Annotated in this window: 55 protein-coding genes (2 of these 55 only partly in view); 26 read left to right on the forward strand and 29 right to left on the reverse strand. The window is 65.9% G+C overall.

Features of this window, described 5'->3' with window-relative positions:
* Positions 1-22: the 5' end (the start) of a DMT family transporter gene (locus JF515_RS01540; protein ID WP_203100251.1), read on the reverse strand. Its footprint begins 923 nt before the window's first position; 22 of the gene's 945 nt are visible here — the first part of the coding sequence; the start codon lies at positions 20-22; its stop codon lies off the left edge, out of view.
* Positions 19-888: a Dyp-type peroxidase gene (locus JF515_RS01545; RefSeq protein ID WP_203100252.1), complete on the reverse strand. Its 870-nt coding sequence runs from the start codon at positions 886-888 to the stop codon at positions 19-21. Before JF515_RS01545 ends, JF515_RS01540 begins: the two co-directional genes overlap by 4 nt.
* Before the next feature lie 147 nt (positions 889-1,035).
* Between JF515_RS01545 and plsB the strand changes: the two genes are divergently transcribed.
* Positions 1,036-3,582 carry a glycerol-3-phosphate 1-O-acyltransferase PlsB gene (gene plsB, locus JF515_RS01550; protein WP_203100253.1) on the forward strand — a complete coding sequence of 849 codons (2,547 nt, stop codon included), beginning with the start codon at positions 1,036-1,038 and terminating at the stop codon, positions 3,580-3,582.
* Between the two features lie 224 nt (positions 3,583-3,806).
* Here plsB and JF515_RS01555 read toward each other — a convergent pair whose 3' ends face one another.
* The 5 genes from JF515_RS01555 to JF515_RS01575 form a co-directional block, all read right to left on the reverse strand.
* Positions 3,807-4,556 carry a class I SAM-dependent methyltransferase gene (locus tag JF515_RS01555; protein ID WP_203100254.1) on the reverse strand — a complete coding sequence of 250 codons (750 nt, stop codon included), beginning with the start codon at positions 4,554-4,556 and terminating at the stop codon, positions 3,807-3,809.
* Positions 4,553-5,350, reverse strand: a complete 798-nt coding sequence (locus JF515_RS01560; protein WP_203100256.1) for an undecaprenyl-diphosphate phosphatase — start codon at positions 5,348-5,350, stop codon at positions 4,553-4,555. Before JF515_RS01560 ends, JF515_RS01555 begins: the two co-directional genes overlap by 4 nt.
* Before the next feature lie 12 nt (positions 5,351-5,362).
* Positions 5,363-5,797 (reverse strand): acyl-CoA thioesterase, encoded by a 435-nt coding sequence (locus JF515_RS01565; protein ID WP_203100258.1) that lies wholly within the window; start codon positions 5,795-5,797, stop codon positions 5,363-5,365.
* Positions 5,798-5,893: 96 nt separating this feature from the next.
* Complete coding sequence (tsaB, locus tag JF515_RS01570) at positions 5,894-6,574, reverse strand: tRNA (adenosine(37)-N6)-threonylcarbamoyltransferase complex dimerization subunit type 1 TsaB (protein WP_203100266.1); 681 nt, start codon at positions 6,572-6,574, stop codon at positions 5,894-5,896.
* On the reverse strand, positions 6,552-8,564 hold the full coding sequence (locus JF515_RS01575; protein ID WP_203100268.1) for a helicase C-terminal domain-containing protein: 2,013 nt from the start codon (positions 8,562-8,564) through the stop codon (positions 6,552-6,554). The genes tsaB and JF515_RS01575 overlap by 23 nt, the downstream gene beginning before the upstream one ends.
* A gap of 74 nt (positions 8,565-8,638) precedes the next feature.
* Between JF515_RS01575 and mobA the strand changes: the two genes are divergently transcribed.
* On the forward strand, positions 8,639-9,187 hold the full coding sequence (gene mobA / locus JF515_RS01580) for a molybdenum cofactor guanylyltransferase (protein WP_203100270.1): 549 nt from the start codon (positions 8,639-8,641) through the stop codon (positions 9,185-9,187).
* Between the two features lie 136 nt (positions 9,188-9,323).
* On the opposite strand, the gene JF515_RS01585 is transcribed toward mobA, so the two are convergent.
* The 4 genes from JF515_RS01585 to JF515_RS19655 all read right to left on the reverse strand — a co-directional run bounded on the left by JF515_RS01585 (position 9,324) and on the right by JF515_RS19655 (position 13,400).
* The gene (locus JF515_RS01585) at positions 9,324-9,710 is read right to left on the reverse strand and encodes an SCP2 sterol-binding domain-containing protein (RefSeq protein ID WP_203100272.1); all 387 of its coding nucleotides are present in this window, start codon (positions 9,708-9,710) and stop codon (positions 9,324-9,326) included.
* A gap of 145 nt (positions 9,711-9,855) precedes the next feature.
* Positions 9,856-10,680, reverse strand: a complete 825-nt coding sequence (locus JF515_RS01590; RefSeq protein ID WP_203100274.1) for a polyphosphate kinase 2 family protein — start codon at positions 10,678-10,680, stop codon at positions 9,856-9,858.
* Between the two features lie 55 nt (positions 10,681-10,735).
* Positions 10,736-12,031, reverse strand: coding sequence for an ammonium transporter (locus tag JF515_RS01595; protein ID WP_238400767.1), 1,296 nt, complete (start codon positions 12,029-12,031; stop codon positions 10,736-10,738).
* A gap of 499 nt (positions 12,032-12,530) precedes the next feature.
* A complete protein-coding gene (locus JF515_RS19655; RefSeq protein ID WP_203100275.1) occupies positions 12,531-13,400 on the reverse strand; it encodes a tetratricopeptide repeat protein in 870 nt (289 codons plus the stop codon).
* A gap of 207 nt (positions 13,401-13,607) precedes the next feature.
* Here JF515_RS19655 and JF515_RS01605 point away from each other — a divergent pair, with 207 nt between their 5' ends.
* From JF515_RS01605 to yddG, 5 genes are all read left to right on the forward strand, one after another.
* Complete coding sequence (locus tag JF515_RS01605; RefSeq protein ID WP_203100277.1) at positions 13,608-16,064, forward strand: acyl-CoA dehydrogenase; 2,457 nt, start codon at positions 13,608-13,610, stop codon at positions 16,062-16,064.
* A 300-nt stretch (positions 16,065-16,364) separates the two neighbouring features.
* Positions 16,365-17,072, forward strand: coding sequence for a septum site-determining protein MinC (gene minC / locus JF515_RS01610; RefSeq protein ID WP_203100279.1), 708 nt, complete (start codon positions 16,365-16,367; stop codon positions 17,070-17,072).
* 36 nt (positions 17,073-17,108) lie between these two features.
* Positions 17,109-17,921 carry a septum site-determining protein MinD gene (minD, locus tag JF515_RS01615; protein WP_203100281.1) on the forward strand — a complete coding sequence of 271 codons (813 nt, stop codon included), beginning with the start codon at positions 17,109-17,111 and terminating at the stop codon, positions 17,919-17,921.
* 2 nt (positions 17,922-17,923) lie between these two features.
* Positions 17,924-18,178, forward strand: coding sequence for a cell division topological specificity factor MinE (minE, locus tag JF515_RS01620; RefSeq protein ID WP_203100283.1), 255 nt, complete (start codon positions 17,924-17,926; stop codon positions 18,176-18,178).
* Positions 18,179-18,358: 180 nt separating this feature from the next.
* A complete protein-coding gene (yddG, locus tag JF515_RS01625) occupies positions 18,359-19,234 on the forward strand; it encodes an aromatic amino acid DMT transporter YddG (RefSeq protein ID WP_203100292.1) in 876 nt (291 codons plus the stop codon).
* 292 nt (positions 19,235-19,526) lie between these two features.
* Here yddG and JF515_RS01630 read toward each other — a convergent pair whose 3' ends face one another.
* From JF515_RS01630 to JF515_RS01655, 6 genes are all read right to left on the reverse strand, one after another.
* Entirely contained in the window at positions 19,527-20,306 is a 780-nt protein-coding gene (locus JF515_RS01630; RefSeq protein ID WP_203100294.1) for a 3-hydroxybutyrate dehydrogenase, read from the reverse strand.
* Positions 20,296-21,507, reverse strand: a complete 1,212-nt coding sequence (locus tag JF515_RS01635; protein WP_203100296.1) for a branched-chain amino acid ABC transporter permease — start codon at positions 21,505-21,507, stop codon at positions 20,296-20,298. Before JF515_RS01635 ends, JF515_RS01630 begins: the two co-directional genes overlap by 11 nt.
* Positions 21,508-21,517: 10 nt before the next feature.
* Entirely contained in the window at positions 21,518-22,576 is a 1,059-nt protein-coding gene (locus JF515_RS01640) for a branched-chain amino acid ABC transporter permease (protein ID WP_203100298.1), read from the reverse strand.
* Positions 22,577-22,609: 33 nt separating this feature from the next.
* Entirely contained in the window at positions 22,610-23,335 is a 726-nt protein-coding gene (locus JF515_RS01645) for an ABC transporter ATP-binding protein (protein ID WP_203100300.1), read from the reverse strand.
* Between the two features lies 1 nt (position 23,336).
* Positions 23,337-24,125 (reverse strand): ABC transporter ATP-binding protein, encoded by a 789-nt coding sequence (locus JF515_RS01650; RefSeq protein ID WP_203100302.1) that lies wholly within the window; start codon positions 24,123-24,125, stop codon positions 23,337-23,339.
* 127 nt (positions 24,126-24,252) lie between these two features.
* Positions 24,253-25,476, reverse strand: coding sequence for a substrate-binding domain-containing protein (locus tag JF515_RS01655; protein ID WP_203100304.1), 1,224 nt, complete (start codon positions 25,474-25,476; stop codon positions 24,253-24,255).
* A 323-nt stretch (positions 25,477-25,799) separates the two neighbouring features.
* On the opposite strand from JF515_RS01655, the gene JF515_RS01660 reads away from it, so the two are divergent.
* From JF515_RS01660 to JF515_RS01690, 7 genes are read left to right on the forward strand one after another with little or no spacing between them, the layout of a single operon-like run.
* A complete protein-coding gene (locus JF515_RS01660; RefSeq protein WP_203100306.1) occupies positions 25,800-26,453 on the forward strand; it encodes a TetR/AcrR family transcriptional regulator in 654 nt (217 codons plus the stop codon).
* Positions 26,450-27,220, forward strand: a complete 771-nt coding sequence (locus tag JF515_RS01665; RefSeq protein WP_203100308.1) for an enoyl-CoA hydratase/isomerase family protein — start codon at positions 26,450-26,452, stop codon at positions 27,218-27,220. Before JF515_RS01660 ends, JF515_RS01665 begins: the two co-directional genes overlap by 4 nt.
* A gap of 42 nt (positions 27,221-27,262) precedes the next feature.
* Positions 27,263-29,737, forward strand: coding sequence for an NHL repeat-containing protein (locus JF515_RS01670; RefSeq protein WP_203100310.1), 2,475 nt, complete (start codon positions 27,263-27,265; stop codon positions 29,735-29,737).
* Between the two features lie 47 nt (positions 29,738-29,784).
* Complete coding sequence (locus tag JF515_RS01675; RefSeq protein ID WP_203100312.1) at positions 29,785-31,308, forward strand: acyl-CoA synthetase; 1,524 nt, start codon at positions 29,785-29,787, stop codon at positions 31,306-31,308.
* Positions 31,292-31,717 carry a MaoC family dehydratase gene (locus JF515_RS01680; protein ID WP_203100314.1) on the forward strand — a complete coding sequence of 142 codons (426 nt, stop codon included), beginning with the start codon at positions 31,292-31,294 and terminating at the stop codon, positions 31,715-31,717. The genes JF515_RS01675 and JF515_RS01680 overlap by 17 nt, the downstream gene beginning before the upstream one ends.
* Positions 31,714-32,097, forward strand: coding sequence for a hypothetical protein (locus JF515_RS01685; protein ID WP_203100315.1), 384 nt, complete (start codon positions 31,714-31,716; stop codon positions 32,095-32,097). Before JF515_RS01680 ends, JF515_RS01685 begins: the two co-directional genes overlap by 4 nt.
* Entirely contained in the window at positions 32,091-33,050 is a 960-nt protein-coding gene (locus tag JF515_RS01690; RefSeq protein ID WP_203100317.1) for an alpha/beta hydrolase, read from the forward strand. The genes JF515_RS01685 and JF515_RS01690 overlap by 7 nt, the downstream gene beginning before the upstream one ends.
* Positions 33,051-33,364: 314 nt before the next feature.
* Here the strand turns inward: JF515_RS01690 and JF515_RS01695 are convergent, their stop codons facing one another.
* A complete protein-coding gene (locus JF515_RS01695; RefSeq protein WP_203100319.1) occupies positions 33,365-34,162 on the reverse strand; it encodes a hypothetical protein in 798 nt (265 codons plus the stop codon).
* Between the two features lie 31 nt (positions 34,163-34,193).
* Between JF515_RS01695 and JF515_RS19555 the strand changes: the two genes are divergently transcribed.
* Positions 34,194-34,316 carry a hypothetical protein gene (locus JF515_RS19555; RefSeq protein WP_274380618.1) on the forward strand — a complete coding sequence of 41 codons (123 nt, stop codon included), beginning with the start codon at positions 34,194-34,196 and terminating at the stop codon, positions 34,314-34,316.
* 83 nt (positions 34,317-34,399) lie between these two features.
* Here JF515_RS19555 and JF515_RS01700 read toward each other — a convergent pair whose 3' ends face one another.
* From JF515_RS01700 to JF515_RS01730, 7 genes are all read right to left on the reverse strand, one after another.
* Positions 34,400-35,299 carry an IclR family transcriptional regulator gene (locus JF515_RS01700; protein WP_203100321.1) on the reverse strand — a complete coding sequence of 300 codons (900 nt, stop codon included), beginning with the start codon at positions 35,297-35,299 and terminating at the stop codon, positions 34,400-34,402.
* Between the two features lie 30 nt (positions 35,300-35,329).
* A complete protein-coding gene (locus JF515_RS01705) occupies positions 35,330-36,508 on the reverse strand; it encodes an MFS transporter (RefSeq protein WP_203100323.1) in 1,179 nt (392 codons plus the stop codon).
* Positions 36,509-36,557: 49 nt separating this feature from the next.
* Positions 36,558-37,352 carry an ABC transporter ATP-binding protein gene (locus JF515_RS01710; RefSeq protein WP_203100325.1) on the reverse strand — a complete coding sequence of 265 codons (795 nt, stop codon included), beginning with the start codon at positions 37,350-37,352 and terminating at the stop codon, positions 36,558-36,560.
* Complete coding sequence (locus tag JF515_RS01715; protein WP_203100327.1) at positions 37,349-38,131, reverse strand: ABC transporter permease; 783 nt, start codon at positions 38,129-38,131, stop codon at positions 37,349-37,351. The genes JF515_RS01710 and JF515_RS01715 overlap by 4 nt, the downstream gene beginning before the upstream one ends.
* Complete coding sequence (locus JF515_RS01720; protein ID WP_203100329.1) at positions 38,128-38,532, reverse strand: RidA family protein; 405 nt, start codon at positions 38,530-38,532, stop codon at positions 38,128-38,130. The genes JF515_RS01715 and JF515_RS01720 overlap by 4 nt, the downstream gene beginning before the upstream one ends.
* Positions 38,525-39,529 (reverse strand): ABC transporter substrate-binding protein, encoded by a 1,005-nt coding sequence (locus JF515_RS01725; RefSeq protein WP_203100331.1) that lies wholly within the window; start codon positions 39,527-39,529, stop codon positions 38,525-38,527. Before JF515_RS01725 ends, JF515_RS01720 begins: the two co-directional genes overlap by 8 nt.
* 378 nt (positions 39,530-39,907) lie before the next feature.
* Positions 39,908-41,419, reverse strand: a complete 1,512-nt coding sequence (locus JF515_RS01730) for a fumarate hydratase (protein ID WP_203100334.1) — start codon at positions 41,417-41,419, stop codon at positions 39,908-39,910.
* A 274-nt stretch (positions 41,420-41,693) separates the two neighbouring features.
* Between JF515_RS01730 and JF515_RS01735 the strand changes: the two genes are divergently transcribed.
* A complete protein-coding gene (locus tag JF515_RS01735) occupies positions 41,694-42,992 on the forward strand; it encodes an amino acid permease (RefSeq protein ID WP_203100336.1) in 1,299 nt (432 codons plus the stop codon).
* A 120-nt stretch (positions 42,993-43,112) separates the two neighbouring features.
* Here the strand turns inward: JF515_RS01735 and JF515_RS01740 are convergent, their stop codons facing one another.
* From JF515_RS01740 to JF515_RS01750, 3 genes are read right to left on the reverse strand one after another with little or no spacing between them, the layout of a single operon-like run.
* A complete protein-coding gene (locus JF515_RS01740; RefSeq protein ID WP_203100338.1) occupies positions 43,113-43,991 on the reverse strand; it encodes an alpha/beta fold hydrolase in 879 nt (292 codons plus the stop codon).
* Positions 43,992-43,994: 3 nt separating this feature from the next.
* The gene (locus JF515_RS01745; protein ID WP_203100340.1) at positions 43,995-44,279 is read right to left on the reverse strand and encodes an acylphosphatase; all 285 of its coding nucleotides are present in this window, start codon (positions 44,277-44,279) and stop codon (positions 43,995-43,997) included.
* Entirely contained in the window at positions 44,269-45,588 is a 1,320-nt protein-coding gene (locus JF515_RS01750; protein WP_203100344.1) for a YihY family inner membrane protein, read from the reverse strand. Before JF515_RS01750 ends, JF515_RS01745 begins: the two co-directional genes overlap by 11 nt.
* Before the next feature lie 171 nt (positions 45,589-45,759).
* On the opposite strand from JF515_RS01750, the gene arsC reads away from it, so the two are divergent.
* The 10 genes from arsC to betT all read left to right on the forward strand — a co-directional run bounded on the left by arsC (position 45,760) and on the right by betT (position 56,253).
* Positions 45,760-46,161 carry an arsenate reductase (glutaredoxin) gene (gene arsC, locus JF515_RS01755; RefSeq protein WP_338015157.1) on the forward strand — a complete coding sequence of 134 codons (402 nt, stop codon included), beginning with the start codon at positions 45,760-45,762 and terminating at the stop codon, positions 46,159-46,161.
* On the forward strand, positions 46,158-46,775 hold the full coding sequence (gene wrbA / locus JF515_RS01760; protein ID WP_203100346.1) for an NAD(P)H:quinone oxidoreductase: 618 nt from the start codon (positions 46,158-46,160) through the stop codon (positions 46,773-46,775). Before arsC ends, wrbA begins: the two co-directional genes overlap by 4 nt.
* A gap of 85 nt (positions 46,776-46,860) precedes the next feature.
* On the forward strand, positions 46,861-47,202 hold the full coding sequence (locus tag JF515_RS01765; RefSeq protein WP_203100348.1) for a DUF2069 domain-containing protein: 342 nt from the start codon (positions 46,861-46,863) through the stop codon (positions 47,200-47,202).
* Complete coding sequence (locus JF515_RS01770; RefSeq protein WP_203100350.1) at positions 47,192-47,884, forward strand: RDD family protein; 693 nt, start codon at positions 47,192-47,194, stop codon at positions 47,882-47,884. Before JF515_RS01765 ends, JF515_RS01770 begins: the two co-directional genes overlap by 11 nt.
* Complete coding sequence (locus JF515_RS01775) at positions 47,881-48,849, forward strand: stage II sporulation protein M (RefSeq protein WP_203100352.1); 969 nt, start codon at positions 47,881-47,883, stop codon at positions 48,847-48,849. The genes JF515_RS01770 and JF515_RS01775 overlap by 4 nt, the downstream gene beginning before the upstream one ends.
* The gene (locus tag JF515_RS01780) at positions 48,836-50,461 is read left to right on the forward strand and encodes a DUF4129 domain-containing protein (protein ID WP_203100354.1); all 1,626 of its coding nucleotides are present in this window, start codon (positions 48,836-48,838) and stop codon (positions 50,459-50,461) included. The genes JF515_RS01775 and JF515_RS01780 overlap by 14 nt, the downstream gene beginning before the upstream one ends.
* The gene (locus JF515_RS01785) at positions 50,458-51,699 is read left to right on the forward strand and encodes a DUF4350 domain-containing protein (RefSeq protein ID WP_203100356.1); all 1,242 of its coding nucleotides are present in this window, start codon (positions 50,458-50,460) and stop codon (positions 51,697-51,699) included. The genes JF515_RS01780 and JF515_RS01785 overlap by 4 nt, the downstream gene beginning before the upstream one ends.
* A complete protein-coding gene (locus tag JF515_RS01790; protein ID WP_203100358.1) occupies positions 51,696-52,664 on the forward strand; it encodes an AAA family ATPase in 969 nt (322 codons plus the stop codon). Before JF515_RS01785 ends, JF515_RS01790 begins: the two co-directional genes overlap by 4 nt.
* A gap of 37 nt (positions 52,665-52,701) precedes the next feature.
* A complete protein-coding gene (locus tag JF515_RS01795) occupies positions 52,702-54,036 on the forward strand; it encodes a DUF58 domain-containing protein (RefSeq protein ID WP_203100360.1) in 1,335 nt (444 codons plus the stop codon).
* A 183-nt stretch (positions 54,037-54,219) separates the two neighbouring features.
* Positions 54,220-56,253 carry a choline BCCT transporter BetT gene (gene betT, locus JF515_RS01800; RefSeq protein WP_203100362.1) on the forward strand — a complete coding sequence of 678 codons (2,034 nt, stop codon included), beginning with the start codon at positions 54,220-54,222 and terminating at the stop codon, positions 56,251-56,253.
* A gap of 74 nt (positions 56,254-56,327) precedes the next feature.
* Here the strand turns inward: betT and JF515_RS01805 are convergent, their stop codons facing one another.
* Positions 56,328-56,705, reverse strand: the end of a protein-coding gene (locus JF515_RS01805) for a TonB-dependent receptor (protein ID WP_203100364.1). 1,857 nt of this gene lie beyond the right edge of the window; 378 of the gene's 2,235 nt are visible here — the last part of the coding sequence; its start codon lies off the right edge, out of view; it ends in the stop codon at positions 56,328-56,330.

The following is a 56,705-nucleotide window of genomic DNA, read 5'->3' on the forward strand; positions in this document are numbered from 1 at the left end:
GCGCCCGTGGCGGATAACTCAAAGCGCCGCCAGCCACTCCTGGGTGGGGGCGTACCACCAGGAGCTGGTCACCGGGTGGGTGAAGTCCAGCATGCGGTCGCGGACGCCGTCCTCGGTGAGGCCGTACATGCGCCGCAGCAGGTAATCGAAGCGGTCCAGTTCGCAGCTGAAGGCGAGGAAATACAGGCCGTGCTCGGTGGTGGAGCCGTAGGGCACGGAGCGGCGCCAGATTTTCTGCGGCACGCCGTCGCGGTCCACGTCGGTGCGTCCCACGTGGGCGTTGTCCGGCATGCGTTCATCGTCGAATTCCACGGCATCGGCTTTGGTGCGGCCGAACACGTTTTCCTGCTCGGCCACCGGCATTTTGTGGAAGTCCTCCAGACCGCCGTGCACCCATTTCTGGCTGAGCACCCAGCTGCCGCCGGCGGCGGGATGGGGATCAGGGATAATGGCGGCCTGGCGGGCGGCCTCCCCTTCCGGGTTGCCGATGCCGTCGACGAATCCGCTCAGGTCGCGCAGGTCGTGGTAGACGAAGGCGTCCACTTCCAGTTGCAGGGCCAGCTCATCGCGCAGTTGCCGGTGCACCGCCAGGCCGGTGTCGAACAGGTCGCCGCGGTTGTCGGCCTGCACCCAGACGAACAGGTCACCCTGGGTGGCGGGTACCTGGCCTTCCAGGTAGAAAGCGGGAAAATCAAACTTCGAGGACAGACGCGACCACAGCCCGGGGCCGAAGGCCACCAGTACCGGCGTGCGCTCACCGGCCAGGGCCAGGGCCTGGCGCAGGGCCCGGCGGATGCGGTCTTTGTCGTGGCCGCCACCGAGGGCGTATTCGAGAAACAAATGCTGGGTGTAGCTGCGGTCGAAAATCCCCGCCTGATGCTCTGACACCTGGCTTCCCCCTTGTCTTGTATTGAATCATTGAGGTCGGGATTCTACGGCGCCGTGACAGCCGCGCGCCAGTGCGACATACGGTGGTGCGCGAGACCGCTCTCCTTAGGTAGAATCGGCGGTCCATTCGCCACGATTTTGGCCCCTATGACGCCCTGGTTAGGACTGGACCGACTTTTCTTCCTGTTGATCCGCGCGTTCATGCGCCTGTGCACCCGGATCCGGGCACTGCCCGGCGATCCGGAAGAACTGCAGCTGGATCCCAATAAACCCGTGGTGTATGTGCTGCGCGACCGCTCCGTGGCGGACGCCGCGGTGGCGGACCAGGCGGCGCGGCGGCTGGGCCTGAGCGCGCCCAAGGCATCGCTGACCCTGGGCAAGCAGCATCTGTCGCGCAGCTATTTCCATGTCTACAAACGCGAGATGTCGGTGGCGCGACAGCGCCGGGCGATCACCCCCGCGCGGCTGCAGCGGCTGGTGGCGGGGCTCAAACAGAACGCCGAGCTGGACGTGCAGCTGGTGCCGGTATCCGTGTTCTGGGGTCGTCAGCCGGAGAAGGAAAGCTCCCTGTGGCGGATCATCTTCTCCAACAACTGGTCGCCGCCGGGCCTGATCAAGAAATTCCTGATCATCCTGACCCAGGGTCGGGATCTGTACGTGCAGTTCAGCCCGCCGGTGTCCCTGCGCCAGGTGATGGATCAGTGCCGCTCCGACGACCAGGTGGTGCGCAAGACCTCGCGCATTCTGCGCGTGCATTTCCGGCGCCAGCAGGAGGCGGCCATCGGGCCGGACCTGTCCCACCGCCGCACGCTGAGCTACGCCATCATGGAGGCGCCCTCGGTGCGCGAGGCGATCGCCGAGGCCGCCGCCGAGAACAACGAGAGCGAGGATAAGGTGATGGCCCGCGCCCGGGGCTATGCCCTGGAGATCGCGGCGGACTATTCGCACACCGTGATCCGTGCCCTGGAGCTGTTTCTCAACTGGCTGTGGAACCGGCTTTACGACGGCATCCGCCTGTACAATCTTGAGCACCTGACCCAGGTGGCCCGCGACCACGAAGTGATCTACGTGCCCTGCCACCGCAGCCACATCGACTACCTGCTGCTCAGCTTCGTGGTCTACCGCAATGGCCTGGTGCCGCCGCACATCGCCGCCGGCATCAACCTGAACCTGCCGGTGGTGGGCACCATCCTGCGCCGGGGCGGTGCCTTCTTCATGCGCCGCAGCTTCCGCGATAACCCGCTCTACGCGGCGGTGTTCTACGAATACCTGCACAGCATCACCACCCGGGGCTTTTCCATCGAGTATTTCGTGGAGGGTGGCCGCAGCCGCTCCGGGCGCATGCTGCAACCGCGCACCGGCATGCTGGCGATGACGGTGCGCAGCTTCCTGCGCGACGCGCGCAAGCCGATCGCCTTCGTGCCGGTGTACATCGGCTACGAAAAGGTGATTGAAGCCAGCACCTACATGGGCGAGCTGGGCGGCGGCAAGAAGAAGAAGGAATCGATATTCCGCCTGGTGAAATCCCTGAAAGTGCTGCGCAGCCACTTCGGCCAGGTGCACGTGAACTTCGGCGAGCCGATCAAGCTGGTGGACTATCTGGACGATCACCGGGAGGGCTGGCGCAACGAGGAACTGAGCGTCAACGAGACCCCGGACTGGTTCAAGCACACCATCAACGACCTGGGCCGCGACGTGGTCACCGGCATCAATGCCGCCGCCGTGGCCAACCCGGTGAACCTGATCAGCCTGGCGCTGCTGGCCACGCCCAAGCACACCATGGATCTGCAGCAGCTGCGCCAGCAGTTGCAGCTCTACATCAATCTGCTCGGCGAGGCGCCCTACAGCGACACCGCCCGCCTGGCGGAGACCGACGCCGAGACCATCATCGAGTACGGCCTGGAACACGAGTTCCTGATCCGCGTGGCGCACCCACTGGGCGACGTGGTCACCACCGATCCCAAGACCGCCCTGCAGATGGCCTATGTGCGCAACAACAGCCTGCACCTGTTCATCCTGCCCGGGCTGATCTGCTCGCTGTTCCTCAACGCCCGGAGCATCAGTCTGGACGTGCTGCAGAGCATGATCGCCCTGCTCTACCCGTTCTTCCGCAACGAGTATTTCCTGCACTGGCGCGAGGACCAGGACCTGACCTCGGCGGTGGAGCGCATCGCCACGGTGCTGGAGGAACACGGCCTGGTGAACCGCGAAGGCGACTGCCTGCACGGCGTCGCCATCCACACCCACGCCTCGGACATGCTCGCCCACCTGGGTCAGACGGTGATGCCTTCCCTGGAGCGCTACTACCTGACCATCCGCCTGCTGGTGCAGTACGGCGACGGACGGCTCACCGCCGACCAGCTCGGCGACCTGGCCCACCACACCGCCCAGCGGCTGTCGCTGCTGTATGAGTTCAACTCACCGGAATTCTTCGACAAGGTGGTGCTGCGCAACTTCATCCGCCAGTTGCTGGACACCGAGCTGGTGTGGCTGGACGACGACGATCAGTTGCACTTTGGCGACAACCTGCGCGCCCTGGACGACGAGGCCCGGCGCATTCTCAGCCCGGACATCAGCCAGGCGATCCAGCGCGTCACCCGGGTGCCGCAGTTGGAGGAAGCCCTGGCCCGCACCGCCGAAGAGGAACAATCCGCGGACGCCAACCCGGCGAAAGGCACTGAGGCGGGCAAATAGCCCGCCGCGCCTTAGTTAACAGTGAACAGTTAACAGTGAATAGTTAATAGCTAACTTCAAAACACCGTTGCAGAAACGCAGGGCAGGCGCTGCGGGTTCGCAAGGCCTGCGCGCGGTCAGTGCCGCCGGGCTGATCGCGACTGAAGTCTCTCCTACGGACCCTCTCCCTGCGGAGAGACACAAGGAGCGACTGGGCGGCATTCCGCTTCAGTCGCGATCGGCCTCTAAGCCGGCGACAACGGCATATAAACATCGAAGCGTACGGTTTTGCCTTCGTGGCCGTGGTGCGGCGCCACGCCGGCCAGGGGCGGCGCCTTGCGGGGGCGCTTCACCACCACGCGGCGGGCGTTCCGGGCCCGGGCCAGGGCCAGCAGCGCCGCCTCTTCCTCCAGGTCCGGATAAGCGCACAGCGTCTGCAGCCATTGCAGATCCTGCTTCACGGCGGCGCTCTTGGCCCGCGCCGGGAACATGGGGTCCAGATACACCGCGTGCCAGGGCCCGGCGGGCAATGCCACCTCGGTGGCCTCGCCGGCGGGCAGCAGGGTCAGACGCGCCGCCAACTCGGTGTCGGCGGCCCGGGCCAGGCCGTCCGCCAGCAGCGCCTGCAGTGCCGGCTGGCGCTCCACCAGGGTCACCGGAAAACCGGCGGCGGCCATCAGGGCGGCGTCGCGGCCCAGGCCGGCGGTCAGATCCAGCACCCGGTCAATACCGTCCCGGGGCTTGCCCAAGGCCTTGATCAGGCGCTCATGGCGGGCGCGCTCGGCGGCCAGCCGGTAGCCCTGGCGGCCGCCGAGAAAATCCACCTTGAGCGGCGCGGCGCGGGCCGCCGGGTCCCACAAACTGAGGGCGCCATCGTCACCGGCCGGGCCCAGCACCAGGGCGAAACCCCGCTCCCGCGCCTCGGCCACCGTGGCCACCGGCGCGCCGCCGGCCACCGCCGGGGCACCGGGCAGGCAGCCCACCGCCGCGCTCATACGAACCAGATAAAGAGAATGGCGCCCAGCAACAGGCGGTAGACCATGAACGGCAGCATGCCGAGCCGGTCCAGCAGGCGCAGGAAGAAGACGATGGTCAGGTAGGCGGTGATCGCGCTTACCGCCACGCCCAGGGCCATATGGGCCCAATCCACCGCCTGCTGGCTTTCGATCAGGTCCTTGGTCTTGAGCAGGCCGGCGCCCAGAATCACCGGCACCGACATCAGGAACGAAAAGCGCGCCGCGTCCTCGCGGCGGAAGCCCAGCGCCAACGCCGCGGTAATGGTGATGCCGCTGCGCGAGGTGCCGGGAATCAGCGCCACCGCCTGGGCCAGCCCGATCAGCAGGGCACTGCCCACGCCCACCTGATCCACACCCCGGCGCCGGGCACCGAATACGTCCGCCAGCCACAGGGCGACGCCGAACACCACCGTGGTGGTGGCGATCACCGCCGCCGAGCGCAGCTCGTTCTCGATCAGGTCCTTGAGCAGAAAGCCCGCCGCCACCGCCGGAATGGTGGCCAGCACCACCAGCAGGCCCAGGCGCAGGTCAGGGTTCATGCGCCGTTCCACCAGGCCCTGGCCGGCACCCCGGGTCATGCCCCACAGATCCCGGCGGTAGTAAACCACCACCGCCAGCAAGGTGCCCAGATGCACCGCCACGTCGAACGCCAGCCCCTGGTCCGGCCAGCCCAGCACCTGGGAGGGCAGAATCAGATGGGCGGAACTGGAGATCGGCAGGAATTCCGTCAGTCCCTGAATCAGCGCCAGGATCAGCGCCTGGAAATTGTCCATTCAATGATTTCCTTATTCCTCGGCGGTGATCTGGTAGCCGCTGAGGAATTCCGGCGGCATGCGGCGCGGCTTGCCGGAATCCAGGGCCACGCACACCCATTTGGTGCGCCCGCGCAGCAGGGTCAGGCCGTCGCTTTCGCGCACGATCTGGTAACGGCGGGTGATGGTGATGCGCTGGTCGTTTTCCACGATCCAGGTACCCACCCGCAGGGTCTCGCCCTGGTAGGCCGGGGCCAGGTAGTCCACCTCGGTGTGGCGCGCCACCATGCAGCGGTTGAGGCGCTGGTATTCATCCCAACCCAGCCCCAGCACCTGGGTGTGCTGCCAGGCAATCCTCTCCATGTAACGCAGGTACTCGGTGTTGTTCACATGGCCGAGCACATCGATGGATTCCGGCGCCACCACCACTTGCAGCTCGTGAACATCCGGCAGGTCCCATTCGATCATTTCGTTTCTCCTTGGCGTGGCGCGATCGCGGCTGAAGCCGCTCCTACGGGGCGTTTACGCGGTAGGAGCGGCTTCAGCCGCGATCCAGCGCCGAAATCATACTACCCGGTCACGCAGGTAGACCGGCTGCGCCTGTTCCGCCGGTACCGTGAGGCCGGCGGCCACCAGCGGCGCCGCCAGCCGGGCCACCGCCGAGGCCCGCGGCGCGGCGGCCTCGTCCACCTCCGCCAGAGTCACCCGGGTGGCGATGCGCTCCCGATAAACCGCGCCGGAGCCGGCCAGCAGCCAGTCGCCACCGTCCAGGGCGGGCACGTCGTCCGGGTCGAACAGGCCATCCGCCAGCAGCGCCTCGACGCGCTCGCCCTGACCGTTGCCGCCCGCGTAACAGTGGTAGGCACCCAGATACAGCTCGCCCATGCGCGCGTCGAAGGCCGCCAGTACCCGTGGCCGGCCCGGGTGGGCGTCGAAGGCGGCCAGCGCGCAGGCGGCCAGAGTGGAGACGCCGGCCACCGGCAGGTCGCGGGCGAACGCCAAACCCTGGATCACCGAGGTGGCCACGCGCACGCCGGTAAAGGCGCCCGGGCCCTGGCCGAACGCCAGGGCATCCAGGGCGGCCAGGCCGATACCGGCCTCGGCCAGCAGTTCATCCACCAGCGGCAGCACCCGCTCGGTCTGGCGGCGGGCGCCGGGTTCGAAGCGCTCCAGCACCTCGCCGTCCCGGTAGAGCGCCACCGAACAGGCGTCGGTGGCGGTTTCAATGGCCAGAATGTGCGTCATGGGTCGGCTCTTGCGGGGCGGGCGCCGGTGGCGCCTCGCCGGTTTTCGATTGCGCCAGGCGTTGCGCCTGCAGGCGGGCAATGTGCGGAAAGAAACGTTGCACCACCTCCGCTTTGCGGGTGCGCGTCATGCCCGGCAGGCTGTCCAGGAACAGGCGCCCGTAGCCCTTGGTCACCAGGCGCGGATCGCCCACCACCAGCAAACCGTGGTCGTTGGGGTCGCGGATCAACCGGCCGGCGCCCTGGCGCAGGGCCAGCACCGCCTGGGGCAGCTGATAATCGCGGAAGGCGTTGCCGCCGTTGGCGTTGATGTGCTCGATGCGCGCCGCCGCCACCGGGTCCCCGGGGGAACCGAACGGCAGTTTGTCGATGATCACGCAACTGAGCGCCTCGCCACGCACGTCGATGCCCTCCCAGAAACTGCTGGTGCCGAGCAGCACCGCATTACCCAGACGCCGAAACTCGTCCAACAGTTCCCGACGGCCGGCCTCGCCTTGCACCAGCAGCGGGTATTCCAGCTTTGCCTCGCGCAACAACGCCGCCGCCTCACGCAGGGCCCGATGACTGGTGAACAGAAAGAAAGTGCGGCCTTCGGCGGCGCGGATCACCGGGATCATCGCCCGCGTCAGGCTGGCGGTGTAATCCGGCGACGACGGCGCCGGCAGATTCTCGGGCACGTAGAACACCGCCTGCCGCTTGAAATCAAACGGGCTCTCCAGGCTCAGGGTGTCCGCCTCGTCCAGGCCCAGGCGCTTTTGCAGGTGCTCGAAGCGCCCCGCCACCGACAGGGTCGCCGAGGTCAGAATCCAGGTGCAGGGATGCTTGTCGCGCTGGGCGCGCAGTTGCCCGGCCACCGACAGCGGCGTGCTGTGCAGCACCACGGTGCGGCGGAAGGTCTCGAACCAGTAGACCCGGTTGGGGCCATTGGCATCGAGGATCGATTTGAGCGTCAGCACATGCTCGGAGGCGCGCCGGGCACAGGACTCCAGGCCACGGCTGGCGCGGGCCTCGGGTTCCAGAAAATCGTTCAGGTCGATGAGCGCGTCGAGCAGCGCCTCGCCGGCCTCGCGCACCGCCGGCAGTTCCGCCACCTCGGACCAGGGCGCGCGCCGCTCCTGCTCGCCCAGGCTCAGGCGCAGGTCCTGGCCGGCCTTGTCCAGGGCGGAAATGTGCTGGTTCAGCGCCGCCAGATCGAGCGCCGAGTGCGCCGCCTCGGACAACGCGTCACGGCCCAGTTCCTGAATCTGACGGGTGCTCAGGGAATCGCCGAAGAAGGTGGCGGCCACCTCCGGCAACTGGTGGGCTTCATCGAAGATCACCGTGTTGGCGCTGGGCAGCAGTTCGGAAACGCCCTCCCCGCGCAACGCCGCGTCGGCGAAGAACAAATGGTGGTTGACCACCACCAGGTCCGCCTCCTGGGCTTCCTTGCGGGCGTTCATCAGCGGGCATTCGCTGTACTTGGGGCATTCGGTGCCCAGGCAGTTGTCGGCGGTGCTGGTTACCCAGGGCCATACCGGAGCATCCTCCGGGAGCTGCTTGAGCTCGGCGATGTCGCCGGTCCTGGTGCGCCCGGCCCAGTGCGCCACCACCTGCAGTTGCTCGGCGGTTTCCCGGGTCAGGAAGCGGGCTTCCTCCTGGTGCAGCTCCAGCCGGTAGGGGCACAGGTAATTGGCGCGCCCCTTGAGCAGCGCCGCCTTGCGGGGCAGGCCCAGGGCCTTGAGCACCACCGGCAGATCCTTGAAGAAAAGCTGATCCTGCAGGCTTTTGGTGCCGGTGGAGACCAGCGTGGGCCCGTCGGACAACAGCGCCGGCAGCAGGTAGGCCAGCGTCTTGCCGGTGCCGGTTTGCGCCTCCACCAACAGCGTGCCGCGCGCGCGGATCGCTTCCGCCACGGCATCCGCCATGCGCAACTGGGGCTCGCGGGGACGGTAACCGTCCAGCAAGCGACCAAAGCGGTCGATGTCGTTAAGATAGTCGCGGGCGCTGTTCACTCAGGGTCTCATGCGGCTGCGGGCTGCCATTGCCTGGGCGCAGAGGATAGCGGATAAGCGAGCACACTCCCAATATGGATCTTTTCTACACATTGCTGATTCTGGCCGGCGGCGAGGGGCGCCGCATGGGCGGCCGCGACAAGGGCCTGGTGGAGATCGACGGCGAGACGCTGATCGACCGGCTCTTGGACGCGGTGGCGCCACCCGGGCCGGTGGTGATCAGCGCCAACCGCAACCTGGATCTCTACCAGGGCCGGGCGGACAAAGTGGTGCGCGACCGCCGCGACGGCTACCGGGGCCCCATGGCCGGGCTCGAGGCGGGCCTGGCCGTCTGCGGCGACGGCCCGGTGTTGTGCCTGCCCTGCGACCTGATGGCGCCGCCGCCCACCCTGCCCGGCCTGCTGCTCGACGGCCTGCCCAGCGACCGGGTGCGCCGGCTGGAGGACGACCACGGCCCCCAACCGCTGTGCCTGGGGCTGCACGGCGAGCGCTGGGTGGCCTCCATCACCGACTACCTGGACCGGGGCGGCGGCAGCGTGCGCGGCTGGCTCAAGAGCGTGCCCCATGAGGTGGTGCGCCTCCACGGGCGGCTGGAGAACCGCAACCGGGAAGAGCGCGGCTGACACGGCCTGCGGCATCGCGACTGACGTCGCTCCTACACTACCCCCTGCCCGTAGGAGCGACTTCAGTCGCGATCCGCTCGCAAAGAAAAACGCCCGCTAGAGGCGGGCGTCTTCGATTCACCGAGGCGAAGGCGGATCAGGCGGTCACGTCCTGGATCTGCTTCATCAGCTGCTTCTGCTCGTCGGTGGGTTGAGCGGACTGCAGGGACATCAGCTTGCTCATGTCGCCCTCGACCTTGATCTGACCGCTCATGAAGCCTTGCATGCCGGCGGACTGGTCGCCCTCGATGAAGATGCGCTTGGCCAGGTCCGCGGGCAGGATCAGGGTGGTGGCCGCGTCCTCGTGCTGGCCTTCCTCGATCATGCCGCCCACCAGGGAAAGGTGCTTCTCGCCATCGTCGGTGTTCACCTTGATGTTGATGACCAGGTCAGCCAGGGCGGCGGGCGCTTCCACGTCGCCGGCGGACTCACGGATTTCCTTGACCTTCGCGAACCATTCGTCGGACAGAAATTCCACGCTCATTGTTGTCTCCTTGGTTGGATTCCGCTTCGACGCCCGGCTCGGTGCCAGGACCGGATTCAAACGAGCGTTCGAAACTTTCCCGTACCTTATAGAAAGCCCCAGAGGCTGACAATGCTTTACTGGCGGTCGCCACGGGCCAATACGGTCAGTCCCGCCCGTCGTGCCCGCCGCCGCGCAGCAGCGCCTTGTAATGCTCGATGCAGCCAATGTTTTCGCGCGGATACTCCGGCGCCAGCGTGGCCAGCAGGTCCGCCATCAGAGCGGCCACCCGGGCCCGGGCGGCGTGCTTGTCGTCGTTGGCGATCAGATGCCAGGGCGAGTGGTCGGTATGGGTGGCGGTGAGGGTTTCGTTGACCAGCGCCAGGTAACGGTCCCGGGCCCGCCAGCTCTCGATGTCGGAGGGGTCGAACTTCCAGCGTTTACGGGGCTTTTCCAGGCGCTTGAGCAAGCGCCGGCGTTGCTCGTCCCGGGAAGTGTTCAGCCACACCTTGACCAGGCGCATGCCCTCGCGATGCAGATGCCCCTCGAACTCGTTGATGGCGCGATAACGACCGCGCCAGTCCGGCGGCGGCTCGGCGGTGGGCCACAGCCGCTCCGCCAGCACCGCCTCGTAATGACTGCGGTTGAAGGCCACCACCTGGCCGCGCGCCGGCAGATGCCGCCATACCCGCCACAGGAAATCGTGATCGACCTCCTCCCCCAGGGGCCGGGCGAAGGAATGGGCGCGGAAGGCGGCCGGGTCCATGGCCCGGGCCAGGGTACGGATCAGGCTGTCCTTGCCCGCGGCATCCAGGCCCTGCACCACCAGCAGCACGCCATGTCGGCGGCCGGCGTAGAGCCGGCGCTGGTGTTCGTGAATACGCTCCAGGCTGTCCGCCAGCGGCGCCACGCCGTTCCCCACCACCCGGGTGGGAAGCTGGCGAACGTCCAGCGCGCCGGCGCGCGGCCAGCCGTAGGGGTCCAGATCCATGACGACTCCTTGGGAAAAAATCTCCCCCGAGCATACTGGACCCCGGCCGGCGGCGTCAGATGTCGTAACCGCGCTCCTCGTGCAACGCGATGTCCAGACCCTGGCTTTCCTCCTCGGCGGTAACGCGCAACGGCGTGAACAGGCCCACCAGCTTGAGCAGCGCCCAGGTCAGCACCGCCGTGTAAACGAAGGTGACCACCACGCCCAGGGCCTGCACGCCCAGCTGCTGGAGCATGCCGTAGTCCGGCTTGGCGAAGCCGTAGCCGGAAAACACGCCCAACTCCGTGGAAGCGAATACCCCGGCCAGCAGGGTACCGAGGATGCCGCCCACACCATGCACCGGAAACACGTCCAGGGAATCGTCAATGCGCCAGCGCTGCTTGACCACCAGCACCATGTAGAAGCAGATCACGCCGGCGGCCAGGCCAATAATCAGCGCCCCACCGGGGCCCACGAAGCCGGACGCCGGGGTGATGGTGCCCAGCCCCGCCACCATGCCGGTGGCGATGCCCAGGGCCGAGGGCTTGCCGAACTTCCTCGCCTCCAGGGTCAACCAGGCCAGGGAACCGGCGGCGGCGGAAATGTGGGTCACCAGCATGGCCATGGCGGCATTGCCGTCGGCGGCCAGCGCCGAACCACCATTGAAGCCGAACCAGCCCACCCACAGCATGCCCGCGCCCATCACCGTCATGGTCATGTTGTGCGGCTTCATGGCCTGGCCCGGCCAGTCCTGCCGCCGGCCCAGCACCACCGCCGCCACCAGGGCGGCGACGCCGGCGGTAATATGCACCACGGTACCGCCGGCGAAATCATACAAACCCAGCTCCGCCAGCCAGCCACCGCCCCACACCCAGTGGCACACCGGCACATAGACACCCAGCACCCACAGCACCGAAAACGCCAGCATGGCGCCAAAACGCATGCGCTCGGCGAAGGCGCCCACGATCAGCGCCGGAGTGATGATGGCGAAGGTCATCTGGAACAGGCCATGCAGGCTTTGCGGCAGGGAACCCGCCAGGCTGTCGCGGTCGATACCGGCGAAGAACGCGTGCTGCAGGCCGCCGATCCAGGCGTTGACGGCGCCGCCATCGGAAAACGCCAGGGAATAACCGACCACCAGCCACACCAGCGACACCGCGCAGGCAATGGCGAAGCATTGCATCAGCACCGACAGCACGTTCTTGTTACGCACCAGGCCGCCGTAGAACAGGCTCAGGCCGGGCAACGTCATCATCAGCACCAACGCGGTGGCCACCAGAATCCAGGCGGTATCGCTCTTGTCCACGGTATCCGCCACCGCCATCGAGGGCATCAGCGCCAGCAAGCCGGCGACTCGGTATTTGATTCGCATTATTGGTTCCCTTGTCCTCGGGGCCGAAACGCGGCCCGGAATTGCACCGCCGGGACGCACCCCGACGGCATTGCACCGGAAAAGGGCATACAAGAATCAAGCCAGATCACAAAGCCAGCGAACACGCCCTCTCAGGGCGCAGCCGCACAAAATCCGGGCAAATACGCACCCCAAAAGTGCACATACACCCTGAAAAGCACCAATATCGATCACGAATAAGAAGAAAGCCTGCGCCACAAACAGGCATGTAGAGACCGTAGGTAGGCAGGTAGAGACCCTAGAAGCCACATCCAACCGCCAACGCCACAACAACGCCTCACTACGGAGCCGCGCGGAACGCTACCTCGGAGCGTCCCGGTGTGGGCCCCCTTTCCGGGACCCTGTCAAACAGGACGTTTGACAGGGAGCCTACAGGGACGTACTCGCGGCGTTCCCGGAAAGGGGGCCCACACCGGGACGCGGCCCCAATGGAGGGCCCGGCGGCGCCCCCACCGACGACTCAATGCAGATAGGTGAACATCTTGCGCCGATACTGGCTCGCCAGCGGATCACCCTTGGGCAGGCAATCGAACACCTCCAGCAACGCCGCCCGCGCCACCCCATCCTTGTAGTCGCGATGATCACGCAGCAACGTCAGCAACGCCCGCAGCCCCGCCTCGAACTGACCGGCGGCGGCGGCCCGCAGGCCATAGGCGTGCAGATCCTCAGGCGCCGGATCGCTCTCGATGCGGGCGGCCAGCTCGTGCAAGCTCTCGCCGCCCCCCTCCAGCTTCTCCAGCAACGCGAAACGAGCCCGGAACGGCCGCAGCTCTTCCACGTCCTCGACCACCTCCGCCAGCACGGACTGCGCCTCATCGGTGCGCCCCTCGCCCAGCAGGTACTCCACCAGCAGCGCGCGGAAAGCGTGCTTGTCGGGCTGCTCGGCCAGGGTCTGGCGCAGCGCCTGCTCCGCCTGGCCGCCATGGCCGGCCTCGATGGCCTGGCGCACCTGCTCCAGGAACTGCTGCTCCTGCTCCGCCTGAGCGGCGTCCGGGTCCACCACCGGCGCCAGCCACTGGCGCAGCGCGCCCTCGGTCTGGGCGCCGTCCAACTCGCTGACCAGCTGCCCCTGATAGACCAGCTTCAGCGACGGCAGGCTGCGCACGCCGAACTGGGCGGCGATGTTCTGCTGGGCGTCGGCGTCCACCTTGGCAAGCAGGAACTTGCCCTGGTATTCGCCCGCCAGTTTCTCCAGCAGCGGCGCCATCTGCTGGCACGGCTGGCACCAGGAGGCCCAGAAGTCGAACAGCACCGGAATCTGCCGGGAACTTTCCAGTACCTGTTGAATGTTCTGTTCGGTAACGTCGATGATCGAAGCGTTGTCCTGCACCGGAGACTCCTGTGACGGGAATTTTGATTGGCGGCAATTGTACGAAATTCCAAGGGTCCATAAACAGATTAAAAACTGTTAAAACGGCAACAGGACGGAATGATCGGCGTACACTGAAACAATCGTTCACGCACCCTCCATGCCCGCTGGGTAAGGTATGGAGGCATTCCTGAACCTCCGCAAAGCATCCTGGCAAAGGAGATGACCATGCTGAGCCTTTTGGCCCTGGTAATACTGGCCGCCACCCTGGTGGCCATATTCTACATGCAGCTGTCACTGACCACCGGCAGCGCCGTGTTCGCGGTGGTCTGGTTGCTGTGCGGCCTGTTGGCATCCTGGCTGTACAATCCGCTTCTGCTGATTCTGGTCGCCGCCGTGCTGGTGGTGCTCAACCACCCCGGCCTGCGCGCCAAACTGATCAGTCGCCCCGTCTTCAAGACCCTCGGCAAGATGATGCCGCCCATCGGCGACACCGAGCGCGAGGCCATCGAGGCCGGCGCCACCTGGTTCGAGGCGGAACTGTTCGGCGGCAAGCCGGACTGGGATGAATTCTCCAAGACCGAGTTCACCCGCCTCACCGACGAGGAACAGGCGTTCCTGGACAACGAGGTCGAGCAGCTCTGCGACATGCTCGATGAGTGGAAGATCTACCACGAGCTCAAGGACCTGCCCGAGGAGGTCTGGGAATTCCTCAAGACCAAGGGCTTCTTCAGCCTGATCATCCCCAAGGAATACGGCGGCAAGGATTTCAGCCCCTACGCGCAAAGCCGCACCATGAGCAAAATCGCCACCCGCTCGCTGACCACGGCGGTCACCGCCATGGTGCCCAACTCCCTGGGCCCGGGCGAACTGCTGGCCAAATACGGCACCGACGAGCAGAAACAGCGCTGGCTGCCCGGCCTGTCCTCCGGCGAGGAAATCCCCTGCTTCGGCCTGACCGGCCCGGAAGCCGGCTCCGACGCCGGCGCCATCCCGGACAAGGGCGTGGTTTGCAAGCGCACCGTGGACGGCGAGGAAGTGGTGGGCATCAGCCTGGACTTCGCCAAACGCTGGATCACCCTGGCCCCGGTGGCCACCGTGGTGGGCCTGGCGTTCAAGCTTTATGACCCGGAACACCTGCTCGGCGACCAGGACGACATCGGCATCACCTGTGCCCTGCTGCCCGCCGACACCGAAGGCGTGGAGATCGGCCGCCGCCACAACCCGGGCGGATCGCCGTTCATGAACGGCCCGATCAACGGCAAGGACGTGTTCGTGCCCCTGGACGCCATCATTGGCGGCCCGGAAATGGCCGGCAAGGGCTGGCGCATGCTGATCGAGTGCCTGGGCGCCGGCCGCGGCGTCTCCCTGCCCGCCCTGGCCACCGCCAGCGGCGAGATCGGCTATCGCATGACCGGTGCCTTCGCCCGTATCCGCCGCCAGTTCGGCACCGCGGTGGGCCACTTCGAGGGTGTGCAGGAGGCCTCCGCCGACGTGGCCGGCCTGGCCTACACCCTGGAAGCCTACCGGCACCTGGTGACCCGGGGCCTGGAGGAAGGCACCATCTCGGTGGTCACCGCGATGGCCAAGTACCACTCCACGGAAATGATGCGCGTGCTGATCAACAACGGCATGGACATCGCCAGCGGTCGCGCCGTGCAGATGGGCCCGCGCAACTTCATGGCGCTGCCCTACCAGTCCATCCCGGTGGCGATCACCGTGGAAGGCGCCAACATCCTCACCCGCTCGCTGATGATCTTCGGCCAGGGCGCGATGCGCTGCCATCCGTACCTGTACGATGAGCTCCAGGCGATCCAGGACGAGGACCAGGAACGCGGCTTCAACAACTTCGAGCGGTTGTTCTTCAAGCACGCCGGCCACTCCCTGGGCAACATCAGCCGGGGCCTGGTGCACGGCCTGAGCGGCGCCCGGCTGGCGGAAATCCCCGCTAACGCGGACAGCTTCAGTGCCCCCTGGTACCGCCTGATCACCCGCTACAGCGCGGTGCTGGCGAGCCTGTCCGATGTGGCCTTCGCCCTGCTCGGCGGCGACCTCAAGCGCCGTGAGATGGTGTCCGCGCGGCTCGGCGACCTGCACAGCCAGTTGCTGATCAGCTGCGCGATCCTCAAGTACCACGCCACCCTGCCCCGGGACGAGGCCAACGACGCCCACGCTACCTATGCGCTGCAGCGTTCCCTGAGCCAGGCCCATGAGGCGATCGAGGACTTCTGCCGCAACTTCGGCTACTTCGGCGTGGCGCGGGTGCTCAAGGCACTGTTCTTCCCGCTGGGCCGTCCGTGCCTGGCGCACAAGCCCAGCGATGAACTGATCCGCACCCTGGGCGAGCAGATCATGAGCCCCTCCAGCGTGCGCGATGCCCTGGCCGCCAACGCCTACATTCCCGAGGACCCGGAGGACAACATCGGTCGGGTGGAAGCCACCTACAACAAGCTGCTGGAGGTGGAATCCGACTTCGAGGCGTTCTACAAGGCGGATCTCAAAGGCAAGCTGGAAGGCGACACCCTGCGCGCCAAGGTGGAGAACGCCGCCGCCCAGGGCATCATCCCCGAGGACAAGGTGGCGGCGATTCTCGAGTACGACGAGATGCGCTACGACTGCCTGCTCACCGACGCCTTCGACAAGGAGTTCAAGGAAGTGAAGATGCACACCGAGCGGCCGATCTGATCCGCCCCGTCCGTCCGCGAGCAAAAAACCGCCCTCCGGGGCGGTTTTTTATGCCTGATGGTTTGGCAAAGCCAGGGGGTGATCCCTCCATCGGGGCTACGCCCTCGCCCGCTACGCCGTTGTTCTTACCTGGCGACGGATTTCTGTCCAATCGGTCCCAGAGCGGCGAAATTTAACAAAGCGCCTCTGTCACGCCGCTTTCACCGAATCGCGCTTTCGACTAGGCTTTTGCGGACTTCGTCGCCGGCTGCTCCCCACTTCCGCGCCGGCGTCCACCCATTCGGTACAAGACACCCTCCAATGACAGTGGCTTCCGAGGAAAAAGCGGTTCTGGAATTCAAGGGCCGCATGCTGATGATGACGGTCCTGCACCTCAAGGACCTGGACCCCAACACCCTGCACCGCGAAGTGGGCCGGCGCCTGGACGAGGCCGCGCAATGGCTGCGCGACGCCCCGGTGGTAATCGACCTGGCCGACCCGGAAAACAGCAGTCAGATCGAGCTGCTGGCCGCGGTGGACACCCTGCGCGGCCTGGGCGTGAATCTGGTGGCCCTGGCCCGCAACGCCCACCTGGACGCGGACACCGCCGCCATGCTCGGCCTGGGCAGCATCAGCCTGGCCGGCGGCCGCGACGTACCGCGCCCGGAGCCGGCCCCGGCCAGCCAGACACCCGCGGCGGACACCCTGGTGGTGGAGCAGCCGGTGCGCTCCGGCCAGCAGATTTACAGCCATGGCGACCTGATCGTGCTGGCGCCGGTGAGCACCGGCGCCGAGCTGCTCGCCGAGGGGCACATCCACGTCTACAACACCCTGCGCGGGCGCGCTCTGGCCGGGGTGCGCGGCAACACCGCCGCGCGCATCTTCTGCCAGGACCTGGACGCGGAACTGGTCTCCATCGCCGGCCACTACCGCGTGGCCGAGGATCTGCCCGATAATCAGCGCCGCAAAGCGGTGCAAATCACTCTGGACGGCGACGCCATGCGCTTCGTCGAGCTGAGCGGCAAATAAGCCGCCCCGCGAACACTCATTCAAGGAGACGAGATCGTGACAAAAATCGTGGTCGTAACATCCGGCAAGGGGGGGGTGGGCAAAACCACCACCAGCGCGGCCCTGGCAACCGGCCTGGCGCAGCGAGGCCATAAAACCACGGTGATCGATTTTGACGTGGGCCTGCGTAATCTGGACCTGATCATGGGCTGCGAGCGACGCGTGGTCTACGACCTGGTCAACGTGATCAACGGCGACGCCAACCTCAAGCAGGGCCTGATCAAGGACAAGCGCGTGGAGGATCTGTACATCCTGCCCGCCTCCCAGACCCGCGATAAGGACGCCCTGACCCTGGAAGGCGTCGAGAAGGTGCTCGACGGCCTCAAGGAAATGGGCATGGAATACATCATCTGCGACAGCCCCGCCGGCATCGAGAAAGGCGCGCTCACCGCCGCCTATTTCGCCGACGAGGCGGTGGTGGTGACCAACCCGGAAGTGTCCAGCGTACGGGATTCCGACCGCATCCTGGGCATTCTCTCCAGCAAGACCCGCAAGGCGGAACAGGGCGAGGGCGACATTCCCGCGCGCCTGCTGCTGACCCGCTACTCCCCGGAACGGGTGGAAAGCGGCCAGATGCTGTCCGTGGAGGACGTCAAGGAGATCCTGGCCATCGATCTGCTCGGCGTGATCCCGGAATCCCAGGCGGTGCTCAACGCCAGTAACTCCGGCAGCCCGGTGATCCTGGACCGCGACTCCGACGCCGGCCAGGCCTACGAGGACGCCGTCGCCCGCTTCCTGGGTGAAACCCGCGAGCACCGGTTCCTGACCAGCACCAAGAAAAGCCTCTTTGGCCGCCTGTTCGGAGGGTAACGATGAGCATTTTCAGCTATCTGCTGCCCAAGAAGGAAAAATCGGCCTCGGTGGCCAAGGAGCGCCTGCAGATCATCGTGGCCCGGGAACGGTCCACCCGGGGCGGGCCCGATTACCTGCCGCAATTGCAGGAAGAGCTGCTGATGGTGGTGCGTAAATACGTGCCGGTGGATCAGGACGCGGTCAACGTGCAGGTGGACCGTGACTCCGGCTGCGAGATCCTGGAACTGAACATCACCCTCCCCGAGCAGGAATAACCGGGGCTGCCGGACAGCGGCGCTCGAAAAAAACCACAAGGGGGCTATCAACGCCCCCTTGCCTTTCGCGCAAATCAACCAGCCCCTTCTCAGGAGCCCGGCTCCGCCTTGTCGCATGCGGCGGAGCCCCATGCATTTCGCCGCCCGCTAAACACTCCCAGAGATACCAAGATGCAAACAATGAGTTCCAATAAAGCGACCCTTATCGGGTTGCTCGCTATTATGCTATGGAGCCTCATCGTCGGCCTGATTCGTGGCGTCAGTGAGAGCTTTGGCCCAATAGGTGGTGCGGCCTTGATCTACACCCTGGCCTCGGCATTTCTGGTTTTTACCGTCGGCCCGACCAAGGTTCGGGATTTCTCTAAAACCTATCTGGCCTGGGGCAGCCTGCTTTTTGTGACCTATGAACTGTGTCTGGCTCTTTCGATTGGCTACGCCAACACCGACCGTCAGGCGATCGAGGTCGGCATGGTGAACTATCTCTGGCCTTCGCTAACCATTCTCTTTGCTATTGTGTTCAACAAGCAAAAAGCCAACCTGCTGGTGGTGCCGGGCTTTTTACTATCCACGCTGGGTGCCTGTTGGATTCTAGGCGGTAAGCAGGGACTCGACTTTGCCAGTATATGGGCAAATGTCCACGACAACCCCTTAAGCTATGGACTCGCCTTCGCCGGCGCCTTGATCTGGGCCGCCTACTGCACGGTAACCGCCCGTATCGCCAGGGGGCGGAACGGTATTACTTTGTTCTTCACCTTGGTGGCCATATCACTGTGGATTCAATACTTTTTCGCCGATGAAGGCGCGATGAATGTTAACGCGCGCGCGATCATTTATTTACTACTCGCGGCTTGCGCCATGGGCTTTGGCTACGCAGCCTGGAATGTAGGTATTCTGCACGGACGCATCACCATCCTGGCGGGGGCCTCATATTTCATTCCGGTATTATCCGCTGCTCTGGCCGCCCTGGTTCTGGACACGCCTCTCTCCATGCCATTTTGGCAAGGCGCGGCGATGGTGTGTATCGGTTCCATTCTTTGCTGGCAAGCGACACGTTAATGATCGAGGACGGGCGTCCGGTACGAATAGACGGCTTGAGCGATACCAGAAGTGGAACCACGCCAAGACGCGGGCCCGATGGAGGGTTCCACGCCCCGCTAAAGCACGATGGACAAAAAAAGGCGCTCGGGGGATTTCCCCGGCGCCCAACGCTCTCCCATGTCTTGACTACTGTTCTTTTGTACAGTACATTCAGCTTTCCGGCGGGCCCCCTTCAGGTTTTCTTTTTTGCGACCCCTCTGAAGGCCTGATCGATCTCCAGGTTCCAGGGATGGAACCGGGCTCCCGGACCTTATCCCATGTGCCAGCCATGGCTGACGATCACCGACTGGCCGGTGAGCGCCGCCGACGGGAACGCGGCCAGGTCGATGGCCAGTTGGCTGATGTCCTCCACGGTGGTGAACTCGCCGTCCACGGTGTTCTTGAGCATCACGTTGCGCACTACCTCCTCCTCGGACAGCCCCAGTTCCCGGGCCTGCTCGGGGATCTGCTTTTCCACCAGCGGGGTGCGCACGAACCCCGGGCAGATAATATGGCTGCGCACGCCGTGTTCGGCGCCCTCCTTGGCCACCGCCCGGCACAGGCCCAACAACCCATGCTTGGCGGCCACGTAGGGAGCCTTCAACGGCGACGCCTCCATGGAATGCACCGAGCCCATGTACAGCAGGGTGCCGCCACCGCCCTGGTACATCCGCCGCAGCGCCGCCCGCGTGAGCAGGAAGGCGCCATCCAGATGCACCGCGGTGACCTTGCGCCATTCCGCCAGGGACAGCTTGTCGAGGGCTTCAATGTGCTGCACCCCGGCGTTGGCCACGGCGATGTCGAGACGGCCCCAGGTGTTGATCACCCGTTGTACGCCGTCATCCACCGCTTTCTCGTTGGTGACATCCATGGTCACGGCGATGGCCTCGCCTCCGGCGGCGCGAATCGCGGCCGCCGCGTCCTCGGCGGTGGCGGCATCGAGATCCGCCACCGCCACCCGCGCCCCTTCCCGGGCGTACCCTTCGGCGATTGCCCGGCCGATACCACGGCCGGCGCCGGTAATGATTGCTACACGGTCCTCAAGACGCATGACTTTCTCCTTGCGCGGGCACCCCATCCCGGCGGGCGCCACCGTTACCGGCGCGGCGCTGACGACGACGCGCCGCCCACAGCCGCAGCTGGCCGACAATGCCGGCGGGGAAGAAATACACGCTGAGCACGAACAACAGACCAAACCACAGCAACCAGCTGTCCGGACCCACCAACTCGGCAAGCATGGAGCCCTTCTCCACATGGCCGGCGAGCAGCTTGAGCAGGTCCTGCAGATAGTTCTGCGCCAGCAGGAACAGCGCCGTGCCCACCACGGCGCCGTACAGAGTGCCCATGCCGCCGATCACGCACATCAGCAGAATGAACACCATCAGTTCGAAGTTAAGCGTGTTCTCCGGGTTCACGTAGCGGTTTATGAGCGCGAACAGCACCCCGGCCAGGGTCGCCAGCACCGCCGACACAATCACCGCCGCGGTGCGGTAGAACACGGTGCGGTAGCCCAGCGCCTGGGCGCGGAACTCGTTCTCCCGGATCGCCTGCAGCACCCGGCCGAACGGTGAATTGACCATGCGCAGCAGGAACAGGAACACCGCCACCGCGCTCGCGAAGGCAATGTAGTACACCAGGTGCCGACCGTTGACGCGCACGTCGAACAGGGCGTCCTTGAAAGCGTTGCCCGGATCGCTGAACAGGCCGCTGAAAAAGCCCACCACGTCGAAGCCCACCCAGGGCTCGTCGAAGGGGCGGAACGCCGGCCCCAGTTCGCGGGGCACGCGCACCGCCAGGCCATCCTCGCCGCCGGTGAGGTTGTACAGCTGGGTCACCAGGCTCAGGAAAGCGAACGCCACCGCCAGGGTCACCAGGGCGAAGAAGATCGCCTTGACCCGCAGTGACAGCAGCCCCAGCAGCAGCGACAACACGATGGTGAGCAGCACGGCGCCACCGATGCCCGCCAGCACCGCGCCGTAGCCGTTGCCGAAGGCGTCCGTGGCCATCGCCACGCCGTAGGCGCCGATGCCGAAGAACATGGTGTGCGCGAACGACACGATGTGGGTATAGCCCAGCATCAGGTCGTAGGAGGCCACCACGATGATGAACACGCAGATCATGCCGAGCATGGAGAAGGCGCGCACCCCGGGAAACAGGAACGGCCCCAGCGCCAGGCTCACGCCAATGATCAGAAGCAGCGCGGTGAGCGCGCGGCTGCGCGGGTAATCGCCGGAAAGCAGTCGTTGCATCATGGCTGGCCCCTCACACCTTGATGACCGGAATCAGGCCCTGGGGGCGCCACATCAGCACGCCCACCATCAGGCCCACGGTGGCCACCGCCGCCAGGCGCGGTTCCAGGTAGCCCACGTAGAGGTTGATCAGCCCCACCAGCACGGCGCCATAGAAACAGCCCTTGATGGAGCCGAGACCGCCGAGAATGATCACCACGATCACCGAGATCATCAGTTCATCGCCCATGTGCGCGGTGATGATCTCCCGGTACATGGCCCACATGGCGCCACCCAGCCCGGCCAGCGCCGAGCCGGCCACGAACACCCCCAGGAACAGCAGGCGGATGCGGTAACCGTGCACCTCCACCATCTCCCGGTCCTCCACGCCGGCGCGAATCAGCACGCCGGTGCGGGTGCGCTCGATCACCCAGGTCATCAGGCCGTACACCGCCAGCCCCAGGATCACCGCCACCAAACGGTATTTTTCCAGCGCCACGCCGCCGATCACCGGCAGCGACTCCGGAATCAAAAAAGCACCGGTGAGCGTTTCCGGGCGCGGCACCGGAATCTCGTTGGGCCCCCACACCACCTGGATCAGCTCCATGAGAATGATGGAGCCGCCCACGGTAACCAGGATCTGCTTGAGGTGGTCGCCGTACACCGGCTTGATCACCAGCCGTTCGAACAGCAGGCCGATCAGGCCGGCCACCACCAGGGCGAAGCCCAGCGCCGGCAGAACCGCCGCCAGGTTGGCCCACACCGAGGCCTCGCCGGCCTGGCCGTTGAGCCAGTGCACCAGCACCGTGGCGCCGGCGAAGGCGCCCAGGGAAATAAAGGCACCGTGGGCCAGGTTGAGCACGTTCATCAGGCCGAAAGTGAGCGTCATGCCCGAGGCCATCAAAAACACCATGGCGCCCATGGCCAGGCCGCTGATGGTGAGCACCACCCAGGTGCGCGGGTCCATCATGAAAAACGCCACCAGCATCATCAGCACCAGCAGGAACAGATGGGGCCGCTCCTCCCGGAAAGCGCGGAACCGGCCCAGGGCACCCTGGGGCCGTGGTTCAATAAGTTCGTCGTGGGCCGACATGGCTGTGTTCTCCTTATTCATAGCGGCGCGCCCTCATTGATGCGCGCCGAGGCCGAGGCCCAGCAGGTCGTGCTGCAGTTCCTCGTTGTCGGCGAGCTCGGCCATCTGGCCGGAATACACCACCGCGCCGTCGTTCATCACCGCCACGGACTGGCCCAGCCGCCGGGAAAAATTAAAGTTCTGCTCCACCAGCAGAATGCTCACCCGCTGCTCCTTGAGCTGCTCGAAGGCGCCCGCCAGGTCGTTGATGATGGCCGGCGCCAAACCCTTGGTGGGCTCGTCCACCAGCAGCAGTTCGCGGGGCTCGATCACCGCCCGGGCGATGGCCAGCATCTGCTTCTGGCCGCCGGACAAATTGCCCGCCGGCCGGTTCCAGAACTTCTTCAACGGCGGGAACAGATCGAAGATCCAGTTCAGGCGTTGCTCGTCCATGGGGCCGCTCACCGCCGCCAGAATCATGTTCTCGCGCACCGTGAGCAGGCTGAAAATGCCCATGCTCTCGGGCACGAACGCGATGCCCTTGCGGGCGATACGGGGCGTCGGCTGGCCGGTGATGTCGTCACCGCGAAAACGCACACTGCCGCCGGTCACCGTGGTCAGGCCCATGATGGTGCGCAGGGTGGTGCTCTTGCCGGCGCCGTTACGGCCCAGCAGCACGGTCAGTTCACCGGCGGGTACTTCCAGGTCGACGCCGTGCAGAATGTGGTACTGGTCGATATTGGCGGACACCCCGGAAAGGGACAGAATCGATTCGCTCATCTCAGATCTCCTCCACCTCGGCGCCCAGGTAGGCTTCCTGAACGATCGGCGAGGCGATCACCTCGGCGGGCTCGCCGTCGGCCACCAGTTCGCCGTTGTGCAGCACCACGATGCGGTCGGACAGCGAGCGCACCACGTCCATCTTGTGTTCCACCAGCAGAATCACCTTGTTCTGCTTGTTCTTGATGTCGGCGATCAGATCCAGGATCACCGGCACCTCGTCCACGCTCATGCCCGCGGTGGGCTCGTCGAACATGAACACTTCCGGCTCCAGCGCCAGCATCAGCGCCACTTCCAGCTTGCGCTGATCGCCATGGGGCAGATTGGCCACCAGGTCGTCGGCGCGCTTGCCCAGGTTGACCTGCTCCAGGAAGGCGGCGGCGCGGTCGCTGATGTCGCGGCGCCGGCTGGCCATCTGCCAGAACACATGGCCGATGTGGTAGCGCGCGGCCACCGCCAGGCGCACGTTTTCCAGGGCGGTCAGGTCGGGAAACAGGTTGGTCAGCTGAAAAGCGCGGCCCAGCCCCTTGCCGGCGCGGGCGGCGGCGCCCAGCCGCGTGATGTCCTCGTCGAACAGGCGCACGCTGCCGGCGGTGGCGGCGAGCTGCCCGGAAATCAGGTTGAACCAGGTGGTCTTACCGGCCCCGTTGGGCCCCACGATGGAGGTCAGCGTGCCGGCGTGGAAGGCGCAGGACACCTGGTTCACCGCCACGTGACCGCCAAAGTTGATGGTCAGATCGCGGGTCTCCAGCACCGGACGGGAATCGGCTTCGGGTTGCAAGGAGGCCATGGATGGTCCCTTCGTGTTATCGGAATAGTGCGGAGCCTGTGTAGGAGCGGCTTTAGCCGCGATGGCGAGTCGCCTCGAACCATCGCGACTGAAGCGGAACGCCGCCCGCTCGCTCCTACAGCGGGGTTTAGCGCTTGTTGCGGATCGGGATGTTCATCTGATCGATGGCGATCTTGCGCACCAGTTCCGGCACGCCGGCGGTCACGGTGCGGTCGGCGAACCAGTCGTCACGCTCTTCGGCCTTGATGCGGAAGTGATACATCTCCTGCAGCGCCTGGTGGTCCTCGTCGCGGATGATCATCTTGCCCTTGGGCGTTTCGAACACCAGCCCTTCCAGGGCGCGAATCAGATCCTCGCTGTCGGTGGAACCCTTGGTCTTGCGGATCGCCGCGGTGATCGCCATGGCCTGGGAGAAGCCCTGGGCGGTGAAGAAGTCCGGGGCCGCGTCGAAGCGCTTGAAGTGCTCCTTCACGAACCAGTCGTTGATCTCGTTCTTGGGCGACTCGAAGTAGTAGAAGCCGGCGCCTTCCATGCCCGGGAATTCGGAGTAGCTCACCAGCGCCGGCAGAATGTTGCCGCCGGTGGCCAGCTTGATGCCGAAACGCTCGGGCTGCAGGTCCTGGATACGGCTTAGCGGATTGGCGCTGCCCGCCCAGATGGCGAAGATGTACTTGCCCTGCTCGCAGTCGTCACGGTCCTTCAGGGAATTGAACAGCCGCTGGGCGGCGGCGGTGAAGTCAGTGGCGTCGGTGGGCAGATACTCCTCGTGCACCACTTTACCGCCCTGGCCTTCCATCGCTTCCTTGTAGGCGGCCACGCCGTCACGGCCGAAGGCGTAATCCTGAGCGATGGTGGACACGCACACGCCCGGCTCGCCCAGCGCCACCGCGTTGGACACCGCGTCCTGGGAGGAGTTACGACCGACCCGGAACACATAGCGGTTCCAGTCAGCACCGGTGATCGCGTCGGCCACGCCCTCGGGCATGATGATGCGCTCGTACATCTCGGCGATCGGCAGGGTCGCCAGCGCCACCCCGGAGGACACCGGGCCCACCACGATCTGGGCGTCGTCCTCGGCGTAGGCTTCTTCCACCAGGGAACGGGCCCGGGCCGGATCAAGCTGGGTGTCCTTGTCGATGATTTCGATCTTGCGGCCTTCGATTTCCATGCTGCCGTCGGTGGCGTATTCGAAGCCCATCTTCATACCCACGCTCAACTGCTCCGCATAGGCGGACAGCGGGCCGGTAAAGCCGGTGACATGGGCAATGCGAATGGGATCGTCGGCCTGGGCCATGGGCGCGGCGGCGAGCGCGGTGAGGGTGAAAGCCGTCGCGGTAATGAGACGCTTCATAGGATCTCTCCCTTGTTGTTTTGCCGGCCCGTGGCCGGAGTTGTTGTTGTGTTGTTTATTCGGAGTTCGCCAACAATATGACAACTGATTCACCTTTCCGCAAGGGGTTGGCGAAAAAAATTCCACGACCGTGGAATATTTCCGAAAGGCACCGGAAGAATAAGCGCAAAGCCTTTTATAACAGGGGTTTCAGAGCATAATGGCGAGACTTCAAGCACCCTTACCAAGCGCCAATGAAGGTACGGCTGGTTGACAGAACCGGACCCCGAACCTAATTTAGTTGAATACCGATTCAACTTTCAAAGAACAACAACGGCCCCTCCATGAACACTGCTGTCAACGCCAAACAGAACGCCACCGCCGCCAACCCGGGCCCCGGCGCCCCCAAGACCGCCCGTGGCGCACGCACCCGGGCGCGCATCCTGAAAGCGGCGGAGGATACCTTCGGCACCCTCGGCTACCACCGCGCCGGCATCAGCGATATCACCCGCGCCGCCGGCGTCGCCCAGGGCACCTTCTATACCTACTTCGCCGGCAAGGAGGAAATCCTCCGTGAGCTGGTGCGCGACATGGGCCACCAGGTGCGCGCTCATCTCGCCGCCGAGATCGTCGATGCCCGCGACCGGCTGGAAGCCGAGGAAAAAGGCCTGCGCGCCTTTCTCCAGTATCTGTTCGAGAACCCGGCCCTGTATCGGGTGCTGCAGGAAGCCCAGTTCGTCGACGAAAGCATCTACCGCGATTACTACGAGGCCTTCGGCAAGGGCTATCTGCGCATGCTCGCCAACGCCACCCGCAAGGGCGAAATCCGCGCCGGCAACAACGAGGTGCGAGTGTGGGCCTTGATGGGAATGTCCAACTTCCTGGGCCTGCGCTACGCACTCTGGGAGCGGGACGTGCCGTTTGACGAAATCGTCGACACCATCGCCGACCTGTTCCGCAACGGCCTGACCCTGGACGGCAAGGAGAAATCCTCATGAGCGCCGCCCCCCTCCACGCCGCCACCTTGCACGTCGAGGACCGCATCGCCCGGCTCACCCTGAACCGCCCGGAACGCCACAACGCCCTGGTGCCGGAGCTGCTGGACGCGATCCGCGAGCAGCTCGCCCGGGTGCGCGACAGCGACGCCGCGGTGCTGATCCTGGATGCCAACGGCCGCTCCTTCTCCAGCGGCGGCGACGTGGCCGGCTTCTTCGACACACCCCGCGCCGAGCGCCGCGCCTACGCGGAGCGGGTAGTGGGCACGCTCAACGCCACCCTGCTGGATCTGCTCGACCTGCCGGCGCCCACCGTGGCGGCGGTGCATGGTCTGGTCTCCGGCGGTTCCCTGGGCCTGGTGCTGGCCAGCGACATCGCGGTGGCCGGTGACCGGGCCAGCTTCGCGCCCTGGTACACGGTGGTGGGCTTCAGCCCGGACGGCGGCTGGACCACCCTGATGCCCGAGCGCATCGGCCGCGCCCGGGCGCTGGATATTCAGTTGACCAACCGCCGCCTGGACGCCGACGAGGCCTATCGCCTGGGGCTGGTCCAGTACCGCGCCGGCGCCGACGACACTGGCGCGCGGGCCCGGGAAGTGGCGGAAAAAATCCGCGCCGCCCGGCCCCACAGCGTGGGCCGCACCCTGGCCCTGACCCGCCCGGACCGGGCCACCGTGGCCGCCGGCCTGGAGGCCGAATACCAGCATTTTCTGGAGCAAATCGAGAGCGACGAGGCGGACCTCGGCATGGCCGCCTTCCTGAAACGATAGACGCCTGATCGCGAAGAACAACAATCACAACGGGAGAGCATCATGAAAACAAAAAACCTGGCCGGCGCGCTGCTACTCGGCGCCCTGCCCTTCACCGTCCTGCCCCTCACCGCCGGCGCCTTCGACACCTTCGCCGACGAGGACCGCTCCGCGGAACTCAGCGGCGAGCCGGTGCAGCAACGCTACCAGTTCAACACCCCCACCACGGTCACCTACGACCGCGATTCGCTGAGTGGCGGCGCCAGCGGCGCCCGCGTCTACGTGGCCGACATGGGCAACCACGAAATCAAGGTGCTGAACCTGAACGGCGCCCTGGTCGGCCGCCTGGACGACGCCGACACCACCCTGGCCGCCGACAGCCCGGCCGCCTCGGTACCGGACATCCGCGCACCGCTGGGCATTGCCTTCCTGTCGAAAAGCGAAGCGGACGACGACCGCCTGGCCGGCCTCTACGTCAACGACGTGGGCCGTCAGCAGATTCACTTCTTCCGCACCGTGGCCGGTGACGCCGACGACTTCGAATACGTCACGTCCATCGGCCAGCCCGGCCACGGCGGCGGCGAGGATCTCTACCTGCCGCGCAACATGACCATCACGCCGCAGGGCTTTATCTACGTTTCCGACGAGTTCAACCACCGGGTCAAGGCGTTCGGCATCGACCCGGACAACGGTTACCAGGTGAGCCTGATTCAGACCCTGGGTCACCAGGAAGGCGGAGACTACGTGGGCGCCGGTCCGATCATCCGTGGCGTGGACAAGGACTACGGCAGCGACTCCACCCACTACGATGACTACGCCGGTGAGCCCGCCAAGCGCGACGGCTACCGCATCCCCCAGGGGATGACCTACTATCAGTCCCCGGACAACGGCGCCACCTACCTGTACGTGGCGGATAACGGAAACAACCGCATCAAGATCTTCCGCGTCGACACCGGCAACGGCCAGCTCACCCTGGATGACATGCTCGGTCGCTTCCGCGACGACGACGGCGACGTGGACCACCTCAAGCGCCCGCGCGGCGTACGCACCGACCTGGACGGCAACCTTTACGTGGCCGACACCTACAACGGCCGCATCCTGCGCTTCGACAACCTGGCCGCCACCACCGACAGCAACCCGATCCGCTACCGCGCCAGCCAAAGCAGTGACGCCGAAGCAGCCTGGGTGTATGGCCGCCTCGGCATCCATCAGGTGGAAATGCGCGCCCCCACCAGCGCCGGCACCGAGGACGAAGCCTTCCAGTTACCCAACGATCTGGTGCCGGTGATCCGCGCCGACGGCAGCTTTTACCGGGAGAACATCTATTCCTGGGGCTACTACTACAGCAACGCCCGGGTGCACCTGGTCAGCGATTCCGGCAATAACCGCATCAAGAAATGCTGGACCAATTCCAGCGGCACCAGCCTGCTGCGCTGCTCCGTGTCCGCCGGCGTCGGCACCGTGGCCAACAATGAATTCTGGGGCCACCCACGCACCCTGGCCGGCCAGCTGCATTCTTCCAGCGGCATGGCCTGGCTGGCCGGCAAGAACCGCCTGCTGGTGAGCGACACGCCGAATACCCGCATCAATATGTACGACAGCGGCGGCACCTACCAGGGCCGGTTCCCGGGCACCAACATCAGCTACGGCGTGACCGGCATCGCCACCTTCGAAGACCCCAACATCGGTGAAGGCGTGGCCGTATTGGTGGGCGCCGACGCCACCCTGCCCTGGCCCTACACCGGCGACGCCAGCCTGCGCATCTACGACGCTGACGGCAACCTGGAGGAACTGTTCAACCTGAGCTACCGCACCGGCGGCCTGCCGGTACCGGAAATCGGGCTTTCCACCAGCAACACCAACTATCCGGTGGCGGTATCCGTGCACGGCGAAGGTGGCGACGAGCACGCCGTCTACATCACCAGCTTCGACAACTACGTGTGGCGCTTCGACTACGACAGCGGCAGCGGCACCCTGAGCGGCAACTGGTACGCCGGCGGCGCGGATGCCTCCAAGGGCAACGACCTGGGCGAGAACTGGAGCCTGGGCCCGGACTTCTTCGAACAGGGCGCCGCCGGCACCTTCGACCAGATCGGCGACGTGCTGGCCCTGGATGACCGGGTCTACGTCACCGACCGCCGCAACCAGCGCCTGCAGGCCCTGGACCCGGCCACCGGCGCCCGCCTCGGCCAGGTAGGCCTGGGCGGCGGCACCTATGACCACCCCGACGGCCTCGACCCGGACCGCCTGTTCCTGCCCGCCGGCCTCGCCTACGACGCCAGCCACGACGCCCTGATCGTGGCCGACGGCTTCAACATGGTGGCGCGGGTCTGGAACAACCCGGACGACTATGCCCCGAACGCCAGCGGCGTGATCGACCCGGCCTACCAGGGCCACTGGCTGGACCGCGACCTGGGCACCCGCCCCGGCGGCCTGTTCGACACCGAGCAGGTGGCGGTGGGCGGCGGCAACGTGTTCGTGTTTTCGTTGATCAGCAACCGGATTACCCGGTTCGGCTGGTCGGAGTTGAATCCCTGAAGGCCCAATCGCAACACCCCGAACAACGCACAACCGGAGAATAAAAAATGGAAATGTTCGACCTGCTCGCCCACCGGGCCCGGGTAACGCCGGACCGGCCGGCGCTGGAGGACCTGGACAGCGGCGAACGCTACGACTACGCCGGCCTTAACCAACGGGCCGCGCGGCTGGCCGCCGCCGCCCGCGGGCACTGGGGGCTCCAGGAAGGCGACCGGCTCGCCTTCCTGGGCCATAGCCGCGCCGAGTTCTTCGCCATGCTGTTCGGCTGCGCCAAGGCCGGCCTGATCCTGGTGCCGCTCAACTGGCGCCTGGCGGTGCCCGAGCTCACCGTGCTGATGGACGACTGCGAGCCCGGCGCGCTGATCTTCGGCGCCGAATTCGCCGATGCCGCCACCACCCTGGCGGAGCGCCAGCCCGGGCTGACCCTGGTGGCCCTGGACGGCGCCGCCGCCGGCCAGCGCGACTACCAGGCCGACCTGGCCGACACCGAGCCGGAGCTGGCCCCGCACCCGGACAAGGACCCGGACACCCCCTGGTATCTGCTCTACACCTCCGGCACCACCGGCAAGCCCAAGGGCGTGATCCAGACCTTCCGCATGATGCTGGCCAATTATCTGAACATCGGCCTGGCGGTGGAACTGACCGGCGGCGACGTGTTGCTCAATGTGTTGCCGCTGTTCCACACCGCCGGCATCAACCTGTATTCCTCGGCGGTGTTCCTGGCCGGCGGCAGCGTGCTGGTGCCACGCGGCTTCGAGCCGGATCAGGCCTTGCGGGTGCTGGAGGAACGGGCCACGGTGTTCTTTGGCGTGCCGGCGGTGTACCAGGCGCTCATCGACCACCCGGCCTTCGACGGCCGGCGGCTGGAGCGGGTGCGCTCCTGGGGTTGCGGCGGCGCGCCGCTGTCCCTGCCGGTGGCGCAACGCTACGTGGACCAGGGCATCCGCGTGCGCACCGGCATGGGCATGACCGAAACCGGCCCCACCGTGTTCCTGCTCGACGAGCAAAGCGTGATCGACAAGATCGGCTCGGTGGGCCGCCCGCAACTGCTCACCGAGGTGCGCATTGTCGACCGTGACGGCCACGACGTGCCCGAGGGCGAGGCCGGCGAGCTGCTGATCCGCGGCCCCAACATCACGCCGGGCTACTGGAACCGGCCCGACGCCACCGCCGAGGCGATCCGCGCCGACGGCTGGCTGCACAGCGGCGACGTGGCGCGACGGGACCAGGACGGTTATTACTATATCGTCGACCGCTGGAAGGACATGTACATTTCCGGCGGCGAAAACGTCTACCCCGCCGAGGTGGAGAAGGTGCTCGAGCAGCACCCGGCGATCGCCGAGGTGGCGGTGGTGGGCATGCCCGATGAACGCTGGGGCGAAGTGGGCAAGGCCTACTACGGCCTGCAACCGGACCAGGACGACCCCGGCGAGGACGCTCTGCGCGACTACTGCCGCGAGCGGCTGGCGGGCTACAAGGTGCCGAAGGCATTCCAGCGCGTCCAGGCCCTGCCGCGCAATGCCCTGGGCAAGGTCACCAAACAGGAGTTACGCGATGACGCACGACGCTAAGCAACAGGAAAACGACCGCTGCATTGCCTGCATCGAGCGGGACCTGGTCCTCGAGCAGTCCGACTTCGACCGCTTCGCCACGCTCAGCGGCGACCACAACCCGATCCACGTGGACCCGGACTACGCCGCCGCCACCCGCTTCGGCGCCACCGTGCCCCACGGCATGCTGCTGTTCACCGCGGTGCGCGGCCTGATCGCCGACCAGTACCCCAACGCCGGGATGGAAACCCAGGCGCTGATGTTCCCGGCGCCGGCTTTCGCCGGCGACCCGATGGTGATCCGTCTGAGCATCCCGGCACCGGCCCGCGACGGTTACCTGGAGCTGCGCACCCAGGTGATCCGTTCCGACGAGCAGCTCTGCCTGGACGGCCACTGCCGTCTCAAGCTCAACCTGGAGGAGGATGAATGAGCGACCAAGAGTTACCCCGTTTCGACCAGTTGCGGGCCGGCGACCAGGCCCGGGTGACGCGCCGCTTCGAGGCCTCCGATCTCCAGGAGTGGTGCCGGCTGGCGGGGTACCAGGGCGACTGGCCGAAGGTGCCGGAACCGCTGATCGCCGCCCTGTTTTCCTACCTGCTGGGCGAGGAACTGCCCGGCCACGGCACCAACTACCTGAAGCAGAACATGCGTTTTCACGCCGCCGGCCGCCCCGGCGAAGCCCTTACCGCCACGGTGACGGTATCGCGCCTGCGCCGCGACAAGGCACTGGTCTACCTGGATACCCGCTGCACCGGCGAAGGCGACCGGCTGATCTGCGACGGCGACGCCCTGGTGCTGTTTCAATGCTGAAAGCCGATCGTCCCCATCCCGGTCTGAGCGACTGGCTGGCGGGCCTCAACCGCCTGGTGGCCGAGCAGGCCGCTCGCGGCGTGACGGCCACCCCGGCCACGGTGCGCGACAGCATGGCCACGATGACCCGCAACCTGGTCACCCGGTCGCCGGCGCTGCCCTGGGTCGGTGACGCCAGCGTGGCGGTGGACGGCGAACCGGTACCGGTGCGCCTGTACGACCCGGCGCCGGAGAATCACAAACCGGTGTGCCTGTTTTTCCACGGTGGCGGCCATATGGCCGGCAGCGTGGCGGTGTACGATCCGATCTGCCGCAAGCTGGCCGAGGCCAGCGGCCAGCTGGTGGTATCGGTGGATTACCGGCTGGCGCCGGAGCATCCCTACCCCCGGGGGTTACGGGATTGTCTCGGCGTGGCCCGCCATCTTTGGGCCCTGCTCGACGCCGAAGGCCGCCGGGTGGAGCGGCGCCTGAGCCTGGTGGGCGACTCCGGCGGCGGCACCCTGGCGGCCACCGTCAGCGCCCTGGCCCAGGACGACCCGGCGCTGATGGTCGATAAACAGGTGCTGATCTACCCGAGCCTGGACTACGACCTGGCCTACCCCTCCGTGGAGGAAAACGGCCACGGCTATCTGCTGGAAACGCCCCGCATCCGCTGGTACTTCGATCACTACTTCCAGGACGGCGACGCGCCGGACCGGCAACGGCGCCATGACGCCTCGCCGCTGCACATGACGGTCAGCCCGCGGCTGCCCGCCACCCTGGTAATCACCGCCGGCTTCTGCCCGTTGCGCGACGAGGCCCTGGCCTACGTGGAACGCCTCGACGCCGTCGGCGTGCCGGTGCGGCATGTGCCCTTCCCGGACATGATCCATGCCTATCTCAATCTGGAGGATCTGGTGCCGGACGCTTGCCTGGAGACCTATCGGGTCGTGGGGGATTTCCTGGCCGGGTGATTCGGCGTGGGGAGGTGTCGTCGGAGGTGGGTTCTCCAGCGGGGGCGCGTCCCGGCGTGGCCCCCTTTCCGGGAACGCCGCGAGTACGTCCCTGTAGGCTCCCTGTCAAACGTCCTGTTTGACAGGGTCCCGGAAAGGGGGCCACGCCGGGACGCTCCGTTGGGGCTTCGGCGCTCGGGCCCAGGAATCGGGGTTCGGTGAGATACCCCGGCGCCATCTGGAGACGTAGGAGCGACTTTAGTCGCGATCAACGGCGGTGCCAATGGCATCGCGACTAAAGTCGCTCCTACGCGTGTTAGAGGCGCGGGGCGGCGTCAGCCGCTCTGGCCGTCGTCGTCGGCGGCGGGGCGGCGGAGCAGTTCGTCGATGCCGTAGCAGGGTCCCGCCATCAGGTTCTGCGCCAGCATGAAACGGTCCCGGGGCGTGTCGGCGGTCATCTCCGCCACGCTCAGGGACTCCAGCATCCAGGTATCCCAGACGTTGACGAAGCGGGCGCGAATGTCCACGTCGCCGCGCAGCATGTCCGCCTGCAGAGCGGTGACCGTGAGCGCGTCGTCGCCGCGCTGCACCTGATACCCCTGGTTCGGGTAACCCACTTCCAGGCAGGCCAGGAAATTCTTCATGGATCGTTCGGAGGGCTGGCCCAGGGAAAAGGCCAGGGGCTGGTCGGGGATGTCGTCGAGAATCTGCAGAATATGGGCGTCGGCCAGACGCTCGCTCAGGTGCTCGCGGTTCTCTTCCTCGGCACTGGCGCGCTGGCGCTCCTCGGCATCGCGGCGAGCGGCTTCCATGGCCTCCCGTACCCGCCGTTCCTTTTCGCGTTGTTCGGCCAGCGCTTTCTGGTGGGCCTGCTCCGCTTCGTAGGCCTGCCGCACCAGCCGCTCCATCTCTTCGTTGAAGCGGCGCGCTTCGACAATCCGTTGCCGGCAAGCGGGCAGCCACAGGTCGTTAAGAGTGCGTTGCGAGACATAGCGTTCGCTGTCGTGGGCCTGGCGCAGGCTTTCACAGCTGCCCTCAAGAGCGCCCAGGTCACGGATGGCGGCGTAGTCCAGACCGTCCACGGTGGCCGGTGCCGGGGAGCGGCCGATCAGGCCGGCGGTGGTTTCCATCATGGAAGCGCACCCTGATAGCAACAGACAAACCATGACCGATAAGACCGGCATGGAAGGTAAGCGTGGTTTCATGAACAGCAACTTGACGACGGCAAAAACCATGGCGCCAGGCCTCGATCCAGACGGCGGGCCCAACGTCCCCGGGCTCATCTGATCGCGAGCGCCCCATTTAGTTCCAGGGCTGAAAATATTAGCATACCAATTGCTTCTTTTCCGCAGGTCGCCGCCTTTACTCCATCATGACAGCCTGGAAATCGCCTTCGCTACCGAGCGCACTTTGGACTGCAGTTCCCGCATGCGGACCATTTCATCGGAATCACGGGGTATCAGACACCCGATGGAGCCGACCACCGAACCGGAGCGGTCTCGCAACGCCACCGCCAAGCCGCTCACCTCGCCGCGGTATTCGCCATCCTCCACCGCGAAACCATGCCTTCGGATCTGTCTCAGGGCCTCGACCAGCTCCGCCAACGTGTCGATCGTCCTGCCCGTAAAGGGCGTAAGCCCATGATCCGCAACGACTCGGGCAACCTGGGATTCCGGCAACCAGGCAAGAATCGCTTTTCCCAGCGCCGTGGCATGAGCGGCCATGGCGACACCTTCCCGGTAACCATCCAGCACGATCCCGCCGGCGGCGGGTTGCTCGAGCAGCAACGTCAGCGTGGTCCCGTTGAGCACCGACATCACGGCACTGGCACCGGAATCCCGGGCCAATTCGGCCAGCCGGGCCGCCGCTGCTTCACGCATGTCCGTACTCGCGCCTTGACGATGGCCCAATTCAATGACTTTCGGGCCCAGATAGTAGCTACGCGGACGAGCATTACGGCGCACGTAGCCGCGTCTTACCAGTGAGTTCAACAAATGGTGACAGGTCGGCGACTTCAAACCCACCGCCCGGGCGATATCATGGAGTTTCCGAGGTTCCTTGGCGTCAGCCACGTACTCCAGAATATCCAATGCCCGTTCCACCGATTGTATGGTGACGGCAGGCTTGACCGACTCCTTACCTTCCTCGGAGGTCTCGCCATGGCGGGGCAGCGCCGCCCGCTCATCGAGTACGATCTCCGTCTTGGCCGGAGTAATATCAACCGGCTCGATTCGGGATTCCTTATTGGTACGGGATTGACGGTCTGTCATGGCTCGGCGCTCTCCATCCGCTGACCGATACTAGGACGCCGTGGCGGTTCCGGCAACGTAGCGGCGCATATTCACTACCAGTGCCAGCATGCAGAAACCCAGCCCGCACAGGCAGACACCCAGCCAACCACCGTGCCACCAGGCAAAGCCGCCCACCAGAGTTCCCAAGGCCCCTCCCAGGAAACGAATGAACATATAAAGGGTATTCAACCGGCTGGCCGCTGCCCGGTCCAGGGACAGAATCGTCGCCATACTGGTGACATGGCTCATTTGCATACCAAGATCCAACAGCAACACCGCCGGGACCATCCACCACAGCGAATCCTCGGCGAGCAAGAAGACGGGAAAAGCGACCAACATAAGGAGCCCGCTGACCATCAGGGTAAAACGCACCGATGAACGGCGGCTCAGACGCGCGACCAAACCGGCGCCAAGCACCCCCACCGCGCCGATCAAAGCGAATGAACCCGCCACACTGGCAGGATAATGCCCTGGCATGGCGGCGAGATGAAATGCCAGTGTGGTCCAGAAAAGACTAAAGGCGGCGAATTGCATGGCCCCGGCGAACGCCAGGCCCCGCAACACGGAGTGAGCCAGGAACAAGCGGCCCAGCGAGCCCATAAGGCTCAGATAGCCACCATGGAAGGTGGTCTGAAACGGAGGCAGTACCCGCCGCAGCAAGACCACCAGAACAAGCATGACCACCGCCGCGCCGCCATATAGAGCACGCCAGCCAAACATATTTCCCAACCAGCCCCCGACAAAACGTGACAGGACTATGCCCAGCAACAAGCCAGCCATGATACGGCCCACGGCTTCCGGGGCCGCCGCCGGCGGCACCAATTGCTGCGCCGCCGGCGGCAGAATCTGCGGCACGATGCTGGTCAGACCAATCAGAAAACCAAACGCCAACACAAACTGATAACTTGGAGACAACGCGAACAGAAAAAGCATCGCGCTCGCCAACAACAGCATTACCGTGATCAAGCGGCGCCGGTCCATGCGATCGGCCAGCGGCAGCAACAGCAGCAAGCCCAACGCATAGCCGATCTGCGTGAGACTGGAAATCCAGGATGCCGCCACTCCGGACACGCCCAGGTCACGGGCCATGTCATTAAGCAGCGGCTGATTGTAATAATTGTTGGCCACCACCACACCCGCGGCCACGGCCATTACCCGGATAGCACCCGAAGCCGGTTTCGTCGACATGTTTCTCAAGGGTTATTCCATGCAGAAAAGAATGACGATCCGCGGCGGGCTAAAGCACGCCCGCCGTTTGAAATACGTGGCGGATGTCATCCACGATGTCCTGAAAACGCGGATCGCGGCGAATCTCAGGACGGCGGGGTTGCGGAAAGTCGATCTCGTATCGGGTCAATACCTTACCGGGACGTGGACTCATCACGATGACTTGATCCGCCATGGTGACCGCCTCTTCAATGTCATGGGTAATGAACATCACGGTCTTGGCATCCTCGGCCCAGATACGATTGAGATCCCGCTGCATTTTCTCACGGGTAAGTGCATCCAGAGCGCCGAACGGCTCATCCATCAGCAGCACCGAGGGCTCCGCCACCAGTGCTCTGCAGATCGAAGCGCGTTGCCGCATACCACCGGAAAGCTCGCCGGGGTAATGGTCAAGAAAGCCACCCAATCCCACGTTTTCCAGCAGTTTTCGGCCACGCTCGCGAGCCTTCCCGATATCCTGTTTTTTGACCTTGGCAGGCAACAGAACATTGTCCAAAACGGTGACCCAGGGCAGCAGCACATCGCTTTGGAAGACAATACCCACATCATGGAAAGCGCCCTGCAACGTTTTACCGTCCAACCGGACCTCACCCCGGGTCGGCGTATCCAGACCGGACACCAACGACATCAACGTGCTTTTGCCACAACCACTGGGGCCAAGAATCGAGCAGAAAGTACCGGCGGGAATGTCCAACGTCACGTCATCCAGGGCGGTAATGGTCTCGCCGCGCCGAGTGAAATCCATACCCACTCCCCGGATCGCCACGGAGGCACCGCGCTTTTTTGTTTCCATGTCCTGACTCATTGATGTATTTCCTTTTCCGCAATCGCACGTAATGGCGCCGGCAACACCAGGTGTTCCACCAGCACCACCAGGTAATAAATCACCGCGCCCAGCAGCGACAACATCACCAGACAAGCAAACAACAAGGGAATCTGAAGATTGTTGTTGGCGATCAGCTGCAGGTACCCCAGGCCGCTGGTGGCGGCGATGAACTCACCGACGATGGCCCCCACCACGGCGAACGCTGAGGAGATCTTGATGCCCGCGAAGATATAGGGCGACGCCATCGGGATGCGGACCCGCCAGAAAATTTCCAGCGACGAGCTGCCCAGTGATCGCATCATGCGCACCATATCGCCGGGGGTACGTTGCAGACCGGCGACGGTGTTCACCACCACCGGAAAGAAGGCAATCGAGAAGGCGATCAATACCTTGGGCATCAGACCGAACCCGAACCAGACCACGAAGATCGGAGCCAGCGCCACCTTGGGCACCGATTGACTGGCTACCAACAAGGGGTAAATCACCCGCTCCAATGCGGCGGACCCGGCGATCAGGATGGCCAATGGCAGACCAACCACGATGCCCAACCCGAAGCCCAGCATCGACTCCACGAAGGTCACCCCGGTGTGCCGAAGCAACGACAGCCAGTTGTCGGCGATCGATACCGCGATCCGTCCTGGGGAAGGCAGAACGTACTCGGGAATAGCGAACCCCTGGACACAGAGCTGCCAGAGCACCAGCAGCCCCATGAAGGCAATCAGTGGTGGCAGGATTTTATACAGCGCGCCCCTGTTCATAGATCGGGCTCCTTTTTGCGAATGGCGACAAACTCGATTTCGATGCTGTCGTTCTGGTTGAGTGATGACACTTCAAGAATGGTGCGGGTCGGCAAATGTTCGCCGAATGCCTTCTCATAGAAGGCATTCACCGCCGGCCGCAAACCGTTCATATCCGTTACATAGACGCGGGTGGACACCACCGAGGAAAGATCACTGCCGTGGGCCTCGAGCGTGAGGGACAGATGCTCGAGAATCCGTTCCAGACGCTGATCGGTGGTCCCCGCCGGCAGGCCGGTCTCCGGATCAATGCCTCGCAGCCCGGAAATAAAGATCATGCCGTTCCATTCGACCGCGCGTGCCCAGGGCCCCGTGGCCGGGGGCACGCCTTCGATCCGGAAGGTTCTCGCGATATCACTCATTGCCACTGATGAACTCGTTGGTGTAGTAAGCGGACGGCGCTTTCTCGCGGTCGATCACGCCCGCCCCCTTGAGGATTGCCAGCGTCGACCGCCAGCCTTCATCGCTGCCAACGAACAGCGCTTTCGGTTCACCCTTGGCAAGAAACTCGATGGTGGTTTGGACCTGGCCCCGGGTGGGAGCCGGCAGCAACTCGGAGGAGTGGCTATCAATGGCCAGCTGTGCGGCCTCATCGGCGTTATCGATCATGAACTGAAAGCCCCGGGCCGCCCCGGCCAGGAACTTGCGTACCGCGTCGGGGTTCGTCTCGATCATCTTCTCGCTGGTCACCAGCGTGTAGCCAATGATGCCGAAACCGAAATCGCCCACCGTCAGGCTGTCCATCTCGCCGGAGCCGCGCTCTCGCAATACCGGCAGTTCGTTGGTCAAGAAGATATCCGCCAGCACATCGACCTGCCCGCTGAGCAGCAGCCCGAATCGTGCTCCCGGGCTGACGCTGACAACGTCGACCTTGCTCACATCGATATCATTGGCCTTGGCGAACGCTTGCCAGACGTTGTTGAAGGTGGACGATGCGGCGATCTCCACTTTCTTGCCTTCCAGATCCTTGGGCGTATCCAGGGTCACACCGGGGCGGGCCACCATGCCCATGGGGTCGACCTTGTACACCGTTGCCACCGCTTTTACCGGCATGCCGCTGTTGACCGCCTGGATCAGCTGGACCGAAGGCACATAGGCGAAATCATCCTCCCCGGTGGCCACGGACTGCAGCGCCAGGGTGGCGCCGCTGCCTTCCTTGACCGCCACACCCAGACCCTGCTCGCTGAAGAACCCTTTCTTGTCCGCCACCACGAAGGGCGTGAACTCCCCCTTCATTTTCCAGTTCAAGCGCAACGAGTAGCTGTCATCCGCCATCACCGGGCCCGCCCAGGCAATGCATACCGCCATGACCGCGCCCACCAAACCCGGGAGTACCCCTTTGCGTGCATCGTCGTTCATCCTTATCACCCTAAATTCAGATTTAATAATATGAAATAGACTCTCCTTGATAGCTGCAAATCTGGTGCCAAAACGTCCAAAACGTTTAATAAAGGCTAGAAAACACACCGATAAGGTGCATTTATTTCATACTATTAAATATAAATAGTTCCAGGGATTGGGAATGCTCTTAGGAGCCGGCCCGGACGGCTCGGCGCGCAAGCCTGACACGGGCCTGCTCGGCCCATTTACCGGGCACGGGCACCGAAGTGGCGCAATCGACAGGAAAGAAGAAGGGAAATAAATATGAGGGGAGAATGAAGTCGAAGGCCGCTCCGCCCTCCCGGCGGCGCATCGGCGCGCGGGAGAGCGGAGCGGAACGGCCCTGCCCGGGGCGGGTCAGGCCGGTGTTTTCTCGGCGATTTTCTTCTTCCAGATCACCGGGCCGGTCTTGTGCACGGACTCGCCTTCGGAATCCACCGCCACGGTCACCGGCATGTCCTCCACCTCGAACTCATAGATGGCTTCCATGCCGAGATCCTCGAACGCCGCCACGCGGGATTTGCGGATCGCCTTGGACACCAGATAGGCGGCGCCGCCCACGGCCATCAGGTAGACCGCCTTGTTGTCCTTGATGGCTTCGATGGCGGTGTCGCCGCGCTCGGCCTTGCCGACCATGCCGATCAGGCCGGTCTTCTCGAGCATGGTGCGGGTGAACTTGTCCATGCGGGTGGCGGTGGTCGGGCCGGCCGGGCCCACCACTTCGTCGCCCACCGGGTCCACCGGGCCCACGTAGTAAATGAAGCGGTTGGTGAAGTCGACAGGCAGCTCCTCGCCCTTGGCGATCATGTCCACCATGCGCTTGTGGGCGGCGTCACGGCCGGTGAGCAGCTTGCCGGACAGCAACAGGGTGTCGCCCGGGTTCCAGGTGCGCACCTCTTCCGGGGTCACGGTGTCCAGGTTGACGCGCTTGGCGCCCTCGTCGTTGCCCCAGGCGATGTCCGGCCATTCTTCCAGGTCCGGGGCCTTCAGGTCCGCCGGGCCGCTGCCGTCCAGCACGAAGTGAGCGTGGCGGGTGGCGGCGCAGTTGGGGATGATCGCCACCGGCTTGTTGGCGGCGTGGGTGGGGTAATCCGCCACTTTCACGTCCAGCACCGTGGTCAGGCCGCCCAGGCCCTGGGCGCCGATGCCCAACGCGTTGACCTTATCGTACAGTTCCAGGCGCAGTTCCTCGGCGCGGGTTTGCGCGCCCCGGGCCTGCAGCTCGTGGATGTCGATCGGGTCCATCAGCGATTCCTTGGCCAGCAGCATGGCCTTCTCGGCGGTGCCGCCGATGCCGATGCCGAGCATCCCCGGCGGGCACCAGCCGGCGCCCATCTTCGGTACCTGCTCGAGCACCCAGTCGACCACGGAATCGGACGGGTTGAGCATGGCGAACTTGGACTTCGCCTCGGAACCACCGCCCTTGGCGGCCACGTCGATTTCCAGCTTGTCACCGGGGACGATGGAGTAATTGATCACCGCCGGTGTATTGTCCTTGGTATTGGCGCGCTTGCCGTCCGGGTCCGCCAGCACCGAGGCGCGCAGCACGTTGTCCGGATGGTTGTAGGCGCGGCGCACGCCCTCGTTGATCATGTCATCCAAGGACATGTCGCCTTCAAAAGTGACATTCATGCCGACCTTGGCGAACACCGTGACGATGCCGGTGTCCTGGCAAATCGGGCGATGCCCCATGGCGGACATGCGCGAGTTCACCAGAATCTGCGCCATGGCGTCCTTGGCCGCCTTGCTCTCTTCCTTTTCGTAGGCTTCCTTGACGCCACGAATGAAATCCACCGGGTGGTAGTAGGAGATGTACTGCAGGGCGTCGGCGACGCTCTGAATCAGATCGTCCTGGCGAATCACCGTCATCGGGGTACTCCTGGGCTTGGAACGAGGGGCGCGCATTATAGCCCAGCGGCAATCGCGGCTAAAGCGGAACGCCCCCCAGCCGCCCTCTGGAGCGGTAGGAGCGACTTTAGTCGCGATGAAAATGGCACCGCGGTCGATCGCGACTGAAGTCGCTCCTACAGCGGCTACTGTGGATGCGGTAGAAGCGACTTCAGTCGCGATCATCGCCTCTGGCGCTGGCACCACTGCCCGGCACCCGGCAGAATCCCGGCTCTGGCAAAGGGCGGAGAACGGTGTGGGCGACAACGACGACAAACTGGGTCTGGCGGCGGTCACCGCCATCGGCATCGGCGGCATGATCGGCGGCGGCATCTTCGCGGTGCTCGGCCTGGCCATCGCCACCGCTGGCCACGCGGTGGCCCTGACCCTGGCCGGCGGCGGCGTGATCGCCCTGCTCACCGGCCTCTCCTACGCCCACCTGGGCCTCGCCTACCGGGACGACGGCGGTAGCTTCACCTACATCGAGAAGGCGTTCGCCTCCCCCACCCTGGCCGGCTTCGCCGGCTGGCTACTGGTGGCCGGCTACGTCGGCACCCTGGCTCTGTACGCCAGCGCCTTCGGCGACTACGGCGCCAGCCTGATCAGCGGCGCCGGCGGCGGCCACCTGGTAGCGTCCCTGCTGGCCGCCAGCGTGCTGCTGCTGTTTCTCGGCATCAACCTCACCGGCGCCAAACTCTCCGGCGGCGTGGAGCTGGCCGTGGTGGCGATCAAGCTGGCGATTCTGGCGCTGTTCGCCGTGGTCGGCTTCAGCACCGTGCAGGCGGATCACTTCACACCGCTGTTCGACCGCGGCCTGATCACGCCGGTGGCGGCCATGGCGTTGATCTTCGTGGCCTACGAAGGCTTCGAGCTGATCCCCAACGCGGTGGACGAAATGAAGGACCCGGAACGCAACCTGAAGCGCGCCCTGGTGATCGCCATCCTGGTCACCACCGCTCTGTACGTGGTGGTGGCCGTGGTCGCCCAGGGCAATCTCACCGCCACGCAGATTCAGCAGGATCAGGAGTACGTGCTGGCGGTGGCGGCGCGCCCCACCCTCGGCCAGGCCGGCTTCGTGCTGATCGGGCTGGCGGCGCTGCTGTCCACCGCCTCGGCGATCAACGCCACCCTGTTCGGCGCCGCCCGGCTGGCCATGGTGATGGCCCGCGAGCACGCCCTGCCCCAAGTGTTCTCCCTGCGCGAACGCACCCGGCCGGTGCCCTGGGTGGCGCTGCTGGTGCTCACCGGGCTGGCGCTGCTGTTCACCCTGGGGGCGCCACTGGCGGTGATCTCCACCTTCGCCAGCGCCACCTTCCTGATCATTTTCACGGCGGTGAACCTGGCGGCGCTCAAGCAGCACCGGGACATCGGGCTGAACCGCTGGGTACCCCTGGCCGGGGCGTTGCTGGCCGCCGCCAGCCTGGTGATTCTGCTGGTGCACACCGGGCGCGAGGACCCGGAGGGGCTGGCGTGGCTGGGTGGGTTCTATCTGGTGGCGGCGGTGTTGGAAGCGGTTCTGGTGGCCCGGCGTGGACGCCGGGCCTATCGCGCCTGAAGCGGAACGCCGCCCCGGGGGGCGTTATCGCGACTGAAGTCGCTCCTACGCGGCTGCGTAGCTTGTGTCGGAGCAGCTACGTAGCCGCGTAGGAGCGACTTCAGTCGCGATCCGCCCGGATCAGACCAGGCACTCCCCACGCTTAAGGTGGCGCACCAGCAGATCGGCCACCGCGTCCGGCCGCTCCAGGTGCAGGAAGTGCCCGGCGTCTTCCACCCGCTCCACGTACAGGCCGGCGGGGAAGTCGTCGGTGTTGATGGTGTAATCCAGTAATCGCGGGCTCATGCAGCCGTCACGCTCGCCCATCAGCACCTGGGTCGGCACCGTCACGTCCAGGGACAGCCACTCCTGGGCCTCGCGCTGTTGCCGGCGCCACAGGCGGATCAGGTGCCGGTACCAGCCCAGGGCGGCGGGCAACACCCCGGGTTCCGCCAGGGTGCGCCGGGCGTTCTCCAGGTGCTCACCGGGTTCCCAGTCCGGCGACCAGCGCCGCCACAGCCGCTCCACGCCGGCCAGGTCATCGCGTTTGAGCCAGGCCTCCGGCGCCACCGGCAACTGGAAGAACTGCATGTAGCCACTCAGTTTGATCTGCTCGGGCACCTTGAGCAGGGCCTTGGGCAGGCGCTTGAGCGGTGGAATGGCCAGGGCATTGAAGGTGCAGAACGCCTCCGGGTAGCGCGCGCAGGCCAGGTAGCCCACGGCGGCGCCCCAATCGTGGCCAATCAGGTGCACGCGACCGCCGAGCTGGTTGGCGAACACCAGCAGGTCGTCCACGGCGGCGTGCAGGGAGTAATCGCCGCTGCCCGGCTGGCAGGACGGCGCGTAGCCACGCAACGCCGGGGCCACGCCGGTGTAGCCGGCGTCCGCCAGCCGCGCCATGATGCCGGCCCAGTTGTCGTGGCAGTCGGGAAAGCCGTGCAGCAGAATCACCGGCTCGCCGTCACCGGCGAGCAGCGCCGGAAAGCGCAGATGGCCGTTGACCAGTTCCACTTGCTTCATAAATCAGACGCCAATATCGAAATCCGTGTAACGGCGGAGTTCGGTCTCGCTGACGCACAGCCCGGTGACATCGGCCCCTTCCGGGCCCTCGCGCATCCAGGCGATGAGCGTCTCCACCGCCTCGTCGCCGCCCTCCAGCCAGGCTTCCACGCGGCCGTCGGGCAGGTTGCGCACCCAGCCGGCGATGCCCAGATGCCGGGCCCGCTGCTGGGTGGAGGCCCGATAGTACACACCCTGAACACGGCCTCTGACGGTAACTTGTCGGGCAATCTCGGATTTATTGTTCATCTTCTTTTTCATCCCGTTCGTTGTTTTTGTCGTTGTCATCGTCCACCCGGTTCTCGAAAAGGCTCTCCAGGTCGAAATCCAGGGGCTGGTGCAGCCCCTTGCGGGCGGCGTCGCAGTGCTGTTTGAGCGTTGCCTCCCAGGGTTCCTTACCGTCGGCGTTGACGCGCAATTGCTGATCCGCCGGCCAGGGCATCATCGCCACCAGCTGCGACAGCGTAAGCCGGCGCAAATCGCGGATCAGCACGTAGCCACCCTCCTCGGTACGCCGGATCAGGCGACGGTCCTGAAGCAGGTTACGGAACTCATCCCAGTGGGTGACGCCGGACTCGTGCATCACCTTGCGTACCTCGGTACTGCGCAGTATGCGCCCGTGGCGCTGGCGCTCCCAGAACACCCGCAGCAGGCGCAGCAATGCCTGGGTGCCGGGTACCCGACGGCGGTGTTCCTGGAACACCACCAGGGCGCGCACCAGCTCGGCGCCGAGCAACACCAGTATCCAGGAAATATAAATCCACAACAGGAACAGCGGCACCGCCGCGAAGGCGCCGTACACCACCTGGTAGTTGGGCGCGTGCTTGATGAACTGCGCGAAGGCGGCCTTGGCCAGCTCGAACAGCAGCGCCGCCACGGCGGCGCCGATCAACCCCTGGCGCACCGGCACCGAGGTGTTCGGCACCAGGATGTAAAGCAGCGCCAGCATGGCGAAGGTGAAGAAGAACGGCAGCACCGACAACCACAACCGCACCCCGCCCAGGTAAGCCACGGTGTCACTGATCAGTGACACCGAGGTCAGGTAGGAAGAGATGCCCAGGCCCGCGCCCAGCAGCAGCGGGCCCAGGGACAGCACCGCCCAGTACATCATCAGACTGGTGAGCCCCTTGCGCGGCTCGCGGATATGCCAGATCCGGTTCAGCGTCTGCTCGATGGTGCGCAGCATCAGCACCGCGGTGACCACCAGAAACACCACGCCCACCCCAGTCAGGTTGGTGGCCTGCCGGGAGAAGGTAGCCAGGTAACCCAGAATCTGGTTGCCGGCGGACGGCACGAAATATTCGAACGCCCATTTCTGAACCGCCAGGCCACGCTCGTTGAGCGAGGGAATGGCGGCGATCACCGCGAACGTCACCGTCATGATCGGCACGATGGCGAACAGCGTGGTGTAGGTCAGCGCCGCCGCGCTTGACTGGCAGCCGTCTTCCACGAATTGCCGCCGCAATAACTTGAGAAACGCCCACACCGACGCCGCCCGGGCGCGGAACGGAATCACCGGCGCTTCGTCTGTTTTCGCCGCCTCGTTGTTCTCGCTCACTGGTTTCCTTAAAAATTCGTTGATCCACTTCGATACGGCGACTCACCGCGAACCCGCCGCGAAACCCACCGTGGGAGCGGCTTTAGCCGCGCTACCGGCGGCGGACGATAACGACGCGCCGATGATCGCGCCTAAAGCCGCTCCTACAACCGGCGCGATGCGTACCGTACAATGCCCCGCATCCAATCCATCAACGGCATTGCTCCAATGGCACAGTACACCATCTACCACAATCCGCGTTGTTCGAAATCCCGCCAGACGCTGTCTCTGTTGCAGGAACACGGCATCGAACCGGAGGTCATCAAGTACCTGGAAACGCCGCCGGACGCGGACACGGTGCGCGGCCTGGTCGGCAAGCTGGGCCTGGCGCGCGCCCATGACCTGGTGCGCGCCAAGGAAGCGGAATACCGGGAAGCCGGCCTGACGCCGGACGCCGATGACGAAACAGTGATCCAGGCCATTGCACGTTATCCGAAATTGCTGGAACGTCCCGTGGTCGTCAAGGGCGACCGGGCCGTACTGGGGCGGCCACCGGAAAATGTCCGGGAATTCATCGATAAGAAGGCGCCATGAGCGACTACATTCTCGTGCTGTATTACAGCCGCGCCGGCTCGGTGGCCAATCTGGCCCGCCAGGTGGCCCGGGGCGTGGAAGCCGGCGGCCTGGAGGCGCGCCTGCGCACGGTGGCGCCGGTGTCCGCCAACCACGAAGCGACGGCGGCACCGGTGCCGGACAGCGGCGCGCCCTACGCCACCCTGGACGACCTGGCCGGCTGCGCCGGCCTGGCGTTGGGCTCGCCGACCCGGTTCGGCAACATGGCCGCGCCGCTCAAGTATTTCCTGGATCAGAGCAGCGACCTGTGGATGGGCGGCGCGCTGATCGGTCGCCCGGCCGGGGTGTTCACCTCCACCGGCAGCCTGCACGGCGGCCAGGAAAGTACTCTGTTGTCGATGATGCTGCCGCTGCTGCACCACGGCATGCTGCTCACCGGCGTGCCCTACTCGGAGCCCGCGCTGATGACCACCACCGGCGGCGGCACGCCCTATGGTCCCAGCCACGTGGCCGGCGAGCGTGGCGACAGCGCCACCAGCGACGACGAGAACGCCATTGCCCGGGCATTGGGAAAACGATTGGCGCACACCGCCAGAAAATTGAGCCACCCCCTTAACGGGGAAAAACGCCCGTAGCAGCGGCTTCGGCCGCGATGCCGGCAGTGCCGCATCGCGCCGGGGCATCGCGGCTGAAGAAACCCGGGGGAGCACAAGGACAAAGATGCTGGACTTCATATTACGCGCTTGCTACGTGCTGCTGTTGGTGCTCGGCGTGGCCGCGCAGTTCTGGTTCGCGCCGCCCAATGCCCCGGTAGCCGCCTCGATAATCATGGCCCTGGTACTGTACCTGCCGCTGCTGTTATTGATGGTGGCGCCGCTCACCCTGCACCCGCGCTCGCTCACCTGGCTGTGCTTCCTGCTGCTGTTCTACTTCTGCGGCTACGTGATCCAGTGCCTCAATCCGCCGCCGCAGCGCACCCTGGCCATCGTCCAGCTTTCATTGACCGTGGTTCTGTTCCTCTCCGCCATGCAGTTGATCCGGCGGGGCCCCCGTGCGGATTGACGACCAGCTTCATATCGATACCCCGGAGGGAGCACGGCTGAGCCTGTCCCTGGCCGGGCCGATTCCACGCGCCCTGGCCTATGGCCTGGACCTGGCCCTGCGTGGGCTGATCCTGTTCCTGGTGTCGATCCCGCTGATGCTGATGGGCGGCCACGGCTACGGTGCCTACCTGGTGCTGATGTTCCTGCTGGAATGGTTCTACCCGGTGTTCTTCGAGATGCTCTGGCAGGGCCGCACGCCGGGCAAGCGGGCCATGAAGCTGGCGGTGGTGCATGGCAACGGCGCCCCCCTGACGCTCAACGGCAGCCTGGTGCGCAACCTGCTGCGCACCGCCGACCTGTTCCCGATCGCCTACCTGACCGGTTTCGTGGTGATGCTGATTTCACCGCGCCTGCAACGGCTCGGCGATCTGGCCGCCGACACCGTGGTGATCCATGTGCCGCCACCGGCCCGGGCGCGACCGGAACCCGGCGAGGGCAGCGAAGCGCCGGACTGGCCCTTGAGTCGCGACGACCAGTTGGTGCTGCTGGCCTTCAGCGAGCGGGCGCCGGGCCTGTCCCGCCAGCGCCAGGAAGAACTGGCGCGGCTGGCGTTCCCGGAACAACCGCCCGCCGCCGCCCTGGAAAAACTACGCCGGGTGGCCCGCCATGTGCTGGGCGCCCCGGGCGGGGGCCAGCCATGAGACAAAGCCAGTTCGAATACCGCTACCGGCCGCTCTGGGAGCGCCTGGAAGTCACCCTCAAGGGCCTGGAAGGCATGGGCCGGCCGCCGGCGGACAACCTGGCCTCGTTCGCCGCCGACTATCAGAGCCTGTGCCACCAGTTGGCCCTGGCCCGCGAGCGCGGCTATAGCCTGACGCTGCAGAACGATCTCAACGACCTGATGCTGCGCGCCCACCGCCAGCTTTACCGCCACCGGGCGCCGCTGCTGCCCCGGCTGGCCGCGTTCTTCGCGCGCGGCTTTCCCCAGGCGGTGCGGCGCCAGTGGCGCTGGCATCTGGTCAGCACCCTGGCGTTCGTGCTCTCGGCGCTGCTGGTGTGGGGCTTGATCCAGCACGACCCGGAGCTGGTGCACACCGTGGTGGGCCCGGACCAGGTCGCCGACCTGGAAGAAATGTACCACCCGGACCTGCGTGACACCGGCGACCGCGACCGCGCCGACGACGTGATGATGTTCGGCTACTACATCTACAACAACATCGGCATCGCCTTCCGTACTTTCGCCGGCGGCCTGCTGCTGGGCGTGGGCGCCCTGCTGGCGATGCTGTTCAACGGCAGCTTCTTCGGCGCCGCCGCCGCCCACCTGAGCCTGGTCGGGGCCTCGCAGCCGTTCTTCACCTTCGTGATCGCCCACGGCGCCCCGGAACTCACCGCCATCATGCTGGCCGGCGGCTGCGGCCTGCGGCTGGGCTGGTCGGTGCTGGCACCGGGCTCCTGGAGCCGGGTGGACGCCCTGCGCCGGGCCGCCGGCGAATGTCTGCCGGTGATGTACGGCGTGTTCGTGCTGCTGGTGATCGCCGCCTTTATCGAGGCGTTCTGGTCGTCCCGGGAGCTGGCGCCCCAGATCAAGTACAGCGTCGGCGCGGCCTGCTGGGGCCTGTTGATGCTGTACCTGTTCCTGGCCGGGAGGCGCCATGGACCTGAATAGGATCAACGCCCGTCTGGCGCCCCGCTCCTGCTGGCAGGCGGTAGACTTCGGCACCCGCTTGTACCGGCGCTGGTGGCGCCAGGGCGCCCTGGTGTGGCTGGTGTTCACCGCCTTGCCGTTCGCGCTGCTGGCCGGCTACGGCGCCGCCACCCGCAGCCTCTGGCCGATGTTTGTGTTCTGGTGGCTCAAGCCGCTGTGGGAGCGCCCCTTGCTGGCGTTCTACAGCCGCGCCCTGTTCGGCGATTACCCAAGCCCCTGGACCCTGCTGCGCACCTTCCGGAGTTACGGGCTCAACGGCCTGGCCGCCCAACTCACCTGGCGGCGACTGAGCCCGCTGCGCGGCTTCCTGACCGGCGTCTGGCAACTGGAAGGCAGCAAGGGCGACAAGGTGGGCGGGCGCATTTCCGTGCTGCTGCGCCCACCCAGCCAGCGCGCCGGCACCCTGACGCTCACCCTGCTCACCCTGGAGCACCTGATGACGGTGGCGTTGATCATGCTGGCGATGACCCTGGTGCCCTGGCAGTTCAACCTGGAATTCAGCGTCTGGTTCCAGGAACAGAGCCGGCTGCAGTGGGCATTCGCCAACCTGGCCTGGTACCTGGTATTGATGGTCACCGAGCCGCTCTACGTGGCCACCTCCTTCGCGCTCTATCTGAACCAGCGCACCTGGCTGGAGGGCTGGGATTTGCAGCTGGGCCTGACCCGTATCGGCGAACGGCGCCGGCGCGCCGGGCGCGGCGGCGCCGCCCTGCTGGTGCTGCTGGCCCTGTTCAGTGCCGCGCCGCATCCAGCGGAAGCGCAGGCCAGCCAGCCCGAATCGCGCCTGAAGCGGGACGCCGCCCAGTCGCTCCTACCGCTTTCTACAGGCGGTAGGAGCGACTTTAGTCGCGATAACGACGCCGCCGAAAGCGCCAGCACCGATGACGCTACCCCCAAACAACAAGCCCTGAACCTGCTCGCCTCGGACACCTTCATGCCGTTCGAGGAACGAGAGACCCGACGCCTGCGCGAATCCCTGCGCGACGACGACAATGAAGACCGTAGCTGGTGGCAGGACCTGCTCAAGAAACTGCTCGACCGGGACCGGGACAACAGCGACCGTGATGCCCCCCTGTCGATCCCCGACGCGGTGGTGGAAGGCATGGGCTACCTGCTGCTGGTGGTGGTGCTGGGCGTGATTCTGGCGCTGATCCTGCAGCGCCTGCCCGGCGCCGCCGGCCGGCGCCGGCGCGGCCCGGACATGCCGGTGAGCGTGGCCGGCCTGGACACCCGCGCCGACAGCCTGCCCGCCGACCTCAACCGGGCCCTGGACGAGGAACTGGCGCGCGGCGACGTCCGCGCGGCCCTGGCCCTGCTGCTGCGCGACGGCCTGATCACCCTGTTCCAACGCCACCCCACGCCGCTCACCGCCGGCGCCACCGAACAGGATTGCCTGCGCGCCTACCAGCGGCTGCTCGGCGACGAGCCGGTGGTGGCCTGGCTGTCGGACCTGATCAACGCCTGGACCCGCACCGCCTGGGCGCACCGGCCCAGTGACCGGCAACAGGTGAACGCGCTGCGCGACCGCTGGGGCGCGCTGCGCCCGGCCCTGGCCGGGAGGGCACCGTCATGAAGCGCTGGCTGATCCTGTTCCTGCTGCTGGTGGCGGGTCTGGTGGCCGGCTATTACTGGGCCACCGAGCCGGTGCGCTACATGGCGCCGGCCCACGCCGAAGCCGCCGCCCGCGACCCGTACCTGGCCGCGCGCACCCTGCTGGACCGCTGGCAACGGCCCAGCCGCCGGGTGTTCAGCACCCGCGCGCTGTTCCCGCTGCCGGCCACGGACACCACCCTGATCCTGGACGAATACCGGGGCGATCTGGGCCGCGACCGTATCCAGGCGTTGCTCGACTGGGTCGCCGCCGGCGGCACCCTGATCGTGGCGGCACGACCGGTGTACGGCGACCAGGACGAGGACCGCGACCGCGCCGATCCACTGCTGGAAGGCGTCGGCGTGCACGCCCGGCGGCTGCCCGACGAAGACGACGATGACGATGACCCCATGGCCACCCTCCTCGACCGCTTCCAGCCCATGGAAAGCCTGTTCCTGGAATACTGCCTGGACAGCGACGACGAAGAGATGCAGCGCCAGTGCGAGCGGCTCACCTGCGAGATTCCGGAGACCGTGGCGCCGGCGCTGACCCGGGACTTCGACGGCACTCTCCGGCGGCTGCGGATCCTCAATAATCTGGTGCTGCGATACGCTGGCGCCGATAACACCCGCATGGCGGTGCTCGCCGAAAATGACCAGGGCCTCAAGCTGATCACCCTGACCCACGGCGCCGGCGTGGTCACCGTGCTCGCCGGCCTGGACCCGTGGGACAACGACCACCTGCTCTACTTCGACCACGCCTGGCTGCTGCGCCACCTGACCGGCGACGGGCCGGTGTGGTTCGTGCAGGGCATCGACATGCCGCCGCTACCGCTGTGGCTGTGGGAGCACGCCTGGCCGCCAATACTGGCCCTGGTGCTGGCCCTGACCCTGTGGCTGTGGCGGCGCCTGCCGCGCCCGGGGCCGCTGTGGCAACCGCCGGCCCGGGACACCACCGACTACCTGGGCCACCTGCGCGCCCTGGGGCACTTTTACTGGCGCACCGGCCAGGGCGAAGCTCTGCTGGCACCGCTGCGCGACGCCGCCCGGCGCCGGCTGGCCTTGCTGCACCCGGACCCGGATCGGGCCCTGGCGCTGGCCGCCGAGCGGCTGGCAATGAACGAGAACGAATTGCGTGCCGCCCTCGGGCCGGCGCTCAAGGACCGCCCGGGCTGGACCCGCCAGGTGGCGGTATTGCAACGGATCAGGAGCCGTCTATGACACCGCGAACCATCGAAGAAGCCACCGAACTGGCCGGCCGCATCGAAGACCAGCTCAACCAGGTGCTGATCGGCCAGCCAGCGGTGACCCGCCAGGTCATGCTGGCGCTGATCACCGGCGGCCACGTGCTCATCGAGGGCGTGCCGGGGCTCGGCAAGACCCTGCTGGCGCGCAGCCTGGCCCGGGTGCTGGAGCTGGACTTCCAGCGCATTCAGTTCACCCCGGACCTGATGCCCTCGGACGTCACCGGCCATGTGCTGTTCGACAGCCAGACCGGCGATTTCCGGGTACGCAAGGGCCCCGCCTTCACCAACCTGCTGCTCGCCGACGAGATCAACCGGGCGCCGGCCAAGACCCAGGCGGCGCTGCTGGAGGTGATGCAGGAACGCCAGATCACCATCGAAGGCGAGACCTTCGAGCTCGACCCGCCGTTCGTGGTGCTGGCCACCCAGAACCCGCTCGACCAGGAGGGCACCTACCCACTGCCCGAGGCGGAGCTGGACCGCTTCCTGTTCAAGATTCTGATCGACTACCCGGAACTGGAAGACGAAACCCGCATGGTGGAAATGGTGCTCGACGGCAGCCTGCCGGACAGCCTGGACGCCGAGCAACTGACCCGGGTGACCAACGCGGAAGGCATTCTCGCCCTGGCCCACCAGGCGGAGGCGGTCATCCTGGACCGCGCCATCATCGACTACATCCTGCGCCTGGTGCGCGCCACCCGGGAACACCCCAGCCTGATCCAGGGCGGCGGCCCGCGCGCCAGCATCGCCCTGGCGCGCACCGCCAAGACCCAGGCGCTGCTGGCCGGCCGCGACTACGTGATCCCCGACGACGTCAAACAGGTGGCACCGCCGGTACTGCGCCACCGCCTGCGCCTGGGCGTGGACGCCGACATCGAAGGCCAGACCGTGGAATCGGTGCTTGAACAGCTCCTCGAGCAGGTGGAGGCCCCGCGCCAATGATCGTCCCCCCACCGATCACACCAGCGCCGGAGGCCCCATGCCGGTAAGGCCGGGCACGCGGCTGATCCGGGCGCTGCTCGGCTGGGCGGCGCTGGGCGCGCTACCGTTGCTGGCGCGGGCCTGGGCGCCAGCGCTGGCGATGCCGGCGCTGCTGGCCTGGGCGCTGCTCGGCGGCCTGCTGGTGTTCTGGGCTCTGGACGATCTGCGGCGGCTGCGCCGGCGCCCCACGCCCCGGGCCGAGCGGCGCCTGCCGGCGGCCCTGGCGGTGGGCGTGCCGCACGCCGTGACCCTGACCCTGGACACCGGCGGCGTGGCGGAACGCTGGCTGGTGGCCGACCACCATCCCGCCGACGACACCGACACCGGCCTGCCACGCACCCTGACGCTGACCCCGGGCCATGAGCGGGTGGCGGTGACCTATCCGTACCGGCCCAGCCGCCGGGGGCCGGTGACCTTCGGCCCCATCGAACTGTGGCTGCCCTCCCCCCGGCGCCTGTGGGAAGGTCGCCGCCGCATCGACGCCGAGCGCCGGGTGCCGGTCTATCCGGATTTCTCGCCGATCTCCCGGGCCGCCCTGGCGGTGGACAAAAGCCGCAACCGGTTCGGTACCCGGGTGCAACCGCGCCAGGGCGAGGGCCTGGAATTCCATGAGCTGCGCGACTACCAGCCCGGCGACAGCCCGCGCCGCATCGACTGGAAAGCCACCGCCCGGCGCCGCCGGCTGATCACCCGCCATTTTCAGGACGAGCAGAACCAGACCGTGTGGGTGTTGCTCGACGGCGGCCGCCGCATGGCCCTGCCGGTGGGCGGGCTGACCGCCTTCGACCATGGCCTTAACGCCGCCCTGCTGCTGGCCTGGTCGGCGCTGCGCCAGGGTGACCGGGCCGGCGCCATGCTGTTCTCCGCGGAGCAGCCGCGCTGGCTCGACCCGGTGCACGGCCAGCACGGCATCCAGAACCTGCTGCAGGGATTCTACGACGTGCACCCGGCGGACCGGGCCAGCGATTTCAGCCAGGCAGCCCGGCATTTCCATGGCCGCTGGCCGCGCCGCTCCCTGGTGGTGATCATCAGCCGCGTGCAACCGGAGGACGGCGACGACCTGCTCACCGCCGTGCGCCTGCTGGGCCAGCGTCACCTGGTGATGGTGGCGGACATGGCGCTGCCCGAGCAGGAAGCCCTGCGGCGCACCGAGGTCGACGATCTGGACGACGCTCTGCGCCTCGCCGCCGATGCCCGTGAGCACCAGGAACGCCGCGACCTGCACATCCGCCTGCGCCACGCCGGCGCCCACCTGGTGGCCGCCACCCCGGCCACCCTGGCGGAGCGTTTGGGGCAGGCCTATCAGCAGTTGAAACGGGCCGGGCGCCTGTAAACACCGCCGGATCGCGACTGAAGTCGCTCCTACAATGGATTTGTAGGAGCGACTTCAGTCGCGATCGCCCGACGGCCCGAACACCGCGCCCCCCGCTCACACTTTTCTCACACCCCGCCTGTGTTAGCCTCAAGGGCTCTTTGTGTACCCTGTACCGGCCGAAAGGATAAGGAGAGCCCCAAGATGGCCAACGAAACGGAGTCCCCCACTCCCGATGCCTCCGCCAAGGTAAAAATCAATCCACCGGTGTTCTTCACCTCGGTGGCGATCATCGCCGGCCTGGTGCTGTTCTCGGTGATCGTGCCCAAGGTGGCGGAAAACTTCTTCGACGGTCTCAAGGACTGGATCATCGCCGACGCCGGCTGGTTCTACGTGCTGACCGTGGCGATCCTGATTTCCCTGGTGGTGTTCCTGGCCATCAGCCGCTACGGCGACATCAAGCTGGGCAAGGATCACTCGGAACCGGAATACAGCTACACGTCCTGGTTCGCCATGCTGTTTTCCGCCGGCATGGGCATCGGCCTGATGTTCTTCGGCGTCGCCGAGCCGGTGCTGCACTTCAGCGATCCGCCGATGGCGGAGCCGGGCACCATCGCCGCCGCGCAGGAAGCGATGCGCGCCACCTTCTTCCACTGGGGCCTGCACGCCTGGGCGATCTACGCCATCGTCGGCCTGATCCTGGCCTATTTCAGTTTCCGGCATAACCTGCCGCTGACCCTGCGCTCGGCGCTTTACCCGCTGATCGGCAAGAAGATTTACGGCCCGCTGGGCCACGCGGTGGACGTGTTCGCCGTGGTCGGCACCGTGTTCGGCGTGGCCACCTCGCTGGGCTTCGGCGTCGAGCAGGTGAACGCCGGCCTCACCTATCTGTTCGGCATCCCCAAGAACGAATGGGTGCAGGTGGGGCTGATCATCGGCATCACCGGGCTGGCCACCATCTCCGTGGTCACCGGCCTGGACGGCGGTATCCGCCGGCTCTCCGAGCTCAACCTGGGGCTCGCCTTCCTGCTGCTGATGTTCGTGCTGTTCCTGGGCCCCACCGTGTTCCTGCTCAAGGCCTACGTGCAGAACCTGGGCGCCTACCTGTCCGAGTTGGTGAACATGACCTTCAACCTCTACACCTACCAGCCCAAGGTGGAAGACGGACCCCAGGACTGGATGGGCGGCTGGACCCTGTTTTACTGGGGCTGGTGGATTTCCTGGTCACCGTTCGTGGGGATGTTCATCGCGCGGGTATCGCGGGGCCGCACCATCCGCCAATTCGCCCTCGGCGTGATGCTGGTGCCCGCCGGCTTCACCCTGTTCTGGATGACCGTGTTCGGCGACTCCGCGATCCAGATGATCCTCGACGGCATCTATCCGGAACTGGCTGCCCAGGTGGACAACGACAAGGCGGTGGCACTGTTCCACTTCCTGGAGCAGTTCCCCTGGTCGGGCTTTATCTCCGGCGTCGCCACCTTGATGGTGGTGGTGTTCTTCGTCACCTCCTCGGACTCCGGGTCCATGGTGGTGGACATGCTGGCCTCCGGTGGCCACGACGACACGCCGCTGTGGCAGCGTATATTCTGGGCCGGCTCCGAGGGCGTGGTGGCCATCGCGCTGATGCTGGCCGGCGGCCTGGGCGCGCTGCAATCGGCCACCATCGCCTCGGCGCTGCCGTTCTCGATCGTGCTGTTGCTGGCCTGCTTCGGGCTGATGCGCTCGTTGCAGGTGGAAGGAATCCGCCGGCTCAGCTTCCAGAGCAATCTGGGCACCGCCCCGGCGGCCATCCACGTCGGTCATACGCCACGCAGCGGCGGCTGGAAGGTGCGCCTGAAAGGCATGGTGAGCTTCCCCAACCGGGCCCGGGTGCTGCAGTTCGTGCGCGAGGTGGTAACGCCGGCGCTCAACGCGGTGGCCGATGAACTGCGCGGCCACGGCCTGGAAGTGGAAGTCCGCGAAGGCGATGATCGCGTCACCCTGATCGTCAGCCATGGCGAGGAAACCGACTTCCTGTACGGCGCCCGGGTGCGTGGTTACGCACGGCCTTCGATCACCCTGCGGCAACTGGAGCATTCCAAACGGCACGCGGACACCGATCAGTATTACCGCGCCGACGTGTTCCTGCGCGAAGGCGGTCAGGATTACGATCTGATGGGGTTCACCCGTGAGCAGGTGATCAGCGACGTACTGGATCAGTACGAGAAGCACATGCATTTCCTGCACATGCTTCGGTAGGGAAAGAAATCGCGACTGAAGTCGCTCCTACAGTTCCCCTGTGGGAGCGACTTCAGTCGCGATCATCCCCCCGATCAGAAGTTAACGGTCACCCCGGCGCTGTAGCGCCGCCCGTCCAGCACCCGCCCGAAGTTTTCGTCGTCCACTTCCTTGTCGAGCACGTTCTGGACGCTGCCGTACACTTCCACCTGTTCGGTGAGCGCGTAAATCAGGCCGGTGTCCACCAGGGTGTAGCTGGGGTACTCGTCGGTGAGCCCGCCGCGACCGGCGATCTGCTCGGCCTTGCCCTTGAAGCGGGCCTTGGCCCACAGCCGGGTGGCGTCGTTGGCGCGCCAGTTCACGCCCAGGTTGGCACGGTGGCGGGGCTGATCGTTAAGCGGGTTACCCTTGTTGTCGCCGGACAGCTGTTCGCTGTCGGTGAAGGTGTAGTTGCTGTCCACGCGCACGCTGTA

Origin of the sequence: Alloalcanivorax marinus, from assembly GCF_016785095.1 — a bacterium.
Taxonomy (GTDB): domain Bacteria; phylum Pseudomonadota; class Gammaproteobacteria; order Pseudomonadales; family Alcanivoracaceae; genus Alloalcanivorax; species Alloalcanivorax marinus_A.

Excerpts from the sequence above, each read along its gene's own strand:
- plsB (WP_203100253.1), top strand. The coding sequence starts at position 1,036 with ATGACGCCCTGGTTAGGACTGGACCGACTTTTCTTCCTGTTGATCCGC.
- JF515_RS01555 (WP_203100254.1), bottom strand. The coding sequence starts at position 4,556 with ATGAGCGCGGCGGTGGGCTGCCTGCCCGGTGCCCCGGCGGTGGCCGGC.
- JF515_RS01560 (WP_203100256.1), bottom strand. The coding sequence starts at position 5,350 with ATGGACAATTTCCAGGCGCTGATCCTGGCGCTGATTCAGGGACTGACG.
- JF515_RS01565 (WP_203100258.1), bottom strand. The coding sequence starts at position 5,797 with ATGATCGAATGGGACCTGCCGGATGTTCACGAGCTGCAAGTGGTGGTG.
- tsaB (WP_203100266.1), bottom strand. The coding sequence starts at position 6,574 with ATGACGCACATTCTGGCCATTGAAACCGCCACCGACGCCTGTTCGGTG.
- mobA (WP_203100270.1), top strand. The coding sequence starts at position 8,639 with ATGGATCTTTTCTACACATTGCTGATTCTGGCCGGCGGCGAGGGGCGC.
- JF515_RS01585 (WP_203100272.1), bottom strand. The coding sequence starts at position 9,710 with ATGAGCGTGGAATTTCTGTCCGACGAATGGTTCGCGAAGGTCAAGGAA.
- JF515_RS01590 (WP_203100274.1), bottom strand. The coding sequence starts at position 10,680 with ATGGATCTGGACCCCTACGGCTGGCCGCGCGCCGGCGCGCTGGACGTT.
- JF515_RS01595 (WP_238400767.1), bottom strand. The coding sequence starts at position 12,031 with ATGCGAATCAAATACCGAGTCGCCGGCTTGCTGGCGCTGATGCCCTCG.
- JF515_RS01605 (WP_203100277.1), top strand. The coding sequence starts at position 13,608 with ATGCTGAGCCTTTTGGCCCTGGTAATACTGGCCGCCACCCTGGTGGCC.
- minC (WP_203100279.1), top strand. The coding sequence starts at position 16,365 with ATGACAGTGGCTTCCGAGGAAAAAGCGGTTCTGGAATTCAAGGGCCGC.
- minE (WP_203100283.1), top strand. The coding sequence starts at position 17,924 with ATGAGCATTTTCAGCTATCTGCTGCCCAAGAAGGAAAAATCGGCCTCG.
- yddG (WP_203100292.1), top strand. The coding sequence starts at position 18,359 with ATGAGTTCCAATAAAGCGACCCTTATCGGGTTGCTCGCTATTATGCTA.
- JF515_RS01630 (WP_203100294.1), bottom strand. The coding sequence starts at position 20,306 with ATGCGTCTTGAGGACCGTGTAGCAATCATTACCGGCGCCGGCCGTGGT.
- JF515_RS01635 (WP_203100296.1), bottom strand. The coding sequence starts at position 21,507 with ATGATGCAACGACTGCTTTCCGGCGATTACCCGCGCAGCCGCGCGCTC.
- JF515_RS01640 (WP_203100298.1), bottom strand. The coding sequence starts at position 22,576 with ATGTCGGCCCACGACGAACTTATTGAACCACGGCCCCAGGGTGCCCTG.
- JF515_RS01645 (WP_203100300.1), bottom strand. The coding sequence starts at position 23,335 with ATGAGCGAATCGATTCTGTCCCTTTCCGGGGTGTCCGCCAATATCGAC.
- JF515_RS01650 (WP_203100302.1), bottom strand. The coding sequence starts at position 24,125 with ATGGCCTCCTTGCAACCCGAAGCCGATTCCCGTCCGGTGCTGGAGACC.
- JF515_RS01655 (WP_203100304.1), bottom strand. The coding sequence starts at position 25,476 with ATGAAGCGTCTCATTACCGCGACGGCTTTCACCCTCACCGCGCTCGCC.
- JF515_RS01660 (WP_203100306.1), top strand. The coding sequence starts at position 25,800 with ATGAACACTGCTGTCAACGCCAAACAGAACGCCACCGCCGCCAACCCG.
- JF515_RS01665 (WP_203100308.1), top strand. The coding sequence starts at position 26,450 with ATGAGCGCCGCCCCCCTCCACGCCGCCACCTTGCACGTCGAGGACCGC.
- JF515_RS01670 (WP_203100310.1), top strand. The coding sequence starts at position 27,263 with ATGAAAACAAAAAACCTGGCCGGCGCGCTGCTACTCGGCGCCCTGCCC.
- JF515_RS01675 (WP_203100312.1), top strand. The coding sequence starts at position 29,785 with ATGGAAATGTTCGACCTGCTCGCCCACCGGGCCCGGGTAACGCCGGAC.
- JF515_RS01680 (WP_203100314.1), top strand. The coding sequence starts at position 31,292 with ATGACGCACGACGCTAAGCAACAGGAAAACGACCGCTGCATTGCCTGC.
- JF515_RS01685 (WP_203100315.1), top strand. The coding sequence starts at position 31,714 with ATGAGCGACCAAGAGTTACCCCGTTTCGACCAGTTGCGGGCCGGCGAC.
- JF515_RS01690 (WP_203100317.1), top strand. The coding sequence starts at position 32,091 with ATGCTGAAAGCCGATCGTCCCCATCCCGGTCTGAGCGACTGGCTGGCG.
- JF515_RS01695 (WP_203100319.1), bottom strand. The coding sequence starts at position 34,162 with ATGATGGAAACCACCGCCGGCCTGATCGGCCGCTCCCCGGCACCGGCC.
- JF515_RS19555 (WP_274380618.1), top strand. The coding sequence starts at position 34,194 with ATGACCGATAAGACCGGCATGGAAGGTAAGCGTGGTTTCATGAACAGC.
- JF515_RS01700 (WP_203100321.1), bottom strand. The coding sequence starts at position 35,299 with ATGACAGACCGTCAATCCCGTACCAATAAGGAATCCCGAATCGAGCCG.
- JF515_RS01705 (WP_203100323.1), bottom strand. The coding sequence starts at position 36,508 with ATGTCGACGAAACCGGCTTCGGGTGCTATCCGGGTAATGGCCGTGGCC.
- JF515_RS01710 (WP_203100325.1), bottom strand. The coding sequence starts at position 37,352 with ATGAGTCAGGACATGGAAACAAAAAAGCGCGGTGCCTCCGTGGCGATC.
- JF515_RS01715 (WP_203100327.1), bottom strand. The coding sequence starts at position 38,131 with ATGAACAGGGGCGCGCTGTATAAAATCCTGCCACCACTGATTGCCTTC.
- JF515_RS01720 (WP_203100329.1), bottom strand. The coding sequence starts at position 38,532 with ATGAGTGATATCGCGAGAACCTTCCGGATCGAAGGCGTGCCCCCGGCC.
- JF515_RS01725 (WP_203100331.1), bottom strand. The coding sequence starts at position 39,529 with ATGAACGACGATGCACGCAAAGGGGTACTCCCGGGTTTGGTGGGCGCG.
- JF515_RS01730 (WP_203100334.1), bottom strand. The coding sequence starts at position 41,419 with ATGACGGTGATTCGCCAGGACGATCTGATTCAGAGCGTCGCCGACGCC.
- JF515_RS01740 (WP_203100338.1), bottom strand. The coding sequence starts at position 43,991 with ATGAAGCAAGTGGAACTGGTCAACGGCCATCTGCGCTTTCCGGCGCTG.
- JF515_RS01745 (WP_203100340.1), bottom strand. The coding sequence starts at position 44,279 with ATGAACAATAAATCCGAGATTGCCCGACAAGTTACCGTCAGAGGCCGT.
- arsC (WP_338015157.1), top strand. The coding sequence starts at position 45,760 with ATGCCCCGCATCCAATCCATCAACGGCATTGCTCCAATGGCACAGTAC.
- wrbA (WP_203100346.1), top strand. The coding sequence starts at position 46,158 with ATGAGCGACTACATTCTCGTGCTGTATTACAGCCGCGCCGGCTCGGTG.
- JF515_RS01765 (WP_203100348.1), top strand. The coding sequence starts at position 46,861 with ATGCTGGACTTCATATTACGCGCTTGCTACGTGCTGCTGTTGGTGCTC.
- JF515_RS01775 (WP_203100352.1), top strand. The coding sequence starts at position 47,881 with ATGAGACAAAGCCAGTTCGAATACCGCTACCGGCCGCTCTGGGAGCGC.
- JF515_RS01780 (WP_203100354.1), top strand. The coding sequence starts at position 48,836 with ATGGACCTGAATAGGATCAACGCCCGTCTGGCGCCCCGCTCCTGCTGG.
- JF515_RS01785 (WP_203100356.1), top strand. The coding sequence starts at position 50,458 with ATGAAGCGCTGGCTGATCCTGTTCCTGCTGCTGGTGGCGGGTCTGGTG.
- JF515_RS01790 (WP_203100358.1), top strand. The coding sequence starts at position 51,696 with ATGACACCGCGAACCATCGAAGAAGCCACCGAACTGGCCGGCCGCATC.
- JF515_RS01795 (WP_203100360.1), top strand. The coding sequence starts at position 52,702 with ATGCCGGTAAGGCCGGGCACGCGGCTGATCCGGGCGCTGCTCGGCTGG.
- betT (WP_203100362.1), top strand. The coding sequence starts at position 54,220 with ATGGCCAACGAAACGGAGTCCCCCACTCCCGATGCCTCCGCCAAGGTA.